We start from the raw sequence: 55,856 nt of genomic DNA, 5'->3' as shown, positions 1-55,856 counted from the left end.
CCGGCTCGGGCGCATCCGCCCGGCGACCCGAGAGCGCGAGCCGCACCCGTGCGGCGTCCTCGTCTGGGAGCACCTCGGCGTCGCGGTTCCCGGCCGCCCAGACGCTCCCGGCCAGATCGAACACGACCACGTCGATGCCGTAGACCTGCGCGAATCGTTCGACCTCGGCATCGATCACGGTCGGACTCCCCGACCGCAGGGCCTGTCTCGCACTGGTGGAGAAGTACCCGAGATCACCGAGCTGCTCGGTGTAGTACGACTGCTGGATGCTGCGGGTCGCACTCCACGCGGCGGCGCCGCCCAGCGACAGCAGGATCGCGACCAGGGGCACGAGGAACACCACGATGAGACGCCGCCGCATCGGCGCTATCCCGCCAGCCGGTAGCCGACACCGCGTACGGTCTCGATGAGGTGACGCCGACCGGCCTTCTTGCGGATCGCACCGACGTGCACCTCCAGCGAATGGCCGAATCCGCGCCAATCGGTGTTCCACACCTCTCGGATGAGGCGCTCCTTCGGCACCGCCACGCCCGGATACCGCGCCAGCACCGCCACGATGTCGAACTCCTTGCGCGTGAGCTCGATCGGAGCCCTGTCGATCACGACCTGTCTGCCGACGAGGTCGATCTCGACGGCGCCGTCCTGCAGCTGCACCCGCGCGTCCGACTCCGGGCGCATCGGACGCGAGCGACGGGTGACCGCCTCGATACGGGCCAGCAGCTCGTGCACGTCGTACGGCTTGACGACGAAGTCGTCAGCACCGGCCCGCAATCCCATGATGCGTTCCGTGACCTGGTTGCGCGCCGTCACGATCACGATGGGAACCTCGGAGCGACCCCGGATGCGTCGACACAGGTCGATCCCGTCGACATCGGGCAGCCCGAGGTCCAGGAGCACGACCTCCGTGTCCGCGCTCAGCATCTCCAACGCCGATGCGCCGTCGGCGGCGCGCTCCGTGGCATACCCCGATCGCGCGAGGAAGGCTTCGAGGGCGGCGGCGACGCGCTCGTCGTCCTCCACGATCAGAATCCGCATCGACTCCGGTCCCCTTCTCCGCTCGAGCAGGCACAAACCTACCAGCCGTGCGGAGCCCAGGCGGATGGCGAGACGTCAGGCGAGACTCTCCGCGCGCTGCGCGAAGGCGCTCTCGTACAGGCAGACGCTGGCAGCCGTGGCCAGGTTCAGAGACTCCGCCCGACCGAAGATCGGCAGCTTGAGGACCAGATCGGCCTGGGCCAGTGCCTCGTCTTCGAGTCCCCGGGCCTCATTACCGAACAGCCAGGCGGTCGGCTCTGCGAGGACGCCGTCGGCACGCGCCCGCAGCAGGTCGTCGCCCTTCACATCGGCGGCGAGGACGCGGAGTCCTGCGGCATGGGCCTTCTTCACGACGTCGTCGAGCTCGGCGCCCACGGATACGGGCAGATGGAACAGCGAGCCGGTGGTGGCCCTGACGACCTTGGGGTTGTACGGATCCACCGTGCGACCGGTCAGGATCACGGCGTCGGCACCGGCGGCATCCGCTGCTCTGATGATCGTGCCGAGGTTGCCGGGGTCGCGGATCTCTTCGCAGATCGCGACCAACCGAGGGGATCCGGCGAAGACGTCTCGTACCGAGGTGGGAGTCTGCCGGACGACGGCGACGAGCCCCTGCGGCGTGACCGTGTCGGCCATCGCATTCAGCACGTACTCGGTGACGTACTCGACCTCCACTCCCGCATCCGTCGCCTTGCTCCGGATGTCGGGGTGTTTGTCCCACCCGTTCGGCGTCGCGAACAGTTCGACGATCGCCTCGGGACTGTAGGTCAGCGCTTCGCGCACCGCCTGAGGACCTTCGAGAAGGTACAGCCCTGTCTCCGCGCGCGCACTGCGCTTGGTCAGCTTCGCAACGGCTCGGACTCGGGGGGAGCGGGGGTTCTCCAGCACGATCACAGTCTAGAGAACCGCAGGCGCCTTGCTGCGCAAACGGCCGGAGAACGACAGAGGACGCCCTCCCGAAGGAGGGCGTCCTCTGTGGTGAAGAGCTGCTTATGCAGCCGACTTCGGGGCGTTGACGTCAGAGGGCAGAGCCTTCTTGGCCGTCTCGACCAGCGTCGTGAAGGTCGCTGCGTCGTTGACCGCGAGGTCAGCGAGCATACGACGGTCGACGGTGACACCCGCGAGGCCGAGGCCCTGGATGAAGCGGTTGTACGTGATGCCGTTCTGGCGTGCAGCAGCGTTGATGCGCTGGATCCACAGGCGACGGAAGTCGCCCTTGCGCTTGCGACGGTCACGGTACGAGTAGACCAGGGAGTGGATGACCTGCTCTTTGGCCTTGCGGTAGAGGCGCGAACGCTGACCGCGGTAACCCTTTGCGCGCTCGAGGATGACCCGACGCTTCTTGTGGGCGTTTACCGCCCGCTTGACTCTTGCCATTTTCCTGTGTTCCTATTCGTGCGTTCGGGCGCTCAGCGGCCGAGAAGCTTCTTGGCGACCTTGGTGTCAGCCTTCGACAGCACCTGGTCCTGGTTGAGGCGACGGGTGCGACGGCTCGACTTGTGCTCGAGGTTGTGGCGCATCCCGGCCTGCTGCTTCTTCAGCTTGCCGCTGCCGGTGATCTTGAAGCGCTTCTTAGCACCCGAGTGGGTCTTCTGCTTCGGCATCTTCTCTTCCTTCGTATGGCGCCTTCTCAGGCGACGGTGTCAACCCGCGGTGCGGGAGTCTTGGGGGCGGGAGTCACTCCGCTGCGGCGGCAGCGGGTGCATCCGCATCGCCCTTGGCCTCGCGGGCAGCCTGCTTGTTCGCTGCGCGCTGCGCGTCGCGAACGGCGTTCTGCTCCTGCTTGGCTTCGGACTTGCTCTTGAGAGGAGCCACGATCATGACCATGTTGCGACCGTCGATGGTCGGGTTCGACTCGACGGTTCCGAGCTCCGCGACATCCTCGGCGAACTTGCGGAGAAGGCGGACACCCTGCTCGGGGCGCGACTGCTCGCGACCGCGGAAGAGGATCATCGCCTTGACCTTGTCGCCGGCCTTGAGGAAGCCCTCAGCGCGCTTGAGCTTGGTCGTGTAGTCGTGCGCCTCGATCTTCAGGCGGAAGCGGACCTCTTTGAGAATGGTGTTCGCCTGGTTGCGGCGAGCTTCCTTCTCCTTCTGGGCGGCTTCGTACTTGAACTTGCCGTAGTCCATGATCTTGACCACGGGCGGCTTCGAGTTGGGTGCGACCTCGACGAGGTCGAGGTCGGCTTCCTGCGCAAGGCGCAGCGCCGCCTCGATGCGGACGACGCCGATCTGCTCACCCGCGGGGCCGACGAGGCGGACCTCGGGGACGCGGATGCGCTCATTGGTGCGGGGATCGCTGATGCGTAACTCCTTAGACGAGTGGATTCGGCCACCAGAATGCAGTCAGCATCCCGGGCGAAATCAGAATCGTCCCCCACCCACCGGCATTCAGACGCCGGCTTCGCACCCAGTCTGCCGGATCGGTCTGGCGACGCGATCCGGTGGAGTGCAAGACCCGGTAGCCTGGAACGGCAAGCGCGGGTGGGAAGTGAATCCTCTTTCGTACCGGAGCATGACGCTCCGGAGCCCGACACAGTCTAACAGAAGGCAAGGCGAAGTGACGAACCAGGCATCGGACGAGGCGGCACGCGAGCGCGAAGAGCGCTGGGCACGGCAGGAGGAGGCGGCATCCTCCGCGACGCGGGACATCGCCGATGTGCCTGCGGTCGAGGTCATCACGACCGCCGCCGTGCACCTCATGAGCGCCGCGGCCGTCAAGCTCGGCCTCGCCGACGACCCGGACGCCGCCGCCCAGCTCGACCTCGACGAGGCGCGCAAGCTGATCAACGCTCTCGCCGGTCTCATCACCGCAGGCGCTCCCGAGATCAGCGACATGCACGCGCGGTCGCTCCGCGACGGCCTGCGCTCCCTGCAGCTCGCGTTCCGCGAGGCCTCCACAATCCCCGACCCGATCGGCAAGGGGCCTGGCGAGAAATGGACGGGGCCGGTCAACTAGGTCTTCGTCCGCGCGGATCTCGTGGCCCGGGCTCCGGATAGGGTCAGGGCGCGACGACGACCGGCGGAGCCGTGGACGGGCCGCCGCAGGGGTCCGACGAATGCGTCCACGCGATCGTCTCCTGCGTCTCCGCGATCAGGATGCCGGAGTCGTCGTAGACGCGCACCGTGATGTCGTCCGGGGCGGCGAAGCCGAACTGGAAGGTCCCGGCATCACCCTGTGCGGGCACGGACAGATCCGTCTCCGGGGTCGGTGTCACCCCGGGGTCCGCCGAACATCCCGCCTCCGAGCAGACCTGCAGGAAGACCTCGGAGCCATAGGCGGACGCGTCGATCTCGACGCCGTTCGACCACCCGATCGCAGAGCATGTGGTCGCGCACCCCGGCAACAGCAGCGCGACGACGAGTCCGACGGCCGCCACGGATGCCCTGTGCATGCCGCCACCCTAGCGGCGCGGATCCCGCGGCCGCGAGGCTCAGGCGGAACGACGGAGTTTCACGGTCAGCGAGTCGGCGAGCACCGCGATGCGGTCGTCCGCCGCCCAGCGCTGCGCCAGCCGAGAGAGCACGGCGTCGAGCACCTCGCGCTCCAGTCCGTCGACGAGCTCGAGGACGACGATCAGCTCCGGGCCCCGCAGGCGCGCGTCCGGATCCCCGGCGGCGACTGCCACGTCGATGACCGCGAGCTCGTGCGCCACACTCTGCTGCAGAGCGCCGAAGACCTCGGGAGACAGGAAGCTGGGCTCCCAGCGATGGCCCTGCGCGATCGCCCACACGGCTGGTCGGCGGAACACGAACTCCGTGTCGGAGGTCGGGTCGAGCACGATCAGGTCGGTGTCCTCGGCGGATGCCGCCAGCGCCACGCGCGTCGCCTCGACCGGGATCGGGCGCGCCGCGGCATCCCAGCGCTGCATGGTCTCGACCGAGGAGAACACGGGCTGCACCCGGCGACCGTCCGGAGCCGCCACGGTGACGATCGAGAGCTCCTGCGTCTTGTCGACGGCGAGCCCGCTGGGCGCCACCCCCTCTTCGCCCTTCTCGGCGATCAGCGGTATCAGAACGCGGGCGGCGCGGAACGCGTCGACCACCTCGGTCTGGGCACCGGTGCCCGCACGGAAGCGCAGGAGGGCGTCGAGAAGTGCGGGGTCTGCCGAACCGTCGTCGCCCGCATGGGGGTTCGACTCGAAGCTGCGCCCCTCCCAGGGCACGCCTGCGGAGTCTCCCCGGTTCCCCGCGGCAGGGTCGTGCGCGCCATGCCCCTCGGAGCCGTGGCCGCAGGCGTCGTCAGTCCCCTGCGACATCCAGAGCCTCAGCCAGCGTGAACGCGCCGGCGTAGAGAGCCTTGCCGACGATCGCGCCTTCGACGCCCAGCGGCACGAGCTCGCGGAGCGCGGCGATGTCGTCGAGGTTCGCGATGCCACCCGATGCGACGACGGGCTTCGGGGTGCGCGACGTCATCTCGCGCAGAAGTTCGAGGTTCGGTCCCTTCAGCGTGCCGTCCTTGGTGACGTCGGTGACGACGTACCGGCTGCAGCCGGCATCCTCGAGGCGCTCGAGGACCTCCCAGAGGTCACCGCCCTCCTTGGTCCAGCCGCGGGCGGCGAGCGTCGTGCCTCGGACGTCGAGCCCGACCGCGATCGCCTCGCCGTAGCGGCCGATCACGTCCGCAGCCCACTCCGGGTTCTCGAGAGCCGCAGTGCCGAGGTTGATGCGGCTCGCGCCGCTCTCGAGCGCCGCCTCGAGCGTGGCGTCGTCGCGGATGCCGCCCGACAGCTCGACGCTGACGTTCTTGAACTGCTTGATGACCTTGCGGAGGATCGGGGCGTTGCTGCCGCGGCCGAAGGCGGCGTCGAGGTCGACGAGGTGGATCCACTTCGCGCCCTGCGCGACCCACTCCCCTGCGGCGTCCAACGGGTCGCCGTAGCTGGTCTCGGTGCCGGCTTCACCCTGGGTGAGGCGCACGGCCTTTCCCCCGGCGACGTCGACGGCGGGGAGCAGAGTGAGCGAAGGGGACTGCGCGAAGTCGTTCATGACGTCCTCAGGTGAGATGGGAGGGCCGATTCGTCGGCACGAGAATCGACACTAGCCCGCGTATCGTTCCGCTACAAAACGATGACGGCAGAGAAGATCCGACGCCACGCGGTAGCCTCGATGACACCCCTGTTCGGTCGATGAGGAGATGTTCCATGGTGCGCGACGCGGAAGCGCGAGGCAGCGGCCCCCTGCGACGGGGGAACCCGATGCCGCCGGAGACTCCGGAGATCGTGGCGCACGTGCCGCTGACACCCGAGGACATCGAGCAGACCCGGACCACTGCGCGTCCCGCGAGCCCCGTCATCGAATCCTCGACCGACGACGCCGTTCCTGAGATGACGGTGCCGATGCGCCCCCGGCCCGTCGGGATCCCGCCCGCGGCGACTCCGCCCGCGCCCGGCACGCGAGCCGCGGCTGCGGCGGCATCCGCCGCGACGAGCTCGTCTTCCGCGGTCCCGCCGCTCCCCACGACTTCGCCGGCAGCACCCGCCGCTCCCCCGACGCCGTCCCTTCCCGCGGCGCCCGCGTGGCCGGAGGCGCCGTCGGCTCCGGCGCCCCAGGGAGCGGCCGCGCCGTCGACACCCACCCCCGCGTCGCCTCAGCCTCCGATCACGGGTGTCCCGAGCGTTCAGGCGGCCCCGTCGTCAGCGCAGGCTCGGGCCGCGCAGCCGGGTGTCGCCGCTCAGACCCCTCCGTCGACTCCGGCTCCCCAGCCGGCTCAGCCCATGCAGCCCGCGCAGCCGGCTCAGCCCACGCACGCTGCTCAGCCCGCACCGGCGGCTACGACCCCGCCGACCCGGACCATCGCGATCCCGACCGCTCCGGCCGCGGCGACTCCGCCCGCACCGAATGCCGCGGCCGCGGAGTCGGCCGCCTCCGCGTCCTCTCGCCGTCAGCAGCGGGAGCAGGGCATCGAGCGTCGTTCCTTCCTCCAGGAGGAGAGGCGCGAAGAGCCCGCCCGCCGCGGCGGACGCGGGTTCCTCAACCGGGTCGGATTCTCCCTCGGCCCGAACGCCCGAGAGCGTGCGGTGCGCGATGACGAGCACGCGGTCAGCCGCCACTGGCCCGGACCGCGCACCGTCGCGGTCGTCAACGGCAAGGGTGGAGCGGGCAAGACTCCCGCCACGGTGCTGCTGTCGGCCGTCTTCGCCCAGTACGGCGGAGCAGGCGTCCTCGCCTGGGACAACAACCAGACCCGCGGCACACTCGGATGGCGCACCGAGACGGGCGCGCACGACCGCACGCTTCTCGAGCTCCTGCCCCAGACGAAGCACCTGCTCGGGGCACAGGGTCAGTCCGCCGACCTCGCACACTTCGTGCATCACCAGCCGCAGGAGAAGTACGACGTCCTGAGGTCGAAGCCGATCCGGCTGGCCCACGAGAACCGACTCAATCCGGACGACGTCGACTCGATCCACGCGGTGGCCGCAAAGTTCTACCGCCTGATCATCATCGACTCGGGCAACGACGAATCCGATCCGATGTGGCTGCGCATGATCGATCTCGCCGACCAGATCGTGGTCGCGACGACGACGCGCGATGATCACGCCGAGGCGGGGGCTCTGCTCCTCGAGGCGCTCGAGGACCGCGACGAGCGCTCCGCACGCCTCGCCAGAGAGTCCGTGGTCGTCGTCAGCCAGGCCGACCCCAAGGCCTCGTCTGCCGAGGTGGCCGAAGTCATCGCCGGCTACCGTCCGCTCGCACGCGAAGTCGTCGGCATCCCGTTCGACCGAGAGATGGTCGACGGGCACCTTCGCCTCCGCGCGCTCGGGGCACCGACTCAGCAGGCCTGGCTCTCGGCCGCCGCCGCCGTCGCTCGCGGGTTCTGACCCGCGGGGATCACCCTCGCAGGCTGTCGACCCAGTTGCGCAGGAGTCGGATGCCGGCCTCGCCCGACTTCTCAGGGTGGAACTGAGTCGCTGAGAGCGGGCCGTTCTCGACCGCGGCGAGGAACGGATCGCCGTACGTCGTCCAGGTCAGCACCGGCTGCGGGAACGGCGGGATGACGTCGAGCTCCCACGACTGCGCAGCATACGAGTGCACGAAATAGAAGCGCTCGTTCTCGATTCCCCTGAAGAGCACCGAATCGGCACCGGGCTCGACCGTGTTCCAGCCCATGTGCGGCAGCACGGGCGCGTTGAGCTCGGTGACGGCACCCGGCCACTCGCCGAGGCCCTCGGTATCGTGCCCGCGCTCGACGCCGTGGGCGAAGAGCACCTGCATGCCGACGCAGATGCCGAGGACGGGTCGCCCACCGGCCAGGCGGCGGTCGATGATCTCATCGCCTCCGTGGGCTTTCAAGGCGTCGCGCACGGCCTGGAAGGCTCCCACGCCGGGCACGACGAGACCGTCGGCCTCGAGCGCCTCCTTGCGGTCCCGCGTGAGCACCGCATCGGCTCCCGCCGCCACGAGAGCCTTCACCGCGGAGTGCACGTTGCCGGAGTCGTAGTCGAAGACAGCGACCCGAGGAGCTGCGCTCACAGCGCACCCTTGGTCGACGGGATGCCGTCGACGAGCGGATCGAGCGCCTTGGCCTGGCGGAATGCGCGGGCGAACGCCTTGTACTCCGCCTCGGCGATGTGGTGCGGGTCACGACCGCCGAGCACGCGGACGTGCACGGTGAGCCCCGCGTTGAAAGTGATGGCCTCGAACGAGTGACGCACCAGCGACCCGGTGAAGTGTCCGCCGATCAGGTGGTGCTCGAAGCCCGCGGGCTCCCCCGTGTGCACGAGATACGGACGACCCGAGATGTCGACGACGGCCTGAGCGAGCGCCTCGTCGAGCGGCACGAGCGCGTCGCCATAACGCGAGATGCCGGACTTGTCGCCGAGGGCTTCGCGGATGGCCTGCCCGAGCACGATCGAGATGTCTTCGACCGTGTGGTGGGCGTCGATCTGGGTGTCACCGGAAGCGCGAACCGTGAGATCGGTCAGCGAGTGCTTCGCGAAAGCCGTCAGCATGTGATCGAAGAACGGCACCGACGTGTCGATGCGGCTCGCGCCGGTTCCGTCGAGGTTCAGTTCGAGCTCGACGGTGGACTCCGACGTGCTGCGCACACGCGTGGCGGTGCGCGGGGTCTGGGCGGTGGTGCTCATGAAGCCGATCCTATCGACGCGAGGGCGTCGAGGAACGCCGTGGTCTCCGCCTCGGTGCCCGCTGTGACGCGGAGGTGCCCCGGGATCCCGACGTCGCGGACGAGCACTCCCCGGTCGTACAGCTGCTGCCACACCTTCTTGGGGTCTGCGACCCCACCGAACAGCACGAAGTTCGACCAGGACTCGTGCGGGGTGTAGCCGAGAGCCTCGAGGGTCGCCGAGATGCGATCGCGCTGCTCGACGATCTCGTCGACCATCCCCAGCATCACGTCGGAGTTGCGCAGCGCCGCGACGGCCGCGGCCTGCGTGAGCGCGCTCAGGTGATACGGCAGGCGCACGAGCCGGAGAGCATCGATGAAGGCAGAGTCGGCAGCGAGATATCCGACACGCGCACCCGCGAAGGCGAAAGCCTTGCTCATGGTGCGAGACACCGCGAGACGAGGCCGCCCCTCGAGAAGCGTGAGCGCGGACGCCGCGTCGCGCGGCGCGAACTCCTGATACGCCTCGTCCACGACGACGACGCCCCGCGACGCCTCGTAGACCGCCTCGACGACGTCGAGCCCGAGCGGCGTGCCGGTGGGATTGTTCGGCGAGCACAGCAGGATGACGTCGGGATCGTGCTCCTCGACCTGCGCCACGGCCTCATCGGGCGTGATCGTGTAGTCCGGCTGCCGGGTGCCTGCGATCCACCGGGCACCGGTCCCCTGCGAGATGAGGGGATACATCGAATAGGTCGGGGCGAAGCTGAATGCCGTGCGTCCCGGTCCACCGAACGCCTGGAGGATGTGCTGGAGGACCTCGTTCGATCCGTTCCCCGCCCAGATCTGGTCCGCCTCGAGACCGTGTCCGAGATACTCGGCGAAGCCCTCACGCAGGGTCGTGAACTCGCGGTCGGGGTAGCGGTTGACGTCGCGAAGCGCCACGGCGATGTCGTCGAGGATGTCGCTGGCGACGGCATCCGGAACGGGATGCGTGTTCTCGTTGACGTTGAGAGCGATCGGCAGTGGCGCCTGCGGAGCGCCGTACGGCGTCAGCCCTCGAAGGTCGTCGCGAAGCGGGAGATCGGAGAGTGATGAAGTCACCCTTCCCATGGTAGGCCGCATGCGGCTCACCGACGCGCGTGGTGACGGAGAATGAAGCCGACCCTGCGCTGCACCCCGGTCACTCGGGGCGCCGATGCCCGCTCACTCCGAGTACTGCGTGGGGATCGCGAGCTCCTGGCCGATCTGCAGGCTTCCGCCGCGGAGCAGGTTGAGCCGTGTGATGTCACCGATGACCTCGCGGGGATCCGCTCCCGGTGCGATCTCCTCGGCGATCGACCACAGGGTGTCGCCCGGCATCACGGTGACGGTCGCGAACGTGGTGGTCGAGCTCTGCTCGCCGGAAGCCATCGCGCTGCCGCCACTGAGCGCGGCGAACGCGATGCCTGCAGCGAGCGGAACGGCGGCCACCGCAAGCACGACCCGGCGTCCACGCGCCGTCAGCCGGAGCTTCGTCGCCGGACGAGCCGGGAGGACTGCTGCGCTGCTGAAGGTGATGGTGCTCATGTCGTGCTCCTCTGCATCTACCGCGTGAGCGGTGAAGTTGGCGTAGCGTTCGCATCCGCGCCTCGGCCGGGAACCGTGGATACGAAGCTACGTTCCGAAGTTATCTTCGAATTCGAATATCTGTCAAGCATTTTTCGAAACAATGACCCGAGAATCGGTCGACACGCTCGAACAGATCTTCCACATCTGGCCGTTTCTCGGATACGGTTTCGATACGAACACCCCACCACGGGCCTCCGACATTCGAACTGAGACGCCGGATCGCACACCTGAGGAGCACCATGAGCGACAACTCCGCCCCCGAGGCAGACGTCCCGCGCACTCGTCGCCGGAAAAGCCTGAGCCCCAAGCAGATGGCGATCCTCGAGGTCATCCAGACATCGATCAGCCGGTACGGCTACCCGCCGAGCATGCGCGAGATCGGCGATGCCGTCGGACTCAAGTCGCTGTCGAGCGTCACCCACCAGCTCGGACAGCTCGAGCTCAGCGGCTACCTGCGTCGCGATCCGGGCAAGACGCGCGCCATGGAGGTTCTGATCGACCTCCCGGGTTCGAGCGGTGAGAATCCGGCTGATGTCGCGACCCCGGTCGGAGACGCGGCACTCGTGCCGCTCGTCGGCCGCATCGCCGCCGGCGTGCCGATCACCGCCGACCAGCAGGTCGAGGAGATCTTCCCCCTCCCCCGTCAGCTCGTGGGCAAGGGCGACCTCTTCATGCTCAACGTCTCGGGCGAGTCGATGATCGACGCGGCCATCTGCGACGGCGACTGGGTCGTGGTGCGCTCGCAGAACAGCGCCGAGAACGGCGAGATCGTCGCGGCGATGCTCGACGGCGAGGCCACGGTCAAGGTGCTCCGCCGTCGCGACGGCCACACGTGGCTGCTGCCGCGCAACTCGGCGTTCGAGCCCATCCTCGGCGACGAAGCCGTGATCCTCGGCAAGATCGTCGCGGTGCTGCGCGCGGTCTGATCCCGTCGAACCCGCGACGACGGCCTCGCCCATAGGCTCGAAGCATGTCCTCGCCGTTCGGTTCCTGGCCCTCCCCGTTCTCGCCTGCACGCACTGCAGCCGCCTCACCCCGCATAGACGGTGCGGCGTTCGTCGGCGACGACATCTGGTGGGGTGAGTCGGTGCCGGCCGACGGCGGGCGATTCACGGTGCGCAGCTCGAGCGGCGCCGAGATCCTCCCGGCGCCGTGGAGTGCGCGATCGCGCGTCCATGAGTACGGCGGCGGGGCCTGGACGACGGAAGCCGACGGCACCCTGTACTTCGTCGACGCACAGGACCAGCGTGTGCAGCGACTGACCCCTGGCGCTTCACCGGTGCCGCTCACTCCGCCCGGCCCTGCCCACGGCGGTCTGCGGCTGCAGCAGGGCCGACTGTTCGCCGTCCGAGAGGACCTCACGTCGATTCCCCACCGTCGTGGCATCGTCGAGATCCCTCTGGACGGTTCTGCCGCCGATGACCCCGACCGGGTGCGAGTCATCACCGAGGGCACGGCGTTCGTCGCGCATCCGTCGCTCTCACCCGACGGGTCGCGCGTGGCCTGGGTCGAGTGGACGGGCGATCGGATGCCGTGGCAGCACGCAACCCTCGTGATCTCCGACGGCTCCGCCCGCACCGAGGTGCCGACGAGGGCCGCTCTGCAGCCCGAGTGGATCGACGACGAGGAGCTGCTGTTCTCCGACGACCCTGAGGGACGATGGGCGCTGCATCACCAGCGACTGGATCACCTCCGCCTCGACGGCGCAGCGGCGCCGGTCGACGATGTCGACGTCGATGCGGACACCGGCTACGGGCTGTGGGTGCTGGGCAACCGCTGGTACCGCCCACTCGCCGACGGGCGCGTCGTCGCTGTCCGCACGAACGGTCGCGACGAGGTCGTCGTGATCGATCGCGACGGCGGGGCGCGCCGACTCGACATCCCCGCGGACGGGCACGTGAGCGTCGACGCCGTATCGGGGTCGCGTGTGCTGCTCACGGGCAACAGCTCGACCACGTCACCGGGAGTCTGGTGCGTCGACGTCGAGTCCGGTTCGGCGCAGGTGGTCGCAGGAGCCTCGCCCGTCGACCCCGAATGGATGCCGCGCGCGTCCGAGCTGCTGATCGACGGTGCCCACGGGAACGTGCACGCGTTCGTCTACCCTCCGAGCAACCCCCAGGCCTCGGCATCCGGCGACGAGCTCCCGCCCTACATCGTGCTCGTGCACGGCGGGCCGACCGCTCACGTGACCGGGGCTTCCTCTGCGGCGATCGCGTTCTACACGAGCCGCGGCATCGGCGTGCTCGACGTGAACTACGGCGGTTCGACAGGATACGGGCGCGCCTACCGAGAGCGTCTCGACGGACGATGGGGAGTGGTCGACGTCGACGATGTGATCGCCGCGGCCCGGGAGCTCGCCGACGCGGGCCTGGCGGATCCCGCACGGATCGCCATCCGCGGTGGTTCGGCCGGCGGATGGACCGTGCTGTCCGCTCTGATGCGCGGAGGAGTGTTCGCCGCCGGCATCAGTCGCTACGCCGTCGCGGATCTGCGGATGCTCGCCGAGCACTCCCACGACTTCGAGGCGCACTACGTCGAAGGACTCGTCGGGCCTCTGCCCGCAGCCGAGGCGCTGTACATCGACCGTTCGCCGCTGACCCACGCCGCCAGGATCGCGGTCCCCGTGCTGCTGATGCAGGGGTCGGATGACCGGGTCGTGCCGCCGTCTCAATCCGAGGCCATCCGGGATGCGCTGGCGGCCAATGGCGTCGATCACGAGTATGTGCTCTACCAGGGCGAGGGCCACGGGTTCCGCTCAGCCGAGACGATCGTCGATGCCCTCGAGCGTGAGCTCGCGTTCCTCGGACGCGTGTTCGGCTTCACACCGTCGTTCTGATCAGTCTCCGGTGCGGTTGCGCAGGCGCATCGCGCGCTCGGCCTCGCGAGTGTCCTGACGCTCGCGCAGCGTCTGACGCTTGTCGAATTCGCGCTTGCCCTTCGCGAGGGCGATCTCGACCTTGGCACGGCCGTCGGAGAAGTAGAGCTTGAGCGGGATCAGCGTGTAACCGCCTGCCGACACCGCGTGCTGCAGCTTCGCGATCTCCTCGCGGTGGAGCAGCAGCTTGCGGATGCGCTTGGCCGAGTGGTTGGTCCAGTGCCCCTGCGAGTACTCGGGGATGTGCACGGAGTCGAGGAAGACCTCGTTCCCCTTGACGAACGCGTATCCGTCGCTGAGGTTCGCACGCCCCTGACGCAACGACTTCACCTCGGTGCCGGTGAGCACCATCCCCGCCTCGTACGACTTCTCGATGTTGTAGTCGTGACGTGCGCGACGATTGGTCGCGATGACCTTCTCCCCGCGTTCCCTGGGCATGATTCTCTCCTGATCCGCGTCGTGCAGTGGTTCCAGAGCCCGATGGCGGGCACACGACAGCCTGTCAGTCTATACCGGCGACGCACGCCTCCGGCAACGCGGTCAGGTCCGCAGCCAGCGACGGATCGCGAATCCGGCGGACAGCGCCGCCAGAACGACGCCGATGCCGATGAGCACCGGTACGACGATGGCGGCATCCTGCATCGACACCCACGTCGTGATGAACGGGACTCGTCCCCGGAGGTATCCGTCGACGCCGAAGTGCACCCCGGCGACGACAGCCGCGCTGGCCAGCACCGATCCGAGGAACGCGGCGAAGACGCCCTCGAGCACGAACGGGGTCTGGATGAAGCGGTTCGAGGCCCCGACGAGGCGCATGATCCCGATCTCCTTGCGCCGCGCGTATGCCGACAGCCTGATGGTCGTGCCGATCAGCAGGATGGCGGCGATCAGCATCAGCACGGCGATACCGACGGCGATGTACGTCGCCACCGTCAGAGCGGAGAACAACGGCTCGAGGTATTGCAGCTGGTCCGTGACCTGCTCGACGCCGGCGACGCCGGTGAAGGCCTCCGCGATCACCTGGGACTGACCGGGGTCCTTCATCGTCACGAAGAACACCTCGAACGCCTGGTCTGCGGTGATGACGCTCGCCTGGTCCTCGCCGAGCTGTTCGACCAGCTTGGCGTAGGTGTCTTCCTTCGAGTCGAAGCTCACCTCGCTGATGAGCGGAGCGAGCGCGTCGCCGTCGAGCTGTGCGCGGACGGCATCGACCTGATCCTCCGTGGCGCCGCCGTCGACGCAGGTGTCCTTCTCCGAGATGTCGGAGCACATGTACACGGCGACCTGTGCCCGCTCGGTCCAGTAGCCGCGCATCGTGCCGATCTGCGCCTGCATGAGAATCGCCGCCCCGACGAACGTCAGCGAGACGAAGGTGACGAGCACGACGGAGATGACCATCGAGATGTTGCGTCGCAGGCCACCGAGGGCCTCGGTGATGATGAGTCCGATTCTCATGAGGTCGGCCCCACTTCCTCTGCGCCGTCGTCCGAGAGGCCGAGACGATCGGCCACCCCGAGTTCGGCGACGTCGACGGTGGGGAGAACGATCGGATGCGTGCGAGGAACGACAGCCGCCGGCACCTCTGCGGGCTTCTCGTCGACTGCGGTCGGTTCGACGGGCGCAGCCTGCGCCTCGGGCGTCTCGGATGCGGTGGGCACCGCGTCGGCCGACGCCGCAGCGGCCTTCCGCTGCGCGCTGAGCTCCTCGGCGAGAGCGGCACGGACGACCGAGAGGTCGGCGGTCTGGCGCTGCACCTCCTGCACCGCTGTCAGCGCGGCGGCTGCTGCTGCTCCGCGGATCTCCTCGGGAACGAGGCGCGGGATGTTCGAGGTGTCGCCATAGCCGCCGTGCACCTCGTCTCGGACCATCTCGCCGTCACGGAGCTCGATCACGCGGCGCTGCATCTGGTCGACGAACGCCGCCTCGTGCGTGGCCATGAGCACGGTCGTTCCGCCGGCGTTGATCCGTGCGAGGAGCTGCATGATGTCGACGGACGTCGCCGGGTCGAGGTTTCCGGTGGGCTCGTCGGCGAGCAGCACCTGCGGTCGGTTGACCAGCGCTCGTGCGATCGCGACACGCTGCTGCTCACCGCCCGAGAGCTCATGCGGCATCCGCTTCTGCTTGCCGTCGAGGCCGACCAGCGCCAGTGCCTCAGGCACGGCCTGCTGGATGAAACCGCGTGACGATCCCGTCACCTGCAGGGTGAACGCGACGTTCTGGTAGACGGTCTTCGAGGGCAGCAGACGGAAGTCCTGGAACACGGATCCGATGTGGCGCCGGAAGTAGGGGACCTTGCGGTTCGCGAGGGACCGCAGGTCGCGGCCGAGCACCGCGACCCGACCCGTCGTCGGTACGTCCTCGCGCAGGATGAGCCTCAGACACGATGACTTGCCCGACCCCGAGGCGCCGACGAGGAAGACGAACTCCCCGCGTTGGACTTCGAAGTCGACCCCGGACAGAGCGGGGCGTGAGGTCCCGCGATAGCGTTTCGTGACGTTCTCGAAGCGAATCATGGCTGTTAGAGCCTAAGCGCGCGCTCCCTCCTGCCCGCGAGCGACACCCCGCTCGCCCCCTGCGTGTCGTATCGCACTGCTATACATGGAGGTGCCGATCCATGTCATCCGCGTGGACGACGACTCCGAGGGGGAATCATGACGACGCCTGCAGGCTGGTACGACGACGGATCCGGGCGCCAGCGCTGGTGGGACGGCACGCAGTGGACGGAGCACTTCGCTCCGATCGCCGAACCCGCCGCACCTGAGACGCCCCTCGATGTCGAGGCACCTGCCGCGACCGTTGAGTCGTACGGCAGCGAATCATCGGATGCCGCCGGCGAGGCGCCCACGGATTCCAGCGGCGATGCTCCCGTCACGGGCGACGCGTCCGATGCCGCAGCCGCCGCCACCGCGGACTCGCTCGGATCCGTCGCCGCGGTCGAGACCTCGTGGAGCGAGCCGGCGACGGGGACTCCGTCGACGCCCGCTGACGACGTCACTGCGCCCGAGACCCCGAGCGTATGGCCCGCGTCCGACACGCACTCCCCGACCCCGGGCGCTGAGCAGCCGGCGGCGGAGGCCACCGCTGCCGAGCACACCGCACCGGAGTTCTCCGCCTCCGAGTTCACCGCACCGGGTGCCACCGCCCCGGCGGCGGCTCCGCTGGGTGGCGACGTGCCGCCGTACGCGAACGCAGCGCCCGGATATGACAGTGCACCGCCCGCCTACCCCGGTTCGGCGCCGACCTACCCCGGTGCCGAGGCACCGCAGCAGGGGTATCCCGCAGCGCCCGGCTATCCCGGCGCTGCTCCCGCCTATGCGGGCGGCGCCTACGCTCCCGCCGGCCAGGCATACGGAGCGGGGCCCGGATACCCGCCGGCGTACGCGACGGCCGGTCCCACCGCACCCGCGAAGCTGTCGATCGCCGGCCTCGTCGGACTCGGTCTCGCCGCACTGGGAACCATCCTGTCGTGCATCCCGCTGACGTTCGGCTTCGGCTGGTTCCTGCTCGCGGCCGGATTCATCGTCTCGCTGATCTCGATCTTCCTCAAGGGCAAGAAGTGGCCGGGCATCACCGGCCTCATCCTGTCGGTCGTCGGAACCATCCTCGCCGTCGTGGTGGCGATCGCGTTCGTGACATCCACGGTCGCGCAGGTCGTGCGCGATCTTCCGACCGCACCGCCGTCGAGCGACTCCGACAGCGGCACCGACCCCGGTACCGATGACGGAGGCTCCGGTCCCGCAGATGTCATCGAGGGCGAGCTCGGTTCCCCCGTGACCATCGAGCAGATGTCGGGCACGGCCGAGGTCACGATCAACTCGGCCACCTGGGCGACGTCCGACGGCTCTGGCATCGATTCGACCAACGGTGGCTACGTGGTCCTCGACGTCTCGATCACCGGCGTTTCCGGTACGAGCTATGTCAACCCGTTCTACTTCGGCATCGAGACCGCCGACGGAGCCGAGGGCACCTACGATTACTACGTCGACGGCATCACCTCGGAGGAGCTGGCGGCAGGCGACACGGTCAGCGGCAAGATGACCTTCGACGTCGCGCAGAGCGCCTCGTACGAGATCATCTTCACCGATGAGCTGCTCCAGGAGGTCGCTCGCATCTCGATCACGCCGTCCGCAGGCTGAATCTCGAGGACGGAGCAGCGCCGGCGAACACGACGCTGCTCCGTCCTCGACATCTCCGGCCTCGTCCCGCCGCTGCGGGCGTGCGGCTTCTGGGAACGAAAGACCCAGTCGTGAGCGCCGAAAGAGTCATATCGCCGACTCGGAGCTCGACGACTATTGGTTCGTGCCCACCGAGACGTCAGAGAACAGCACCGACGACCGCGCGATCCCAGTGCATCGTGTACAGCTATGAAGAGATCACGGGCACGCTCGAAGGCGCCCTGCACTGAGACGCGCTCAGTCCTCGTCTTTGCGCTTGCGCCAGCGGATGCCCGCCGAGATGAACCCGTCGAGGTCGCCGTCGAACACGGCAGCCGGGTTGCCCGACTCGTGTCCCGTGCGAAGGTCCTTCACGAGCTGCTGTCCGTAGAGGAAGTACGAGCGCATCTGGTCGCCCCAGCTCGCCGTGATGTTGCCGGCGAGTTCCTTCTTCTTCGCCGCCTCTTCCTCCTTCTGGAGAAGCAGGAGGCGGGTCTGCAGCACGCGCATGGCTGCGGCGCGGTTCTGGATCTGCGACTTCTCGTTCTGCATCGAGACGACGATGCCGGTCGGAAGGTGCGTGAGGCGCACAGCGGAGTCGGTGGTGTTGACCGACTGGCCGCCGGGGCCGGACGAACGGAACACGTCGACGCGGATGTCGCTCTCGGGGATGTCGACCTCGGTCGCCTCCTCCATGAGCGGGATGACCTCGACCGCGGCGAACGAGGTCTGACGCTTGTCGGCAGAGCCGAACGGGCTGATGCGCGCGAGGCGGTGCGTGCCGGCCTCGACCGACACCGTGCCGAACGCATACGGCGCATCGATCTCGAACGTCGCCGACTTGATGCCGGCGCCCTCGGCGTACGAGGTGTCGAGAACCTTGACCGGGTACTTGTGACGCTCGGCCCAGCGCAGGTACATGCGCATGAGCATCTCGGCGAAGTCGGTGGCGTCGTCGCCACCGGCACCCGAGCGGATCGTGATGATGGCCGAGCGTTCGTCGTACTCCCCGTCCATCAGCGTCTGGACCTCGAGCTGGTTGATGATCTCGGTCAGCGCGTTGAGCTCGACGCGAGCCTCGACGGCCGATTCCTCATCGCCCATCTCGTTCGCGAGCCCGACCAGGACCTCGAGGTCGTCGAGTCGCGAGCCGATGCCCTCGACCCTCGCGAGCGCCGACTGCCGGTGGCTCAGCGCGCTGGTCACCTTCTGGGCGCGTTCGGTGTCGTCCCAGAGGTCCGGCGCGCCGGCTTCCTCGCTGAGGCGTGCGATGTCGGAACGGAGCGTATCGACGTCGATGACCTCGCGAATGTCACCGTAGGTGAGTCGCAGGGCCTGGATGTCGGCGGAGAGATCGAGTTCGAGCATGTCGCGTCCAGCCTAACGTGCTGCCTGCGCGGGCGGGTACGGCGTTCGAACGGGAGTAGCGTGAAACGAGTGAGCAGCGCATCCACGGTCCTGAGACGATTCGGGCCGATGGTGTACCTCCCCACCGTGCTCTTCGCGCTCGGCGAGGGCGCGGTCATCCCGCTCATCCCAGTGATCGCCACGCGCATGGGGGCCGATGTGGCGTTCGCTGCGCTGGTCGCCTCCGCGCTGGTGGTCGGTCAGCTCTGCGGCAATCTGCCGGCCGGCTGGGCCGTGTCGCGCATCGGCGAGCGTTTCACCATGGTCATCGCCGGAGCGATCGCGATCGGCGCGGGCATCGGCATGGTCGTCGCTCCGTCGCTCGGTGTGCTCGCGGCATCCGTCTTCCTCCTCGGCTTCTGCGCCGCCGCGTTCGGCCTCGCGCGCCACGCCTTCATGACGACGAGGGTGCCGATCGCGTTCCGCGCCAGAGCGCTCTCGCTGCTGGGCGGCAGCTTTCGCCTCGGGATCTTCATCGGCCCGTTCGTCGCCGCGGGGCTCCTCCAGCTCTTCGGTTCGGAGACCGCCGCGATCTGGTTCTTCCTCTGCTGCCTCGTCGTCATGGTGCTGCTCGTGCTCTTCGGCCCTGATCCCGAGAAGACGATCCCGCCGACCACGCCGCTGCGCACCGCTCCCCTCACGGAGGACTCCGGCGAACCGGTCACCGGCTCGATCCCGACCGTCGGCCGCACAGGCATCTTCCGAACGATGTGGCAGCAGCGCACCGTGCTCGGTCGCCTGGGTCTCGCCGCCGCGTCGCTGTCGGCGGTGCGTTCGGCCCGACAGGTCGTGCTGCCGCTGTGGGGCCTCTCGCTCGGTCTCGATGCGTCGACGATCGCCCTCGTCGTCGGAATCTCGGGAGCGATCGACTTCGCGCTCTTCTACGCGAGCGGGCAGGTGATGGACCGCTTCGGTCGTCTCTGGGCGGCGATGCCGGCCATGGTCCTGATGGGCGCGGCGTTCCTCGCGATGTCGTTCACCCACGACCTCGACGCCGCCGTGCTGTGGTTCGGCATGTTCGCCGCAGTGCTCGGAGTGGGCAACGGTCTTTCGAGCGGCATCCTGCTGACGCTGGGTGCCGATGTCGCCCCGAAGACCGAACCCGCCGCGTTCCTCGGCTCATGGCGGACCCTGACGGATGCCGGAGGAGCCATTGCGCCCCTGCTGGTCTCGGGAATCGTCGCGATCGCCTCACTGCCGATCGCGGCGGCTGCCATGGGCGTGATCGGACTCGTCGGAGCCTGCGGGTTCATCCGCTGGATCCCTCGATTCGTTCCCCGCACGAAGGAGGAGCCGTCATGAGCACGCTGGGCGCTGACGTACGTCGCCTGGTTCTGGCCGCCGCGGTGTCTTCCGAACGCGAGCGAGCCGGCAAGGTCGACTTCGCACGATTCTTCCCCGATGACGACGGGCCGGTCTCGCGCGACGACGGACCCGACCACGCCACGGCGTCCGCTCTCGTGTTCGATCCGACGCTCACACGCACGCTGCTCGTGTTCCATACCAAGGGGCAGTTCTGGGTGCAGCCCGGCGGTCACCTCGAATCCGGTGACGAATCGATCGCGGATGCCGCGCTGCGCGAGCTCCGGGAGGAGACCGGGGTCGTCGTGCCGGACGTTCCTGAACCTCTCGTGTACGACCTCGACCACCACGCGCTGTCGTCGGCCTTCGGCCGCTGCGCCTCGCACCTCGACATCGGCGTCGCGATCGTCGTCACGGACGACACGGCCCTGATCGTGAGCGACGAGTCCGAGGACGTGCGCTGGTGGCCGATCGATGCGCTCCCCGATCAGGTTCCCGTGGGGTTCGACGGTCGCGTACGACGGCTGCGGGATCAACTGAGGATCTGACCCATCACGCGACCTCGGCGAAGCGGCTGACGGGCCGATCGCTCATCGCAATGCCGTACGGCTGGTGCCCGTCGCCTCGAGCCGCACGCCGTCGGGGACGAAGATCGACAGCAGCGGCGGATGCCAGTCTGCGGAGACCGTCACCCGGGCCGAGAGTCCGTCCGGAGCTGTGGCCGACACCAGGCTCGCCTCCCCCGGCAGATCGGCGACCAGCGCGAGCGCCTGAGCTCTGACGCCCTCGTCGGTGAGATCGGCACGCGCGGTCCCGCCCTCGACCACCAGGGTGAAGCCGTCTGCTCCGGCGAGTGCTGCAGCGTCGGCGAGCGCATCGAGGCGCTTCTGCGAGATGTACAGGTCGGTGGCGCACACGCTCACGAAGATGAGCGCGACAGCGAGGAGGCCGTACCCCAGCGTGAGGAGCAGGACGCTCCCCTCATCCGCCTCTCTCATCCCGAGCCCCACAGCCGCGAGACCTTCTGCACGGCTGTCCCTTCGACGGGGATGGATGCGGCGTCGTCCGCCCCGTAGATCGCCGGGATCAACGGCAGCGCGACCTTCGCTGCGACGGTGACCGTGATCGTCGCCCCGGCTGCGGGGCATGCCGCGGTCGCAGGCAGACAGGTCACAGACACCTCGACCGCATCGGGGTCGAGGCCGTACTGCTCGGAGACGTCGGCGAGCACGCGCTCACCGCGCAGTTCGGCGGTGTCCGCGTCGGGTGCGAGGGCGATCACCCTGGCTGTCTGACGGGCTGCCGCCTCTGCGCCGAGCGTCTGCTCCTGCATGGCTCCGAGCGCGATGATCAGGTACACGAGCGGCACGAGCAGCACCACCCCGACGGTGATGAACTCGAGCGCCGCCGACCCTTCGTCATCCATCGTCGAACGACTCCTCCGGAGCATGCGCCTCGACCTCCAGCCCGAACGGGACGCCGAGAAGCCCGATCACCGGCAGCGTGGTGCGGATGCGCACATCGATGGTCGGCTGCCCGAGCGAGGTCGAGTGCCCGACCGAGACGTCCTTCGCGTACTCCTCCCCCACGGCACGAGTGATGCTCTCTCTCGCACGCGCGGCGCCCTGTTCGACGGTCGTGTCCGCGAGAGCCGCGTAGTAGGCACCGTCGACGGCCGCATCATGCACCACGTTGCGGACGTACACCGCGAGGGCGAGTTGCAGCACGGCGAGCGTCATCAGTGTGAGCAGCGTTCCGACGAGCACGAATTCGACCGGGCTCGACCCTCGCTCGTCGAAGGGCGTGCGCGGCGTCGTCATGTCGCGCCCGGACGCGAGCTCCATCAGATGCCCGACACGCGCTGGATGGCCTGCTCGAACAGGGTGCTCAGCGCCGGACCCGCCACAGCCCAGATCAGCACGACGAGACCCGCCGTCATCAACGTGACGAGCACCCAGCCGGGTACATCTCCCCGCTCATCGTCGAAGAGGTCACGAGCGTGACCGGCGGCACGGCTTTGCCACGCACGAGCTCGACTGAAGGCGGAAACGCCGACAGTACCCGCAGTACCGTGCGCTTCCCGGACCCGGCCCGACTCGAACGGGCGACCACCCTCGACAGACTGCGGGTTGGGCGCACCCTTACCGGGTAGATGCGCCTTGGGCGGGCTCGATTGCACGGTAGCAGAGACGCTCGCACCCTCAAAGAGGCGATCTTGGTGCTGACCTATGTGGAACGGGACCACAGCCCAGCCGGGTACATCTCCCCGCTCGTCGTCGAGGCTTCCGGTCACCGAGCGCATCTCACGCGCCTGTCGCTGTCGAAGAGTGTTCATGTCGTCCTTTCGTGGGGCGCTCAGCCGATGCCGAGTCGCAGGATGAAGAGGCCGGGATAGATGGCGAAGAGAACCGACAGGGGAAGGATCAGGAACACGAGTGGCAGGAGCATCAGGATCTCCTTGCGGCCCGCCTGTTCGATCAGGACGCGCTTGGCGTCTTCCCGGGCATCGCCCGCCTGCGCGTGCAGCACCGCCGACAGCGGAGCGCCGTGCTCGAGGGCGGCGACCACCTGGTCGACAGCACGCGTCAACCCGGGAAGTTGCAGCCGCCGAGTCATCTCCCCGAGCGCATCGGCGAGGGGCTCGCCTGTTCCCACCGCGAGGACGAGGAGTCGGAACTCGACGGTGAGCTCGCCGGATCCGACCGCCGCGACACGACGGACGGAATCGAGGAATCCTTCTCCGGCCGACAGGCAGAGCGCGAGGAACTCGAGCGTCGTGGGCAGCTCATCGGTGAGCCGCCCGCGACGCGTTGCCACACGCACGGCCAGTCGAGCCTCGTAGCCGACTCCGGCGGCCGCACCGGCGAGCGTCGGGAGCAGCGCGAGCGGCGGGCTCATGCGACCCACGACGGCGAGCACGATGACGGTGAGCGCACCGGTCATGACGCCGACGATCACCCAGCCGAGCTGACGGGCTCGGAACGTTGTGGTGTCCAGGCCGAGTCCCGCCTGGCTGAGTCTTCGGCGCAGCACATCATCAGCACCGAGAAGCCTCTCGAACATCACCAGCAACCGGCGCCACAGCGTGCGCTCCCCGACCGGGAGCACGCCGGCCCGCGGAAGCGCGACGTGCGGCAGATCCTCGTCAGCGACGATGTCGCGCACGTAGGGGGCGATCCTGAGCATGAGCGGTATCGCCGACCACCGAGGGAGCGCCGTGAGCAGGCACAGTACCCCCGACGAGAGCACCCCGCCCCAGAGCACGGCGATCGCCACGGTCGTGAACGGGTTCACCCGAACCACCGCCCGGGCTCCGGAAGTCGTCCGATGCGGATCATCACGCGATACGCGATCACCGAGACCGCCGCTCCGAGGCAGATGACGATCATGCCCTCGGCCGTCCCGTATGCGGCAGCCCCTTCGGGCCGCAGCACGAGCAGACCGAGGATCACCCATGGCGCCACAGAGCCGAGAACCGCCGCACCCCGGATCCACGACTGGCGAGCCTCCACCTCGCCTCTCAGCGCGGCATCCTGTCTGACGGAGGAGGACAGCGCACGCAGGACGCCACCGAGCTCGGTGCCGCCGACCTGTCTCGCCATTCGCAGGGTCTCGATGACCCGATCGGCGATCGGGTCGGCGAGCGCGAGCTTCAGCCGATCGAGGCTCGTCTCGAATCGGCCCGTCGCACGCAGGTCGCGGGCGAACACCACGAATGCCGGTCGCATCATCGCGGGCGACGACTCGGCAAGACTCGCAACGGCGTCCGGCAATGAAAGGCCCACGCGGATGGACGCGATCAGGAGGTCGCAGACGTCGGGCCAGAGCTGCCGACGGCGCTTGCGAAGTCGCTGGCGCCTCGACCGCAGGAATACGACAGGCGAGACGGCGGCGGTCGCGCCGGCGAGAACGGAGAGGGCGGGGATCGCTGTGACAAGCCAGACGACGGATGCCGCGGCGAGCGCGAGCATCCCCATGACGACCGTGAGCACCCGCGGACGGACCGCGCCGAACCCTGCCTCTTCAAGCACGCGGACGAGCCGGCCTCGTCGCGTCGCGGGCTGCGCCTCAGTGCGAGGCGGCCACAGCCATGGCGACACGCACAGCAGCAGCCCTGCGGCGAGCGCGGCTCCCAACAGCACCGTCACCGCGCGTCCCCGATCCGCCGGAGGTCTCCGCGTCGAGACACCTTCGCATCGCCGCCATGCGCATACAGGGTTCGGCAGACGATTCGCCCGTCGGCGACCTCGCCATTTGGTGCGATCACCTCGTGCACGCGCCTCGTACCGTCGTCATCGCGCACGCAGTGCACCACGAGGTCGACCGCTCTCGCGAGAGCCGGGGCGACGAAGGCCCGGTCGATGTTCCGTCCTGCCAGCAGCGGGAGGAGGGTCAGCTTGTCGAGGGCCTCCTCGGCCGAGCTGGCGTGCACCGTCGCGGCGCCGGGGACTCCGGTGTTGAGAGCGAGGACGAGATCGAGCGCCTCCGCATCCCTGACCTCACCGACGACGAGGCGGTCGGGACGCATCCTGAGCGCCTCCTTCACGAGACGACGAAGCGTGATCTCTCCAGTGCCCTCGAGGCTCGCCTGACGACCCTGCAAGGACACGATGTCCGGGCCGTCGACGGCGAGCTCGAACGTCTCCTCGACCGTGACGATGCGCTGCCGGTCGGCGCACGAGGCGAGGAGCGCACCGAGGAACGTGGTCTTTCCGGCGTGGGTCGCACCCGAGACGACGATGCTCTGCCCGTCGAGCATCGCTTGGTGCAGGATCGCGGCCAGCTCGGCGGGGAGGGCACCGTGTGCGACCAGCGCGTCGAGCGATCGGTACCGTGGCAGGAACTTGCGGATGTTCACCGACCACCCGCCTCGGACCACGTCCGCGATGGCGACGTGCAGTCGTGACCCGTCCGGCAGCGATGCGTCGACGAACGGTTGGCTGATGTCGACCCTGCGCCCTGTCGACTGCAGCATCCTCTCGACGACGTCGCGCAGCTGCGAGTCACTCAACCGCAGGGCGAGGCGCTCCGACACTCCTCCGCGCGCGACATGGATGCTCTCGGGACCGTTGAGCCAGATCTCCTCGATCTCGGGGTCGTCGAGCAGTGGCTGCAGCGCTCCGAAGCCGGTCACCGACGCGAGCACGTCTCGCACGAAAGCGGCCTCGTCGTCGATCATGATCTCGCCACGCGAGAGTGCGAGGTCATTGAAGCGACGGACCTCGGCGAGCGCGACGGAGCGGGCCACCGCCGGATCGAGCGACGGATCCGTCGCCTCGGCGCGGAGTCTCTGGCGGACACGCTCGACGACGAGGACGGAGGGGTGGATCACCCGAGCATCCTCGCAAGGAACGTGAATATGCCGCCGGAGTTATCCACAGTGCCGGCCGGAGGCTGCGGGCGGATCCCCAGGAACGCACGATCCCCCGATCAGTAGACTGATTTCACCGCGCGGGAGTGGTGAAATTGGCAGACACGCAGGATTTAGGTTCCTGTGCCCTAGGGCGTGTGGGTTCAAGTCCCACCTTCCGCACCGATCAGTCGCATGCCGTGCGGCCGACGACTTGACCGCCGCACAGCTCACTACGACGGGAAATCCATGCATCACGCCGCTCTCATCCCCTGGCTCGACCCCGCCACCATCATCGGCTCGGCCGGCCCCTGGGCGCTGCTCGTCGTGTGCTTCATCGTCTTCGCCGAGACCGGCCTGCTTGTCGGCTTCCTGCTGCCGGGCGACACGCTGCTCGTGATCTCGGGTCTGCTGTCGCATCCGCTCGCCGGCTCGGAGCACGGCGTCTTCGGCATCAACGTCTGGATCGTCGCCCTGCTCATCGGGTTGTCGGCATTCGTCGGCGGCGAGGTCGGATACCTGATCGGTCACAAGGGAGGCCCCGCGGTCTTCGAACGCAAGGAATCGGGCCTCTTCAGCAAGAAGAACGTCGAGCGCACCAACGCGTTCTTCGAGCGCTTCGGCGGCATCACCGTCATCCTCGCCCGCTTCGTGCCGATCGTCCGCACGTTCGCGCCGGTCGCTGCCGGCGTCGGCCACATGCCGTGGCGCCGTTACACGCTCTACAACCTGATCGGCGCGATCCTCTGGGGCTTCGGTCTCACGATGTTCGGCTACGCGATCGGATTCATCCCTCCGGTCGCGCACTTCGTCGAGAGCTACATCGACCTGATCCTGCTCGCCGCCGTCGGCGGTACCGCGCTCGTCACGCTCTGGCACTACCTGTCCGAGCGTCACAAGGCGAAGAAGGAAGCCCTCGCCGGTGAGGGTGAGACCGACGCCGCCGAGGCCGAAGAGCTCACGCTCGACCCCGAGGTGTTCGACCGCGCACCCGACTTCGACGGAGACGGCAAGCACTGACCTCGAACGATCGAAGGACGGCGGGCTGAGACTCTCAGCCCGCCGTCTTCTTGCTCGGGCTCTTCTTGGTGCTCGTCTTGGTGTCGGCGGATTCCGAACGCGCGGCCTTGGTGCGGGCGACGCTGGCACGCAGCGCCTCCATGAGGTCGATGACCTCGCCGCTCTTGGCGTCGCCTTCGGACTCGCCGAACGTCTCCGACACGTCGAACGTGTCCCCCGCCTCGATCTTGGCGTCGATCAGAGTCCGCAGCTCCTTCTGGTACTCGTCGACGAACGATTCGGGGTCGAAGTCGGCCGAGTAGCTGTCGACGAGGGATGCCGAGAGCTCGAGTTCCTTCTTCGAGATCCGCACGTCCTCATCCAGCGCCGGGAACTCCGCCTCACGCACCTCGTCGGCCCACAGCAGCGTCTGCAGGACCAGCACCTTGCCGCGCACGCGGAGCGCCGCGAGTCGGGTCTTCTGACGCAGCGTGAATCGCACGATCGCCGTGCGGTCGGTCTGCTCGAGCGTCTTGCGCAGCAGCACGTAGGCCTTGGGCGACTTCGAGTCGGGCTCGAGGTAGTACGGCTTGTCGAGGGTGAGCAGATCGACCTGGTCCGACGGCACGAACTCGACGACGTCGATCTCGCGGCTCTTCTCGGCGGGCAGCGCCGCCAGGTCGTCCTTCGTGAGTACGACCGTCTGCCCCTCCTCGACGTACGCACGGTCGATGTCGGCATACGCCACGGTCTCTCCGCACACCTCACAGGTGCGCTGATACCGGATGCGACCGCCGTCCTTCTCGTGCACCTGATGCAGCGGCACATCGTGATCCTCCGTCGCGGAGTACACCTTGACCGGCACGTTCACGAGGCCGAAGGTCAGCGCGCCCTTCCAGATCGTTCTCATGCCCCCAGTGAACACCAGGCGCCCCGGTCGCGGCCAGTACCTTGACTACGCTGGCGCTATGGCTCTGGAGGCGCAGAACGTGCAGATCGACGGCCGCCGCCTGCGCATCACCAACCTCGACAAGGTCGTCTATCCCGAGACCGGCACGACCAAGGGCGAGATCATCGCCTACTACACGGCGATCGCGCCCCACATCCTCCCCCTCCTTGACGGCCGCCCGGTCACCCGCAAGCGCTGGGTCGAGGGGGTCGGAACAACCGAGCATCCCGCCGATTCCTTCTTCACGAAGCAGCTCGAGCCCGGAGCCCCGAGCTGGATCGCCCGGCACGAGATCCGCCACTCCGATGGACCGAAGGAGTATCCGCTCGTCGAGGACGTGCCGACTCTCGTGTGGCTCGCACAGGTCGCCGCGATCGAGCTGCACGTGCCGCAGTGGCGCTTCGCGCCGGACGGTCTGCCCGGCAGGCCCGACCGCCTCGTGCTGGACCTCGACCCCGGCCCCGGCGTCGGCCTCGCCCAGTGCGCGGAGGTCGCCCGCATCGCCCGCGGTCTGCTCACCGACATCGGCCTCGACCCCGTTCCCGTCACGAGCGGCAGCAAAGGCATCCATCTCTACGCCGCTCTTCCCGGTCAGCAGACCAGTGACGAGATCTCCGCCGTGGTGAAGGAGATCGCGCGGCTCATCGAGACCGAGCATCCCGACCTCGCCACCAGCACCATGGCCAAGGCGGCCCGCGGCGGCAAGGTCTTTCTCGACTGGAGCCAGAACAACGGCAAGAAGACCACGATCTCGCCGTACTCGATGCGGGGGCGGGCGCAGCCGTGGGTCGCCGCACCCCGCACGTGGGACGAACTCGACGACCCCGATCTCGCCCAGCTCGACTTCGCGACCGTGCTGGAGCGCGCGGAATCGGGTCTCGACCCCATCGCCCCGCTGCGCACCGAGCATGCGCGACGGGTGCAGTCGGCACCTCCGCCGGCCTCCGACGACGAGTCACCCGCACGGGGCGGTGACGCACCGAGGCGCCGACCGCGGATCGCCGGAGCAGCGAGCACACCGGCATCCGCCGCCCCCGCGTCCGTCTCGCCCATGCTCGCCGAGAACGGGACGCCCGCGATCGCCCGCGGCCTGAGCTCCCCCTCGTGGGTCGAGGTCAAGTGGGACGGCATCCGGGCGATCGGCACCTGGAGTGACGGACGGATGATGCTGCACGCCCGTAGCGGCACCGACATCACGGGCCGCTACCCCGAACTCACGGCAGACGGCTCTCCGTTCCTGCCGGTCGGCGACGCGATCGTCGACGGGGAGATCGTCGCCTTGGACAGGCAGGGCAGGCCGAGCTTCTCGCTGCTGCAGAATCGGATGCACCTCACGCGGCCCCGCGAGATCGAACGAGAGGTCGTGCGCACACCGATCGTCTACATGGTCTTCGATCTGCTGCGCCTCGACGGACACGACCTGAGCTCGATGCCCCTGTCGCAGCGGCGCACGCTGCTCGAGGAGGTCGTCTCGGATCTGGACGCCCCGATGCAGGTGCCACCGGTTTTCGACGACGTGGATGCCGCGCTGGCCGCGAGCGACGAGTTCGGCCTCGAGGGCGTGGTCGTCAAAGACCCGGCCTCGCGCTATCGCGCAGGCCAGCGCTCCCCCGCCTGGCTCAAGCTCAAGCACACCCGGATGCAGGAGGTCGTGATCGTCGGCATCCGCCCCGGCAAGGGTGACCGCGAGGGTACATTCGGTTCCCTGCTGCTCGCGGTGCCGGACTCCGGGCGGCTCCGGTACGTCGGACGCGTCGGCACCGGTTTCACCGACCGGATGCTGCGCGATCTGCTCGCACGCCTCGCACCCCTGCGCGTCGACTCGGCACCGCTCGACGGAGTGCCCGCTGTCGATGCCTCCGACGCACTCTGGGTCGAGCCGGAGCTGGTCGGCGAGGTGGAGTTCGCCAACTGGACCCCCGACAGGGTGCTCCGACATTCCCGCTGGCGCGGGCTGCGCACCGACAAGTCCCCCGACGAGGTCGTCGTCGAGAGCTGACCCGTCACGCGTGATGCGGTTCGCAGTCCGACTGCTCGGCAGGCTCGATCTGGAACGTCGAATGCTCCACGTCGAAGTGATGCGCGAGGCACGACTGGAGGTCGCTGAGCAGCTTCGCCGATCGGCCGTCGGCAAGGAGCGCGGGTTCGACGCTGACGTGCGCACTGAACACCGGAGCGCCGCGCGTCAGCTGCCACACGTGCACGTCGTGCACACCGACGACCCCGTCATAGTCGAGCAGGTGCTGACGGATGTCGCTGACCGCAGTGCCCTTCGGCGCCGACTCGGAGAGCACGGAGAACACCTCGCGGAGCAGCGCGATGGCACGAGGGATGATCAGCACGGCGATCATGATCGATGCGAGCGCGTCTGCCGGCATCCATCCGGTCGTGACGATCACGATCGCGGCGATGATCACCATCGCCGAGCCGATGAGGTCGCCCATCACCTCGAGGTATGCGCCGCGGACGTTGATGCTGGTGCGCTGGGCACGGCTCAGGAGCCACATCGAGATCGCATTGGCCACGAGTCCGACGACCGCGACGACGAGCATCAGCCCTCCGGCGACCTCGGTCTCGCCCGGGTTCAGCAGTCGACCGACCGCCTCGATCCCGACCCACCCGGCGAGCAGGATCAGGATGATCGCGTTGATCAGGGCGCCGAACACCTCGGCCCGCTGGTATCCGAACGTGCGACGGTCGTCGGCGGGCCGCGCGGCGACGGCCGCGGCGATCAGAGCGATCACGAGGGCCGACGCGTCGGTGAACATGTGGGCCGCATCCGCCAGCAGCGCGAGCGACCCGGTGAGGATCGCGCCCACGACCTGCACGACCATGATGGTCGCGGTCAGGCTCAGCGAGATCGCCAGAAGGCGGCGATGGCTCGCAGAGCGGATGCCGCCGGCGGCGGGCGCGTGATCGTGCATGCCTCCAGGCTAGACCGGCGATCGTGCCGTTCGGCGGGTCTGCGCGCAGTCGGGAATGGTGATGATTCTCAGTAGCCGCGTTCTCAGCGCAGCCGCGAGTACTCGAGCACGACACAGCCGTTGTCGAACGAGCGCACCTGGTCGAGGGCGAAGTGCGTCGGCGAGAACTCATGCCGCGCCATCGGGATGCCGGCGCCGACGATCACCGGATACTTCTTGACGATCAGGCGGTCGATCTCGTCGAGCAGCACGCCTGCGAGCACCGCTCCGCCGGCGAGATAGATGCCGAGCCCCTCCTCGTTCTTGAGCTCGCGCACCCGCTCGACGGGATCCGTGCGCACGATCTCGACGGTCGGTTCACCCGGATCGGGCAGCGAGCGACTGAACACGACGGTGCGCAACTGCGAATACGGATCGGTGATGCCGGCCTGCAGCGCCGGCTCGTACGTGCGGCGGCCCATCACGACGGTGTCGAATCGAGTGAGCGGTTGCTCCGCTCCTCCCCGCCCGGCGCGGACATGCGCGGGTTGGATGTCGGCCAGCTCCGTGCCCAGAGTCTCGGCGAAAGCCGGAGTCACCGGGTAGAAGTCGACCTCGTCGGCAGGTCCAGCGATGAATCCGTCGAGGGTCACGCCGATGTAGTAGGTGAGTTCTCGCATGCCGACCACACTAACCACTACGCTTGAAGTACGTCAAGCGTAGTGGTTACTGGGATCACGACTCAGAGATCGGCGAGCAGCGGAACCAGTTCTGCGAACGCACGAGCTCGGTGCGACTGTGCCTGCTTCTCGTCGGCGGTGAAATCCCCCACGGTGCGCTCGGCGCCCTCAGGCTGACCGTCCGGCACGAAGATCGGGTCGTAGCCGAACCCACCCCCGCCGGATGCCTCACTCGCGAGCCGCCCCGGCCAGTTCCCGACGACCACGTGCTCGGCACCCTCCGGGGTCACCAGCGCGATGGTCGAGTTGAAGTGGGCGGTGCGGTGCGGGTCGGCGATGTCGCGGAGCTGGTCGAGGAGCAGCTCGAGGTTGGCCGCAGCATCCTTCTTCTGCCCCGCCCAGTAGGCCGAGAACACCCCGGGCGACCCGCCGAGCACATCGACGCAGATGCCGGAGTCGTCGGCGAGGGCCGCGAGTCCCGTGTGCGCCGATGCAGCGCGCGCCTTGATGAGCGCGTTCTCCGCGAACGTCACCCCGTCCTCGACCGGCTCCGGTCCGTCGTAGCCGATGACCTCGAGATCGGGACGCGTGGACGCGACGATCTGCTGGAACTCCGCGACTTTGTGCGGATTGTGCGTGGCGAGGACGACCTTCATCAGCCCGCGAGCGCCTTCAGCTGCTGGTCCTTCAGGTCGGCGCAGCCGGCGACGCCCAGCTCGAGCAGCGCATCGAGCTCGCGCTTGTCGAACGGCGCGCCCTCGGCGGTGCCCTGCACCTCGACGAAGAGGCCACGGCCGGTGACGACGATGTTCATGTCGGTCTCCGCGCGGACGTCCTCGACATATGCGAGATCCAGCATGGGTTCGCCGTCGATGATGCCCACGGATACGGCGGCGACGGAGTCGAGCAGCGGCGTCGAGTTCTTGCCGATGAACTTCTTCTCGCGACCCCACTCGATCGCATCGGCCAGAGCCACGTAGGCGCCGGTGATCGCGGCGGTGCGCGTTCCGCCGTCGGCCTGCAGCACGTCGCAGTCGATCACGATGGTGTTCTCACCGAGTGCCTTGGTGTCGACGACGGCACGCAGCGCGCGGCCGATCAGGCGCGAGATCTCATGAGTGCGTCCGCCGATGCGGCCCTTCACGCTCTCGCGGTCGTTGCGGCTGTTCGTCGCACGCGGAAGCATCGAGTATTCGGCGGTCACCCAGCCCTTGCCCTTGCCGGTGAGCCAGCGGGGCACGCCGTTCGTGAACGATGCGGTGCACAGCACCTTGGTGCCGCCGAAGCTGATCAGGGCCGACCCTTCGGCGTGGCTGCTCCAGCCGCGCTCGATCGTGATCTCACGGAGCTGGTCGGTGGAGCGGCCGTCGGCGCGAACGATGCTGGTCATGGGATTCCTTCGGTGCGGTGGGAGAAGCGGGTGGATGCTGCGGAGGAGTCAGAGCCCTGCGGCTGACTCCGGAAGAGTGATGACGCCGGTCTGCACGAGCTGCACGTCGCGCACCTCCCGGCCCATCAGACGGTTGGCGAGCGCGGTGAACTCGGTGGTCGAGTCGCCCGTCGCCTCATAGACATACGACGCAGTGGCATCGGGCGACGCGAGGAGGTCGCCGCGGACCAGTTGCCGGTAGACGTCGCCCGCGGTCTCGTCGTCGCTGGAGACCAGCGTGACCCCCTCCCCCATCACGTAGCTGATCGCGCCGCGGAGGAACGGGTAGTGCGTGCATCCGAGCACCAGGGTGTCGACCTCGGCGTCACGCAGCGGCGCGAGGTACTCCTCGGCTGTCGCGAGGACCTCGGGCGTGCCGGTGATGCCGCCCTCGACGAACTCGACGAAGCGGGGACACGCGGCGGTGAAGACCTCGAGGCGCTCGTTCACCTCGAGCATGTCCTGATACGCGCGCGAGCCGATCGTTCCGACTGTGCCGATCACGCCCACGCGTCCGTTGCGCGTGGTCGAGACCGCGCGCCTCACGGCGGGGCCGATCACTTCGACGACCGGGACGTCGTAGCGCTCCCGCGCGTCGCGCAGCATGGCTGCGGATGCCGTGTTGCAGGCGATCACGAGCATCTTCACGCCCTGATCCACCAGCGTGTCGAGCACCTCGAGGCTGTAGCGCCGCACATCGGCGATGGGTTTCGGTCCGTACGGCGAATGGGCCGTGTCGCCGATGTAGACGAACGATTCCCGGGGCAGCTGGGCTCGGATGGCTCTGGCCACCGTGAGTCCGCCGACACCGGAGTCGAAGATTCCGATCGGGGCGTCGTTCATGACTCACCAGCCTACCCGCGCGCACACCGCGTCATGCTCAGCAACCCGAGTGGATGTCGTCACTAAGCTGAGCGCATGACGACGTCCACGGCGCTTCTGACCGACCGTTACGAACTCACCATGCTCGCCGCCGCGTTGCGTGACGGGACCGCGTCCCGCCCGAGCGTGTTCGAGCTCTTCTCCCGTCGACTCTCCGGAGGGCGCCGCTTCGGCGTGGTGGCCGGCACCGGACGCCTGCTCACTCTGCTCCGCGAATTCCGCTTCGAAGACGACGAGCTGCGCTTCCTGCGCGACAACGATGTCGTCGATGCCGATTCACTCACGTACCTCGAGAACTACCGGTTCACGGGCTCCATCCGCGGCTACCGCGAGGGCGAGCTGTACTTCCCCGGCTCCCCCATCCTGACCGTCGAGGGCTCGTTCGCCGACGCCGTCGTGCTCGAGACGCTCGCACTCAGCGTCCTCAACCACGATTCGGCGGTCGCCACGGCGGCATCCCGTATGAGCATCGCGGCCGGCGAGCGACCGCTCGCCGAGATGGGATCCCGTCGCGCCGCCGAGCAGTCCGCCGTCGCCGCAGCCCGCGCCGCCTACATCGCCGGCTTCCGTGCGACCAGCAACCTCGAAGCGGGCCGCCGATGGGGCATCCCGACCATGGGCACGGCCGCGCACTCGTGGACGCTTCTGCACGAGACCGAGGAGGAGGCCTTCCGCTCACAGATCGACAGCCTCGGGACGGACACGACCCTGCTCGTCGACACCTACGACATCCGCGCGGGAGTCGAGACGGCCATCCGCGTCGCCGGCACCGGCCTCGGCGGCGTGCGCATCGACTCCGGCGACCTGCCGATCGTCGCTGCCGAGGTGCGTGCTCAGCTCGACGAGCTCGGCGCGACGGACACGCGGATCACGGTCACGAGCGACCTCGACGAGTACGCGATCGCCGCACTGGCGGCGTCGCCCGTCGACGCATACGGCGTCGGCACCTCTGTCGTCACGGGATCCGGTTATCCCACGGCGAGCATGGTCTACAAGCTCGTCGCCCGTCAGGATCCGACCGGGGCATGGATCGGCGTGGCGAAGGCATCGACCGACAAGGCATCTCACGGCGGACGCAAGGCGGCCTTCCGCACCCTCGTCGACGGTGTGGCGACCACCGAGACCGTGGTCGTCTCCGACGGGTTCGAACACCTCGACACCCCGGCAGAGCATCCGGACGGACGCGCCCTGCAGACGACCTTCGTCGAGGCCGGAGAGATCGACACCGCCTACGAAGGACCGGAAGGCACGGCGTCGGCACGGGCGCATCACCTGCGCGTGCGAGAGGAGCTTCCCGTCCGAGCACTCGCACTGAGCAAGTCGGATCCGGCGATACCGACGGTGTTCATCGACGCGGACTGATCCACGGCTGAGCCTGTGCGGCTCAGCTGATCATCGACTCGTAGATCTCCTTGCAGGTGGGGCAGATCGGGAACTTCTCCGGGTCGCGACCCGGAGTCCACTTCTTGCCGCACAGCGCACGCACCGGCTTGCCGGTGATCGCGGACTCGAGGATCTTGTCTTTCTTGACGTAGTGCGAGAAGCGCTCGTGGTCGCCCGGTTCGAGGTTCTCCTCCCGGAGGAGCTCTTCCAGTTCGCGATCAAGCGTTGCCACGCCGCCCTGATCGGGGCTGTCCAGCGGAGTACTCATGCCGAGAGTCTAGCCGTGCCCGGCCCGGGGTGGGCGGGTGTCACGCGGTCTCGACGAACTCCATCAGGCGCTCACCTTCGCGCTCGAAGATCCGCCCTCCGACGGTGACTCCGACGGCGAGCATGACCACACCGGTCGCGAGCCCCGCCCAGAAGGTCGCCGGGGCGAACCGCGACCCCTCGAGCATCGTGAGCACGAGCAGCCAGATCGCCGGGATGCTCACGACGATGGCACCGAGGAACGCCGCGGCCGGGCCGTATGCACCACGCGAGGTCGGTCGCTGAGGCTGCTGGAACGGGCTGTCGCCCGGCCGGGAGACGGCATAGGGGGCGATCACCGAGACGATGCTCGAGAATCCGAGAGCCGACAGCAGCAGGCTGGCGCCGACACCGGTGAGCGGAAGCAGCAGACGCCAGTCGTCGATCCAGAGCAGAGTGAGCGGCACCGCGATCGCGAGCACCGGCAGCGCCACGAGGATCACCGGCACCAGTCGCCCCAGACGATCGGGGATGCCGCGCACACCGCTGGCCACGTGGGTCCACAACGCGGTCGAGTCGTAGGCGACGTCGTTGTGCGGGAGCCATCCGAAGAACAGCGCCATGACGGGGACCGGCACGAGCGCTGCGATCTCGAGCGGCACACCCGCGACGAGGAGCGGGAGCACCGTGAGCACTCCGGCGACCGGGACCACGATGAGGTTCATGATGTAGCGACGGTCGCGCAGCCAGTACACGAGGCTGCGCGCCGCGATCGCCCCGAACGCGTTCGAGGGCAGCAGACCGAACCAGCCGAGTCCGGATCGTTCCCGCGATGCGACAGGACGCTCGGTGGTGGTGAGCAGACGACGCACGAGCCACGTCCACAGCACCCAGAGAGCCGCTGCGGTCGCGAACGCCACGATGCCGCTGATCCAGGCACCCGAGGAATCATCCGTCGCGAACGAGAAGAGGAACCGCGACGATGCCGCGAAGGGGGTGAATCCGACGGCCGCCGTGAGAGTGGCGACCGCGGCGGGGACATGCCCGTCCCACTTGAGGGACGCCAGGAAGACCGCGACGGGGAAGGCGATCACGACCACTGCCAGGGCGAAGAGCGCGGTGAGTTCACGCGAGCGACGTTCGGGCAGCACGAGCGCGTTCACGGCCATCCCGATCCGTGCCGAGAGGATCGTCGACACGAGACTCACCACGCTCATCAGGACCGCGAGAGGCCAGGGCGCGCCCAATCGGATCGCGACGATGCAGACACTGATGTTGACGGCGAGCAGCGCCAGGCTCGGGACGCTGATGAACGACGCGAGGGCGAGGATCCACGGCATCTGCCGTTCGTCGACCCCGAACACCGCGAACCGTCGCGGATCGAGCTGGTCGACGGCGCCCACGAGGATGGGGCCGACGAGGAAGCCCAGGAGGAGCGCTGCGCTGCCGAGCACGATGACCGTGCGCGCGACGGCGACGGGGGCGTCGTCGAGGCTCAGGACTGCGGCGCAGACGACAGCAGTGAGGACGACGATGACGGCGAGCATGACCAGCGTCCGCACCCGACGTTCGCCGCGGAGCGATCCGATCAGGAGCGCCGCCCTCAGTCGGAGAACGTGTGCAGCCACTCGAGCCCCTCCACCTCGCCGATACCGCCGGAGAGCTCGACGAATCGCGCCTCGAGCGTCTGCCCTGCACGCACCTCGTCGATCGTGCCCTCGGCCAGCACGTCTCCGCCGACGATGATCGCGACGCGCGAGCAGACGCGCTCGACGAGATCCATGCCGTGGCTGGAGAGAATGACCGTTCCACCGTGCGCGACGTATGCACGCAGGATGTCGAGGATCACGGCCGAAGACACAGGGTCGACCGCCTCGAAGGGCTCGTCGAGCACCAGGACCCGCGGCGAGTGGATCATCGCACCCGCAAGCATGATCTTCTTGGTCATGCCGGCCGAGTAGTCGGAGACGACGCGGTTGAGCGCCTCTCCGAGGTCGAAGGCCCGTGCGAGGTCGCCCACGCGCTTCTCGATGACGTCCGAGGCGAGGCCTCGGAGCAATCCGTAGTAGTAGAGGAGCTGGCGACCGGTGAGACGGTCGAAGGTGCGGAGCCGGTCGGGCAGCACGCCCATCATCCGCTTCGCCGCAAGCGGCTTCGCCTTCTGGTCGATGCCGCAGATCACGACGTCGCCCTCGTCGGCGCGCAGGAGCCCGGCGACGATCGACAGGGTCGTCGTCTTGCCCGCCCCGTTGGGGCCGACGATTCCGTAGAACGAGCCGGCGGGCACAGTGAGGTCGATGCCGTTCACCGCGGTGTGATCACCGAAGTTCTTCACGAGACCACGGATGCGGATCGCCTCGGCCGCGGATGCCGCGTCGACACCGCTGACCGCCTCTTCCGTCGCATCGGCGTCCGAGACGGCGCCGTCTGCGTCGCCTGCCGGGCTCGCCGTGGCCGGCGCGTCATCCGCGCTGGTGTCGTCGGTCTTCACCACCTCTGCCGTCGCGTCGTCGACCGCAGAGTCCTCATCGAGCGGGACGCCCGTCGACTCGGCGGCACCCTCGAGGATCTGGGGTTCTGTCGAGGACGAAACCTCCTCGCTCTCGACAGCGGGCCCGGCGACCGTCTCCTCCGGAGCATCCGCTGTCGCCGGCGACGTCGCCTCCTCGACGGAGGGAGCCCCGGGTGCCGCAGCGGCGACCGTGGCTTCCGCCTGGGCGGTCTTGGCCTCCGCCTCCGCGACCTTTGCCGCTTCCGCCTCGGCCGCAGCGGCCTTGGCCGCGGCCGCCTTGGCTGCGGCGGTCTTCGCCGCGGCAGTCTTCGCGGCCGCCGTCTTGGCAGAAGCCGTCTTGGCAGAAGCCGTGCGGGCGTTGGACTTCGCTGCCGCGCTCTTCTCTGCGGCGGCCTTCGCCGCCACCGTCTTCGCGACCGTGGACTTCGCCGCGGTGGTCTTCGCAGCGGCAGGCCTGGCCGCCGTGGTCTTGGCGCCCGTCGTCTTCGCAGCGGCAGGCCTGGCAGCCGTGGTCTTGGCGACCGTCGTCTTCGCCGCCGTGGAGCGTGCGGCGGCCGTCTTCGCGCCGGTGGTGCGCGTGCTCGCCGGGCGGGCCGAGTTCTTGGCGGCTGCCGTGCGCGCGGTGGCAGAGGTGGTCTTCTTGGTCGCGGTGGACCGCGGGGCAGAACCGTCGGCTGAGCGATCGATCTTCAGAGCAGGCTCAGCCACCACCTCGATCGTCGCGGCGGCTTTGTCGGCCGCCGCCTTCGCCGGCGCGCGTGTGCTCGCCGCCTTCTTGACAGGCGTCTTCCGAGCCGGCGTCTTCTTCACGGTCGGGGGCGCGGCATCAGCCACCTGATCGGTGCGGTCGTCGGGGGAAGCAGTCACCGTCCTACGGTATCAACGGGCGCCCCTTTTCTTCGGGTCACCGCAACAATTGGCCGCTCGAAACACGGATAGGGCCGATCATCGCGCAGATCTGGACGAATCTGAGTGTTGGGTGTGTACTGGATCACGAATCGGCAACGGAGGCCGCAACCCCCGGGGGTTCCCAGCCTCGATCGCTAGCATGACTCTCGGCACGACGAAGTGTCTGGTCGGTGAACCGACCGTGAACACATACTTCCTTTAGGAGCACTCGTGACTCTTCAGACCGTCATCCTCGCCGCAGGCATGGGCTCACGCCTGGGCCGCGCGCTGCCGAAGCCGCTCACCGAGCTCAGCGACGGCCGCACGATCATGCGTCAGCAGCACGACAACATCCGCGCGGCCTTCGGGTCGGATGCCCGCATCACCGCCGTCGTCGGCTACCGCGCCGAGACGATCATCGAGGCCTTCCCGAACGTCAACTACGTGCACAACGAGCGCTACGACGAGACCAACACGTCGAAGAGCCTGCTGCGTGCACTCGGCGCCACCGGCAAGTCCGGCGTGCTGTGGATGAACGGCGACGTCGTCTTCGACCCGATGATCCTGGGCCGCGCAGCCGCCTACATCGAGCGCGACCAGTCGTTCGTCACCGTGAACACATCCAAGGTGAGCGACGAAGAGGTGAAGTACACGGTCACGGCCGAGGGCTTCATCAACGAGCTCTCCAAGACCGTCAAGGGCGGTCTCGGCGAGGCGGTCGGCATCAACTACATCTCCTCCGCGAACAAGAAGGCGTTCATGCGCCAGCTGCAGCGCGTCGAGGACCAGGACTACTTCGAGCGTGGCCTCGAGCTCGCGATCGCCGAGGACGGCCTTCTGCTCGAGCCGATGGACGTGTCGGACCTCTACGCGGTCGAGGTCGACTTCGCCGAGGACCTCGAGCGGGCGAACCTGTTCGTCTGATCGTCTCGCACGAAAGCCCGGCCCCGTCAAGGGAGCCGGGCTTTCGGCATTTTCGCGGTCTGGGTTCCTAGGATCGATCCATGGGCCCCAAGGTGCACAAGATCCATTCCCTTCCCGACGACTCTCCGTGGGACAGAGGTGTGCCGCCTGTGGGGTCCACGGAGCATCCGTTCATGGTGCGGGGCCTCGATCGCGTCCTCTCGATCCAGCGCCCGCTCGTCCTCGCGCACATCCGGAGCATCCGACTGCGCAACCCCCACGCGTCCCCCGAGCAGATCATCCGCATCCTCGAGCGCCGCTACCTCGCTGCCGTGACGACCGGCGGCGCCGCCGTCGGAGCGACGGCGGTCGTCCCGGGGATAGGCACCGGAATCACCCTCGCGCTGTCCGGTGTGGAGACCGTCGGGTTCGTCGAGTCCACAGCACTGTTCGCGCAGTCCGTCGCCGAAGTGCACGGCATCGCGGTCTCGAACCCCGACAGGGCCCGAGCGCTGGTCATGACGCTGATGCTCGGCAAAGAGGGCGTGGCCCTCGTCGGCCAGCTCGCCGGCGAGGCGACAGGCAAGGGCGGGACGCGTTCGTCGTACTGGGGCGAGATGGTCACGAAGTCGCTCCCCCGCGCAGCGGTCGGGCCGCTGGTCGATCGACTCAAGAGCATGTTCGTGAAGCAGTTCGCCGCCAAGGGCGGAGCCTCCTTCATCGGCAAGGCGCTGCCGTTCGGTGTCGGCGCCGCCGTGGGCGGGGCGGGCAACCACATCCTCGGACGCCGCGTGCTCACGACCTCGCACCGCGCGTTCGGTGCGGCTCCGATGGACCTGCCCCTCGACCTCGAGCCGGTCGACGGCGCGGAGAAGCTCGAACTCCGGATGCTGCACGGCGCGCAGTTCGTCGGTGGGGCTGTGGCCGGCGCCGCCGGCTCGGCCGCCCGCGGCGTCGGCTGGGCAGGTCGGAGGATCGCCTCGGTCGGACGCGGCCGCAAGGACGCGGCCGCGATCGAGGCGCAGGGAACGCATGACCTGCCGGGAGACCTGGGCTCGGATCCGTCGGGTTCGCGCCGCGACTGAGTGCGCGACGACCTCCGCAGAGCGCGCAGTCTGCGGACAGCCACCAAAGGATCGTGCGACCCGTTGTGGCGAGCATCCAACGGAGCGGGCCGAGCCGACGATAGGGTGGAATCCGTGACGGACAAGCCCGAACTCTCGACCACCGCCGGCAGAATCGCAGACCTCCGCGCTCGCTACAACGAAGCCGTTGTCGACGCTGAGAAGATCGCGCACGACAAGCAGCACGCCAAGGGCAAGATGACCGCCCGCGAGCGCATCGAACTGCTCGTCGATCCCGGAAGCTTCGTCGAGTTCGACGAATACGTGCGCCATCGCAGCACCGCTTTCGGGATGGATCGGAACCGCCCGTACGGCGACTCGGTCGTGACGGGCGTCGGCACGATCCACGGTCGAACCGTCGCCGTCTACTCGCAGGACTTCACCACCTTCGGGGGCTCGCTCGGCGAGGTCTCCGGCGACAAGATCATCAAGATCATGGAGTTCGCCCTCTCCGGCGGCATGCCGATCATCGGCATCCTCGACTCGGGCGGCGCCCGCATCCAGGAGGGCGTGCTCGCCCTCAGCAAGTACGGCGAGATCTTCCGACTGAACACCCGCTCGTCGGGTGTCATCCCGCAGATCTCGATCATCATGGGTCCTGCCGCCGGCGGCGCCGTCTACGGACCGGCTCTGACCGACTTCGTCATCATGGTCGACAAGACCAGCCAGATGTTCGTCACCGGCCCCGACGTCATCAAGACGGTCACGGGTGAGGACGTCGGCATGGAGGAGCTCGGTGGTGCCCTCACGCACAACACCCGCTCGGGCGTCGCGCACTACCTCGCCCAGGACGAGGATGACGCGATCGATTACGCGCGCACGCTGCTCGGCTTCCTCCCCGACAACAACATGGCCGAGATCCCCGGCTACGAGAGCGGCTTCGAGTGGGAGACCACGGATGCCGATCGCTCGCTGAACACGATCATCCCCGACTCCCCCAACCAGCCGTACGACATCCACACGGTGATCGAGCACGTCGTCGACGCCGGGGACTTCATCGAGGTGCAGCCGCTCTTCGCCCCGAACATCGTGATCGGCTTCGGTCGCGTCGAGGGCCGGTCCGTCGGGATCATCGCCAACCAGCCGTCGCAGATGGCCGGCACCCTGAACATCGAGGCGGGCGAGAAGGCGAGCCGGTTCGTGCGCTTCTGCGACGCGTTCTCGATCCCGATCGTCACCCTGGTCGACGTGCCCGGGTACCTCCCCGGCACCGACCAGGAGTGGACCGGCGTGATCCGCCGCGGCGCCAAGCTCATCTACGCGTACGCCGAGGCGACGGTGCCGCTCGTCACGGTCATCCTGCGCAAGGCCTACGGCGGCGCCTACATCGTCATGGGCTCGAAGCAGCTCGGCGCCGACGTGAACCTCGCCTGGCCCACCGCCGAGATCGCGGTCATGGGCGGCCAGGGTGCCGTCAACATCCTGTACCGCGGCGAGATCAAGCGCGCCGAAGAGGCCGGTGAAGACGTCGCCGCCGTGCGCACGCGCCTCGCGAACGAGTACACGTACAGCGTGACCTCGCCGTTCCTCGCCGCGGAGCGCGGCGAGATCGACGGCATCATCGAGCCCGCGAACACCCGCGTCTCGATCGCCAAGGCCCTCCGCGCGTTGCGCGGCAAGCGCGCCGAACTGCCGCCGAAGAAGCACGGGAACATCCCCCTGTGAGCGCGCAGGACGCACCCACGACGTCGGCGGACGCAGAGCGACCCCCGACGATCGAGATCACGCGCGGCTCCGCCACAGAGGAGGAGCTCGCCGCGCTCATCGCGGTGGTCGGCGACGCATACGCGCAGGAGACTGCGGATGCCGTGGCCGACGAGCCCCGCGTCTCTGCGTGGACGCGAACGCAGCGTCCCCTCCGGAGACAGCTGCGGAGAGACATCCCGTGGGGACGGTTCTCGGGCTGAGCCCAGTCGGATGACGGGCCTGCGAGGCCCGGAGCCCCCCAGCTCCCGGGCCACGCAGACGGTCTCCCCCCGGTCGATGCGGGACGGTGGTCCCGATCATCGGATCACCCCAGTCGGCGCATCCCCTCGATAGTACATCGAGTGGAGATATTGCCGTCGACCCCTAACCGATATACCGGTATTCAGATTGACGGGGCGTTCAGTCCTCGAGGTAGAGATCCGATGCTCGAGGCGTCAACACCGCATCGAGCACGACGCACGCGGCTCCCACCGCACCGACGTCGTCTCCGACCACCGTCCCCTCGACCGGCAGTGCCCGCACCGCTCGCGTCGCGCTGAGCCGGTGGAGGGGTGCCGGAATCTCCTCGAGGTACACCTCGGCCAGGCGGCCCCAGAACGGCCCGCCGAGAACGACACGATCGACGTCGAGGACGTTCGTCAGCGCCGCGATGAGGACCGTGATGTGTCCTGCTGCGCGGCGCAGCACTCCGAGCGCGGGGGCCTCCCCCGCCGCGGCACGCTCGCACAGCTGGGTGAATCGGGCATCGACGGCGCGCTCGTCGCTGGCCTCACGATCATCCTCGAAGACGCCGGCCGCCTCAGCCTGCTCGACGATGGCCTGAGGGGTGCACACCACCTCGACGCATCCCCGCATCCCGCAGAGGCATCGGGGGCCGTCCGGGTCCACGATGATGTGTCCGATCTCGCCGAAGTTGTGCGAGCTTCCCGCGATGACGCCACCCTCGCGGACCACCGACGCGCCGAGCCCTGTTCCGAGATAGATGAACAGGAACGACCCCTCCGTCATCGTCTTGCTCGTCCACAGCTCCCCGACGGCCGCGGCCGTCGTGTCCTTCTCGAGCGTGACCTCGAAGCCCGTGGCCTCCGCGAGCACCGAGCGCAGCGGCACCCGATGCCACCCGTGCAGCTTCGGCGGGTCGATCACGGTGCCCTTCTCGGCGTCGAGCGGACCGGGAGCCGCGACCCCGATCCCCGAGACGAGCCCCCGCTCCACGCCGGCCTCGTCGATCAGGAGGTCGATCGTGTGCGCGACCGTCTCGACGATGCGTCGAGGGTCCTTGTCCGGCGTCCTGACCACGCGTCGATGCACGACCGTGCCCGACATGTCGAGCAGCACGAACGTGATGACGGCGGGGTCGAGGTGCACGCCCACCGAGAAGCGGCTCTCCGCCACCAGCCGAAGCGTGACCCGCGGCTTGCCCGGCCCGTTGATCGTGCGCCCACCCTCGGCGATGAAGCCCTCGTCCAGCAGGCGTCGAGTGATGTTCGTGATCGTCTGGGCCGAGAGGCCGGTCGCCTCGACCAGTTCGATCCGGCTGAGCCCGGCGTCCGAGCGGCGGATGGCCTCGAGGATCACCGACTGGTTGAAGTCACCCATTCGGGGGAGGTTGGTTCCTCGGCGCATTCCCATGCCTCATCTTCTCGCATACGTCGGTCCTCCGTGTCCCCCAAAATACCTACAGACAACGACTTGAATAACCATGAGACTGAGTAAGACGCTTCGCGTTCGGCTGGTCTCTCTGTCCCAGGGTAGACAGACGCAGACCGGCCACCAGCGGACGGTTTTCGGGTAACTGTTCCGCATGGCGAGGGGCAGGCGGATTCGCCGCCCCTCGCCCACTCTGTCTGACCTCGACTCTGACCTCCTCCCCCGGCCAGAGCCGAGGGCAGGGGCTTCATCCCTCTGCGGGCTCCCGGGGGATCTCGTGCCAGACGTCGACCGCGTCGTCGTCGCTCGGTCCGCCGGAACCTCCACGCCCGACCACCGTCACCGCCGTGACCGGATCACGCGCCGCACGGATGATCCAGCGCTCGGCGACGCCGTCGCGGAGCACGCGTGCGAGCTCGTCTCGGATCACCGCCCGGCGGGCCTCATCCACGTCTGCGAGCCCGCCCTCGTCGAACACCGTGACCGCTGCTCCCCGTCGCCGCGCATCCTCGATCGCATCCCGCACCGAGTCGTTCAGCAGGTCCGCACCCCGCAGTTCGTCACGGAGGCGCCCCTCTGCGAGGCGTGCGTGAAGCCTCTCCTCATCATCGAGCCCACCGCGCGATGCGACGACTCGACTCAGCACCGGCCCCGCGACGGCGAGAGCGAACTGCGTGCGAAGACGCCGTTCCCTCTGCCGCACCTGCTGCGTCGCATGCCAGGCGGACACTGCCTGCTGGATGCCCGCGAGCCGCTCCGTGTCGCGCACGGCACGATCCCAGAACATCACCAGGAGGTGGGCGACGGCGACCCACATCAGCGAGCCGACGAGGCCGAGCGACAGCGCCACCACCAGCCCGAGGAAAGCCGCGGACGCGACGACCAGGACGAGCACGATCAGCCAGCCGATCACGAATCGCCGGCGCACCACGCACACCACGCCCAGCAGCCCGAGCGCGCCGATGTACCAGGTCGCGAAGGGTGCTGTCAGCGTCACCGATTCGAGCGAGAGCGTGACGAGCACCGGGATCAGCACGCTCGACACGAGTGCGGCGAGGGCGACCCACAGAGGCATCCGCACCGACGATGCCGACTCCCACAGGATCGCCGCGTTCACGACGACGAGGTAGAGCGCGATCGCCGCGACCATCAGCAGGGGGCCGGTGGGCTGCTCGATCCACCAGACGCCTCTGGCGGCGAAGTACATCGCGAACCCCACGGCGAGCGAGGTCGCGACACTGCGTACGGTGCGGTTCACGGGCGCTCCCACCCCAGCGTCACCGTCGTGCCACACTCGCTCGAATCGATCTCCGCCGTGCCCGCGACACCCGCCATGCGCGCGAAGATCGATGCCTTGATACCGAGGCGATCGGCCCCGATCGCCTCGATGTCGAATCCGGGGCCGGCGTCGGAGATCGTGACGGTGATGCCCTCGTCGCCTCTGCCCTCGGCGATGATGTGCAGTCCCCGCCCGTTCGCGTGCGTCACGGAGTTCCCGAGGGCCTGGCGCGCCGCGAGCACGAGCGCGCGGGCCGCGCGTCCGGGGATCAGACCGATGCCGCCCCGTTCCTCGACGATCGCATCCGCCCCGATCTCGGACAGCGCCCGGCGGAGCTCGATCACGATCTGCGCGGCACCGACCGGCTCATCACTGCCCTCCTCGGCCACAGCGGCCTCGGTGTTCGCGAGGCGGGTCAGCGCCTCACGCGCCATCCCCACGGCGAGGTCCTGCGCCCGTTCGCCCTCCGCTCGCTCCGCGGCGATCAGCGCGGCGAGCACGCTGTCGTGCATGAGCGCCGACATCGCCGCGCGTTCCTCCTCCGCCGCGGCCGCCGCGGCCGCCGACGCGTAGGAGGCGACAGCCCGCGCGCGCGCCTCGTCGACGCCGGAGGCGACCGAGCGGAACATCCAGCCCAGCGAGATGATCACGATGCCGAGGATCAGGGTGAACGACACGTCGAATGCCGTGGTCACCCAGAAGTCGCGCGAGAAGGCGCCCTCGACGAGTCGGACGTAGCCGTACACGAAGGGGAGCCCCACGGCCCAGGCGAACTGGAGCCACAGGGGGAACGCGAGCATCGCCGCGACGACACCGACGTTGACGAGGAAGAAGATCCAGGGCTGGTTCGCGGCGTTGCCCACGGGGTCGACGAAGCTCGGCCACGCGGCGAGCGCCACGACGTAGATGATGGCGAAGGCGCCGGAGGCGATGCGCACCCCTCGCCCGACGATGCACGCGATCAGCATCAGCGCGAGCGGGATGAAGACCGCGAGCAGCATCGCGATCCGCGCGGCATCCGACCACGACATCGTCGTGATGCCGGCGATCAGCGCCTGCGCGCCGAGGATCCCCGATCCGATCGCGACGACGGTCGCGAGGATCCGCTCCATCCGCTTGCCGGTGAAGCGCTCGTACTCGGTCTCCACGCCGCCCGGAGAGGGAATCCTGCTCCAGGCTTCACGGATGCTGAGCGGGTCAGCGGGCACTCGGGGCACCGTCGGCTTCGACGATGCCGTCCTCCATCGCACGGCGAAGCAGGTCGACCTTGGTCGGCGCGGGGCGCCCCACCTCGACGTACTTCACCCTGATCCGGGTGATGTTCTCCTTGGCGGTCGAATAGGCGACCCCGAGTCGCTCCGCCACGGCCTTCAGCGGCAGGCCCGCCGCGTAGAGGCGCAGCACATCGCGCTCACGCGACGACAGCTGGGCGTCGGCGAAGTCGCGATCACCGTCGACGGCACTCGCCCACTCCACGTTGTTGAGCGCCTCGCCGTCGGCGACCGTGCGGATCGCGTCGAGCACGTCGTCGAGCGCCGAGGACTTGCTGACGACCCCCGCGGCTCCGGCGGCCAGAGCTTCGCGCACGGCAGCCGGTCGGTCTGCGACGCTGTGGATCACGACGCTCGCCCCGTCGGCGACGAGCGAACCGACGTTCTCGGTGACGGTCGTGCCGTCACCGAGCGTGAGATCGAGCACCACGACGTCGGCCGGCGGCGCGGACGTCGCAGACCGCCATTCGAGATAGGAGACGACGGTGCTGCCCGAGAACACGACGGTCTGCGCGCCGTCGCGAGCGCACGCGGCCTCGAGACCGAGACGGACGGATTCGTGATCGTCGATGAGTGCGACCCTGCTCATCCGTCCAGCCTAGTGATTCCCCCGGGTCGGAGATCGCCCGTCAACGCGTGAGCAGCGCCACGACCTCGAAATGATGGGAGTGCGGGAACAGATCGAACCCGCGGAGGGTGCCCACATTCCACCCGTGCTGGCGGAAGGTGCCGAGGTCGCGAGCGAGTGCCACCGGGTCGCACGCGACGTACGCGATCGCCTCGGGCGCGAGAGCGTGGAGCGCGTCGACGACGGCGCGCCCGGCACCGGCCCTCGGCGGATCCAGGACGACTGCGCCGGCGCTCGTGCCCGCGGGGATTCCTGCGAGGTAGCGGTCGACGCGCGCGGTGACCGCGCCGACGTCGAGCGGAGCGAGGTTCTGCCGGGCATGAGCCGTCGCGCGCCTGCTGGACTCGACCGTGACGATGTCGGTGCCGCCGAGGTCTGCGAGCGAGGCGGCGAAGAGCCCGACGCCTCCGTACAGATCGAAGTGCTTCTTCTCGGGGTCGACGTGACCGTCGAGGATGCCGTAGACGGCCCCGTCGAGCACGGATGCGGCTCGCGGATGCACCTGCCAGAATCCACCGGCGTCGACCTGGAAGCGTCGATCGCCCACCTGCTCGTAGACGACCTCGGGCGCGGGGCGTCGACCCTGCCCCCGTGCGGGGCGCTCGTCGAGCCGCTCGCGTCGGATGACCCGCACCGAGCCGTCGCCGGGTTCGACCAGATCCACACTGCCCGGCTCGCCGCCGGCGAGCGCGAGCGCGGCCCGGGCGATCGACGGACGCGCCAGAGGATGCGACTCGACCGGGATGACTCGGTGACTGCGCGCGGCATACGGGCCGACCCGGCCCTGGTCGTCGACATGCAGGGTGACCCTGGTGCGCCATCCGGTGCCGTCTGTGGAGTCGACCGCCTCGATCTCGGGGGCCTCGATTCCTGGCCCGGCGAACCGGTCGAGCGCCTCGGTCAGGACCTGACGCTTCAGCACCCGCTGGTGGGCGAGGTCGATGTGCCCGAGGTCCGCGCCTCCGGGGCGATCTTCCGGTGCACGCGCGACGTCGGCCTCCGACCAGATGTGCGCCCGGCGGTGCGGCGACGCGTCGAGGACCTCGACGGTCTCCGCACGCCAGAAGCTCTTCGAGTCATCGGTCGAGTCCTCGGTCAGCCGCGCACGCACGCGCTCGCCCGGGATCGCATCGGAGACGAACACCACTCGTCCTTCGTGGCGGGCGATGAACGTACCGCCGTGCGCGATGCCGGTGATGTCCAGATCGAGCAGGGCTGGGGAGGAAGTCATCCTTCGAGGATACGGTGGTGCACATGCGCGTCTGCCTCGCCTCCACCTCGCCCGCCCGTCTGATGCTGCTGCGACAGGCGGGAATCGAACCGCTCACACAGTCACCGGATGTGGATGAGGATGCCGTGGCCGCCGCCGCCGCGGCAGAACGCGGGGCCGAGCTCGCTCCCGCCGAGCTGGTGCTTCTGCTGGCCAGGGCGAAGGCGGCGGCCGTCGCACACGACCTCGCGGCGGCCGGCGAGTTCGACGGGATCGTCATCGGCGGAGACTCCATGTTCGAGATCGGCGGCCGGGTCTACGGAAAGCCGTACACGCCGGAGGAGGCGACACGCCGCTGGCACGAGATGCGCGGCGCCACCGGCATCCTGCACTCCGGCCACTCCGTGTTCCGGGTGTCGCCGGGTGCCGCCCCCGTGGAGGCCACCGCGACCGCCGAAGCATCGGTGGCCTTCGCCGCAGACATCACGGATGCCGAGATCGCCGCCTACGTCGCATCAGGCGAGCCCCTGCATGTCGCGGGCGCTTTCACGGTCGACAGCCTGGGCGGAGCCTTCATCACCCGTGTCGACGGCGACCCGTCGACCGTCGTGGGCATGTCGCTGTCGACCGTCCGTCGTCTGACAACGGGTCTCGGCGTCGCGTGGACCGACCTCTGGTCGTAGGGTCTCGTCGACGTTTCTCCCTCTTTCTTGTGGAGAGTCGTCAAAGGGATCGACAGCCTTCTCGCTAGGCTGGCAAGCATGCCTGATATCGCCAAGGTGCTCATCGCCAACCGCGGCGAGATCGCCGTACGCATCATCCGTGCCACTCGTGACTCGGGGATCGCCTCGGTCGCCGTGTACGCCGACCAGGATCGCGACGCTCTGCACACCCGACTCGCCGACGAGGCCTTCGCCCTCGGCGGAGCCACGAGCGCCGAGACCTACCTGCAGATCGAGAAGATCCTCTCGATCGCCCGACGCGCCGGCGCAGACGCCGTGCACCCCGGGTACGGCTTCCTCGCTGAGAACGCCGAGTTCGCGCGTGCCGTCATCGGCGCGGGCATGACCTGGATCGGCCCCTCGCCCGACGCCATCGAGGCGCTCGGCGACAAGGTCACTGCCCGTCACGTCGCCGAGAAGGTGGGCGCCCCGCTCGCCCCCGGCACCCCCGGCCCCGTCGCCGGAGCAGACGAGGTCGTCGCCTTCGCGGAGGAGTTCGGTCTGCCGATCGCCATCAAGGCCGCATACGGCGGCGGCGGACGCGGCCTGAAGGTCGCGCGCGAGCTCGACGAGGTCGCCGAGCTGTTCGAGTCCGCGACCCGCGAGGCCGTCGCCGCCTTCGGCCGCGGCGAGTGCTTCGTCGAGAAGTACCTCGACAAGCCGCGCCACGTCGAGACCCAGTGCCTGGCGGATGCCGCGGGCAACGTCGTCGTCATCTCGACGCGCGACTGCTCGCTGCAGCGTCGCCACCAGAAGCTCGTCGAGGAGGCACCGGCGCCGTTCCTCACGGACGAGCAGAACGACCTGCTGTACTCGGCATCCAAGGCCATCCTCAAGGAGGTCGGCTACGTCGGTGCGGGCACCTGCGAGTTCCTGATCGGCGCCGACGGCACCGTGTCGTTCCTCGAGGTCAACACCCGCCTGCAGGTCGAGCACCCCGTCTCCGAAGAGGTCACCGGCATCGACCTGGTGCGCGAGCAGTTCCGCATCGCGGCCGGCGGCACCATCGACTACGACGACCCGAAGCCGACCGGCCACTCGATCGAGTTCCGCATCAACGGTGAGGACCCGGGTCGCGGGTTCCTCCCCCAGCCCGGACCCATCCACGTCTTCAAGACGTTCGGCGGCCCCGGCATCCGTCTCGACTCCGGTGTCACCGCCGGCGACTCCGTGTCGGGTGCATTCGACTCGCTGCTCGCGAAGATCATCGTCACGGGCAAGGACCGCGCCGAGGCGCTCGAGCGCTCACGCCGCGCTCTCGACGAGTTCGAGGTCGCAGGTCTCCCCACAGTGATCCCGTTCCACCGCAAGGTCGTGAACGACCCGGCCTTCACCGCCGAGAACGGCGAGTTCGGCGTCTTCACGCGCTGGATCGAGACCGAGTTCGTGAACGACATCCCCGCGTGGGACGGCGAGCTCGAGTCGCCCGCCGCGGCCGAGAACCGCCACACCGTGGTCGTCGAGGTGGCAGGCAAGCGCCTCGAGGTCAGCCTCCCCGACCGCGTCGCCGTCGCCGCAGGAACCGCGGGACGACCGGCCGCCGTGCCGCCGTCCCGTCGCAGCCACGCGACGTCCGTCAGCGCCGGTGCGTCCGGCGACGCGGTGAAGTCGCCCATGCAGGCGACCGTCGTCAAGGTCGCCGTCGAAGAGGGGCAGCAGGTCGTCAAGGGCGACCTCGTCGTCGTCCTCGAAGCGATGAAGATGGAGCAGCCGCTGCAGGCGCACAAGGACGGCGTCGTGGGCAACATCAGCGCCGAGACCGGGGCGACCGTCTCGGCCGGGCACCCGCTGCTCACGATCAGCTGACACCTGTCCTCAGACGAGAAGAGGCGCCNCACGCGGGGCGCCTCTTCTCGTGCAGCCGGTGGATCAGGAGATCTTCGCGTTGACGAGGTGCATCGCGCGGCTGGCATCCGTGATGCTGCTCGACAGCGACGGGTACGCCGCGAACACACGCGACACCTGATCGACGGTGAGGCGTCGCTCGACCGCGACGGCGATCGGGTAGATCAGCTCGGATGCCTTCGGTCCGACGATCACACCGCCGATCACGGTGCCCGAGCCCTTGCGGGCGATCAGCTTCACGAATCCGTCCTTGATGCCCATCATCTTCGCGCGCGGGTTCGCCGCGAGCGGCAGCTTGTAGACGAGCCCGTCGGCGACGCCGTCCTCGACGTCCTTCTCGGAGTAGCCGACCGTGGCGATCTCGGGAGCGGTGAAGATGTTCGAGGTGATCTTGATCAGCTCGAGCGGGATCACGATGTCGCCCAGCGCGTGGAACACGGCCGTGCGGCCCTGCATGGACGCGACGGAGGCCAGCGGGAAGAAGTTCGTGCAGTCGCCGACCGCGTAGACGTTCGGCACCGACGTGCGCGCCACGCGGTTCACGCGGACGTGACCGCTCTCGTCGAGTTCGACTCCCGCATCCTCGAGGCCGATGCCCGCGGTGTTGGGGATCGATCCGACGGCCATGAGGCAGTGGCTGCCGTCGACGGTGCGCCCGTCGGACAGGGTCGCCGTCACGCCGTCCTTCGTGACCTCGACCTTCTCGGCTCGGGCCTTGGAGAGCACCGTCATGCCGCCGCGCTTGAAGACCTTCTCGAGCACGCGCGCGGCATCCTGGTCCTCGCCGGGAAGCACCTGGTCACGGCTGGACACCAGAGTGACCTTGGCGCCGAGGTTCATGTAGGCGGAGGCGAACTCGGCACCGGTCACGCCGGACCCGACGACGATGAGGTGCTCGGGGAGCGCCTTCATGTCGTACAGCTGCGTCCATGTCAGGATGCGCTTGCCGTCGGGCTTCGCGGAGTCCAACTCACGCGGCGACGCGCCGACGGCGACGATGATCGTGTCGGCCTCGATGCGGTCGAAATCCGTACCACCGTGACCGGTCGAGACGATGATCGCGTTCGGCCCCTCGAGGCGTCCGTGTCCGGACAGGATGCGCACGCCGGCTTCGAGCAGCGCAGAGCGCATGTCCTCGGACTGCTGTCCGGCGAGGGCGATGAGTCGCTTGTTGACGGCGGCGAGGTTGATGGCGATCTCGGGCTTCAGCGGCTTGCCGTGCTCGCCCTTCGCGTAGAACTGCACACCCAGGTCGGATGCCTCCGAGATCGCGATGGCCGCATCGGCCGTGGCGATCAGGCTCTTCGAGGGGACGACGTCGGTGAGGACCGCCGCGCCGCCGACGCCCACGCGCTCGACCAGGGTCACCTCGGCTCCGAGCTGGGCGGCGGCGAGTGCCGCCTCGTAGCCGCCGGGACCGCCGCCGAGCACGGCGACGCGCTGAGTGCGCTCAAAAGGGGTGGAAGACATGATCTCCATTCTTCCGCAATCCTGGCCCCCGAGCCTGCACCTTCCTAGAGTGGATCCATGTCCGAAACACACAGCAACCCCCTCGACGACCCGAATGCGAACCCGTTCGAGGTCGCAGCCGACGCAGCCGCCGACATCGCGCGCCTGACCGGAGTCGAGAAGCACGACATCGCCCTCACCCTCGGCAGCGGCTGGGGCAAGGCAGCCGACATCATCGGCGAGACCACAGCGACCATCCCCGCCACCGAGGTCACCGGATTCTCGAAGCCCGCTCTCGAGGGCCATGTCGGGACCCTCCGCAGCATCCGCACCCCCGACGGCAAGAACGTCCTGGTCATCGGTGCCCGCACCCACTACTACGAGGGCCACGGCGTCCGCCGTGTCGTGCACTCGGTCCGCACCGCCGCGGCCACGGGGGCGAAGATCATGGTCCTCACCAACGGCGCCGGCGGCGTCCGCGAGACGTGGACTCCCGGTCAGCCCGTGCTCATCAGCGACCACATCAACCTCACGGCCGACTCCCCGCTCGAGGGCGCGACCTTCATCGACCTGACGGACCTCTACGCGAAGCGCCTGCGCGACATCGCGCGCAGCGTCGACCCCACCCTCGACGAGGGCGTCTACACGCAATTCCGCGGCCCGCACTACGAGACCCCGGCCGAGGTGCAGATGGCCAAGCACATCGGCGGCCACATCGTGGGCATGTCGACCGCGCTCGAGGCGATCGCCGCCCGCGAGGCCGGCATGGAGATCCTGGGCTTCTCGCTCATCACGAACCTCGCCGCTGGCATCCAGAAGACGCCGCTCAGCCACGCCGAGGTCATCGAGGCCGGCCGCGAGGCGGAGCCGGTGATCTCGGCTCTGCTCGCCCGCGTGGTCGAGGCGCTGTGAGCGACGAGCGCCTCGCACAGGCCCGCGCCTGGATGAGGCAGGACCCCGACCACGAGACCCGCGACGAGCTCGCCGCGGTCATCACCCGCGCGGCGGACGGCGACCAGGCGGCGATCGCCGATCTCGACGACCGCTTCAGCACCCGGCTGGCCTTCGGGACCGCCGGGCTCCGCGGCGCGCTGGGGGCCGGCAGCAACCGCATGAACCGCGTTCTCGTCGCCCAGGCCGCGGCCGGCTTCGCGTCGTACCTGCGCGAGCGGGCACAGGGCGGCACGCCGACCGTGATCATCGGGTACGACGGGCGCCGCAACTCGCGGGTGTTCGCCACCGACTCGGCCGAGCTGTTCGCCGGCGCCGGCCTCCGGGCGATCCTGCTCCCCCGCCTTCTGCCCACACCGGTGCTCGCCTTCGCGGTGCGGCACCTCGGTGCGGATGCCGGCGTCATGGTCACCGCCTCGCACAACCCGCCGAACGACAACGGCTACAAGGTGTACCTCGGTGGCGCGGACCAGGGTTCGCAGATCGTCGCACCCGCGGATGCCGCGATCGCGGCCCACATCCAGCGGATCGCGGACGCGGGTGACATCACCGTGCTGCCCCGGTCCACCGACTACGCGACGGCCGGAGAAGACGTCGTCGACGCGTACGTCGCGGCGACCGCCGCCGTCGCCGCCGCCCCCGCATCCGCCGCGGACATCCGATGGGTGTACACGGCGATGCACGGGGTCGGCTGGGAGACGCTCTCCAAGATCGTGAAGGCCGCGGGCTATCCGCAGCCGATGGTCGTCGGGGAGCAGCTGAAGCCCGACGCGACGTTCCGCACCGTGTCGTTCCCGAACCCCGAGGAGCCGGGGGCGATGGACCTCTCGTTCACCCGCGCCCGCCGCGTCCAGGCGGACTTCATCCTCGCGAACGACCCTGATGCCGACCGCCTCGCCGTCGCGATCCCCGACGCTTCGTCGGAGAACGGCTGGCGCCGGCTCACGGGCAACGAGGTCGGGCTCCTGCTCGGCGCCCGCGCCGCGCGCGCGGCCGAGGGCACGCCCGGCGCCTCACTGGCGTGCTCGATGGTCTCCTCCCCCGGTCTGGGCGCGGTCGCCGCGCACCACGGCCTGGACTTCCACGAGACGCTCACCGGCTTCAAGTGGATCTCGCGGGCTCCGGGCATCGTGTTCGGATTCGAGGAGGCCCTCGGCTACCTCGTGAACCCCGAGACCGTGCGCGACAAGGACGGCATCTCGGCCGCGGTCGCGATCCTCGGGCTCGCGGCCGACGCCCATGAGCGGGGCAAGTCTCTCGCGGATCTTCTGAGCGAGCTCGGTGACACGTACGGGCATTTCGCCAGCGGTCAGGTGTCGGTGCGCGTCGACGATCTCTCGGTGATCGGCGCCGTGATGCTGTCTCTGCGCACGCTGCCGCCGTCGCAGTTCGGCGGACACGCCATCGCGTCGGCGGAGGACCTGCTGCATGCCGAGGCGGGACAGCCGTCCGGGGATGTGCTGCGCTACCGCCTCACCGACGGATCCCGGATCATCGTCCGCCCCAGCGGTACCGAGCCCAAGCTCAAGGTCTACATCGACGCGAAGGCCGAATCGGCTGCACGCGCCGCCCAGATCGTGCACGAGCTCGAGGCCGCCGTGCGGACCCTCCTGGAAGAACGCTCGTAGATCGCATGCCGAGAAGACACGTCGTCATCAGCGCGCACAACGGGGTGCACGCGCGCCCCGTCGCCGAGCTGGTGCGCGTCGTGCAAGCGCACCCGCATGCGGTGACCCTGCGCACGTCGTCGGGCGCGGTCGTGGACCTCAGCAGCGTTCTCGCGCTGATGGACCTCGCACTCGCGCCCGGCGACGCCGTGGTGCTCGAGACCAGGGAGTCGCAGGATGCGGATGCCGTGCTCGACACGCTGGCCGGAGTGCTCGACCCGCGGATCTGAGCGACCGGGTCAGCCGTCGATCACCGCGACGAGCTCGTCGAGGAACGCCTCGAAGCTCGTGCCACGGCGCAGGATGCGCTGCACGCTGTCGCGCTCGCTGAACACCTCGACGAGCTGCTCGAAGACGGTCTGGAATGCGGCACGGTCGCTCTCGCTGAACGCGGCGAGGGCGACCACCTGCACGCGCCCCTCCCCCCATGCCGCCGATCCGTCGGCGACGCCGATCGCGATCGCCGTGCGCGTCGCCGTCATCTGCAGGGCGTGAGGCACCGCGAGGGCATCCGTGAACGCGGTGGACGACATCCGCTCCCGGACGATCGTGTTCTCGACGTAGTCCTCGCCGATGAGGCCGGCCTCCACGAGGAGTCCGCCGAGGCGACGGATGATCGCCTCCTCACCTTCGTCGGGGAGCGGGTAGACGAACGCGTCGGCATCGAAGTAGCGGGCGAGTTCGGCGCGCAGACGGGTCAGCCGTCGGCCCCGCCTGACCCGCGCCGCCGCCTGCTGGATGCGATCGACATCGGCATCCGTGAGGAACGGCTGGATGCGC

Annotated in this window: 58 protein-coding genes and 1 tRNA gene (2 of these 59 running past the window's edge); 20 read left to right on the top strand and 39 right to left on the bottom strand. The window is 68.8% G+C overall.

From position 1 onward, the window contains the following. The 6 genes from ACTJKH_RS03115 to infC all read right to left on the bottom strand — a co-directional run. Positions 1-361, bottom strand: partial view of an ATP-binding protein gene (locus ACTJKH_RS03115; RefSeq protein WP_440735707.1) — the 5' end (the start) only. It extends 1,016 nt beyond the left edge of the window; only the first 361 of its 1,377 coding nucleotides appear in the window; the start codon lies at positions 359-361; the stop codon falls past the left edge of the window. A 5-nt stretch (positions 362-366) separates the two neighbouring features. Continuing rightward, complete coding sequence (locus ACTJKH_RS03110) at positions 367-1,035, bottom strand: response regulator transcription factor (protein WP_440735706.1); 669 nt, start codon at positions 1,033-1,035, stop codon at positions 367-369. Between the two features lie 75 nt (positions 1,036-1,110). After that, a complete protein-coding gene (locus tag ACTJKH_RS03105) occupies positions 1,111-1,923 on the bottom strand; it encodes a TrmH family RNA methyltransferase (RefSeq protein WP_440735705.1) in 813 nt (270 codons plus the stop codon). Between the two features lie 102 nt (positions 1,924-2,025). Further along, complete coding sequence (gene rplT, locus ACTJKH_RS03100) at positions 2,026-2,412, bottom strand: 50S ribosomal protein L20 (RefSeq protein ID WP_029262486.1); 387 nt, start codon at positions 2,410-2,412, stop codon at positions 2,026-2,028. Between the two features lie 32 nt (positions 2,413-2,444). Further along, a complete protein-coding gene (rpmI, locus tag ACTJKH_RS03095; RefSeq protein ID WP_017828564.1) occupies positions 2,445-2,639 on the bottom strand; it encodes a 50S ribosomal protein L35 in 195 nt (64 codons plus the stop codon). A 73-nt stretch (positions 2,640-2,712) separates the two neighbouring features. Beyond that, entirely contained in the window at positions 2,713-3,363 is a 651-nt protein-coding gene (gene infC, locus ACTJKH_RS03090; RefSeq protein WP_307803649.1) for a translation initiation factor IF-3, read from the bottom strand. A 232-nt stretch (positions 3,364-3,595) separates the two neighbouring features. On the opposite strand from infC, the gene ACTJKH_RS03085 reads away from it, so the two are divergent. Then, entirely contained in the window at positions 3,596-3,994 is a 399-nt protein-coding gene (locus ACTJKH_RS03085) for a DUF1844 domain-containing protein (RefSeq protein WP_056513077.1), read from the top strand. A gap of 43 nt (positions 3,995-4,037) precedes the next feature. Here ACTJKH_RS03085 and ACTJKH_RS03080 read toward each other — a convergent pair whose 3' ends face one another. From ACTJKH_RS03080 to priA, 3 genes are read right to left on the bottom strand one after another with little or no spacing between them, the layout of a single operon-like run. Then, positions 4,038-4,430 (bottom strand): hypothetical protein, encoded by a 393-nt coding sequence (locus tag ACTJKH_RS03080; RefSeq protein WP_440735704.1) that lies wholly within the window; start codon positions 4,428-4,430, stop codon positions 4,038-4,040. Positions 4,431-4,469: 39 nt separating this feature from the next. Further along, positions 4,470-5,294 carry an SseB family protein gene (locus tag ACTJKH_RS03075; RefSeq protein WP_440735703.1) on the bottom strand — a complete coding sequence of 275 codons (825 nt, stop codon included), beginning with the start codon at positions 5,292-5,294 and terminating at the stop codon, positions 4,470-4,472. Then, positions 5,278-6,024 (bottom strand): bifunctional 1-(5-phosphoribosyl)-5-((5-phosphoribosylamino)methylideneamino)imidazole-4-carboxamide isomerase/phosphoribosylanthranilate isomerase PriA, encoded by a 747-nt coding sequence (priA, locus tag ACTJKH_RS03070; RefSeq protein ID WP_210098408.1) that lies wholly within the window; start codon positions 6,022-6,024, stop codon positions 5,278-5,280. Before priA ends, ACTJKH_RS03075 begins: the two co-directional genes overlap by 17 nt. Before the next feature lie 155 nt (positions 6,025-6,179). On the opposite strand from priA, the gene ACTJKH_RS03065 reads away from it, so the two are divergent. Beyond that, on the top strand, positions 6,180-7,856 hold the full coding sequence (locus ACTJKH_RS03065; RefSeq protein WP_440735702.1) for an AAA family ATPase: 1,677 nt from the start codon (positions 6,180-6,182) through the stop codon (positions 7,854-7,856). A 10-nt stretch (positions 7,857-7,866) separates the two neighbouring features. Here the strand turns inward: ACTJKH_RS03065 and hisH are convergent, their stop codons facing one another. The 4 genes from hisH to ACTJKH_RS03045 form a co-directional block, all read right to left on the bottom strand. Beyond that, the gene (gene hisH, locus ACTJKH_RS03060; protein ID WP_440735701.1) at positions 7,867-8,508 is read right to left on the bottom strand and encodes an imidazole glycerol phosphate synthase subunit HisH; all 642 of its coding nucleotides are present in this window, start codon (positions 8,506-8,508) and stop codon (positions 7,867-7,869) included. Next, on the bottom strand, positions 8,505-9,122 hold the full coding sequence (gene hisB / locus ACTJKH_RS03055; RefSeq protein ID WP_440735700.1) for an imidazoleglycerol-phosphate dehydratase HisB: 618 nt from the start codon (positions 9,120-9,122) through the stop codon (positions 8,505-8,507). The genes hisH and hisB overlap by 4 nt, the downstream gene beginning before the upstream one ends. After that, on the bottom strand, positions 9,119-10,213 hold the full coding sequence (locus tag ACTJKH_RS03050) for a histidinol-phosphate transaminase (protein ID WP_440735699.1): 1,095 nt from the start codon (positions 10,211-10,213) through the stop codon (positions 9,119-9,121). The genes hisB and ACTJKH_RS03050 overlap by 4 nt, the downstream gene beginning before the upstream one ends. Positions 10,214-10,306: 93 nt before the next feature. After that, on the bottom strand, positions 10,307-10,669 hold the full coding sequence (locus tag ACTJKH_RS03045) for a LysM peptidoglycan-binding domain-containing protein (RefSeq protein ID WP_440735698.1): 363 nt from the start codon (positions 10,667-10,669) through the stop codon (positions 10,307-10,309). Between the two features lie 281 nt (positions 10,670-10,950). Between ACTJKH_RS03045 and lexA the strand changes: the two genes are divergently transcribed. After that, positions 10,951-11,637: a transcriptional repressor LexA gene (gene lexA / locus ACTJKH_RS03040; RefSeq protein ID WP_210098414.1), complete on the top strand. Its 687-nt coding sequence runs from the start codon at positions 10,951-10,953 to the stop codon at positions 11,635-11,637. A gap of 44 nt (positions 11,638-11,681) precedes the next feature. Further along, the gene (locus ACTJKH_RS03035; protein WP_440735697.1) at positions 11,682-13,547 is read left to right on the top strand and encodes a S9 family peptidase; all 1,866 of its coding nucleotides are present in this window, start codon (positions 11,682-11,684) and stop codon (positions 13,545-13,547) included. Here the strand turns inward: ACTJKH_RS03035 and smpB are convergent, their stop codons facing one another. The 3 genes from smpB to ftsE form a co-directional block, all read right to left on the bottom strand. After that, complete coding sequence (smpB, locus tag ACTJKH_RS03030; RefSeq protein WP_056312202.1) at positions 13,548-14,024, bottom strand: SsrA-binding protein SmpB; 477 nt, start codon at positions 14,022-14,024, stop codon at positions 13,548-13,550. Between the two features lie 102 nt (positions 14,025-14,126). Further along, the gene (ftsX, locus tag ACTJKH_RS03025) at positions 14,127-15,041 is read right to left on the bottom strand and encodes a permease-like cell division protein FtsX (protein WP_440735696.1); all 915 of its coding nucleotides are present in this window, start codon (positions 15,039-15,041) and stop codon (positions 14,127-14,129) included. Beyond that, a complete protein-coding gene (ftsE, locus tag ACTJKH_RS03020) occupies positions 15,038-16,099 on the bottom strand; it encodes a cell division ATP-binding protein FtsE (protein ID WP_440735695.1) in 1,062 nt (353 codons plus the stop codon). The genes ftsX and ftsE overlap by 4 nt, the downstream gene beginning before the upstream one ends. 138 nt (positions 16,100-16,237) lie before the next feature. Here ftsE and ACTJKH_RS03015 point away from each other — a divergent pair, with 138 nt between their 5' ends. Further along, on the top strand, positions 16,238-17,722 hold the full coding sequence (locus tag ACTJKH_RS03015; RefSeq protein WP_440735694.1) for a DUF2510 domain-containing protein: 1,485 nt from the start codon (positions 16,238-16,240) through the stop codon (positions 17,720-17,722). A 276-nt stretch (positions 17,723-17,998) separates the two neighbouring features. On the opposite strand, the gene prfB is transcribed toward ACTJKH_RS03015, so the two are convergent. Next, on the bottom strand, positions 17,999-19,108 hold the full coding sequence (prfB, locus tag ACTJKH_RS03010) for a peptide chain release factor 2 (RefSeq protein ID WP_210098419.1): 1,110 nt from the start codon (positions 19,106-19,108) through the stop codon (positions 17,999-18,001). A 108-nt stretch (positions 19,109-19,216) separates the two neighbouring features. Here prfB and ACTJKH_RS03005 point away from each other — a divergent pair, with 108 nt between their 5' ends. Continuing rightward, on the top strand, positions 19,217-20,449 hold the full coding sequence (locus ACTJKH_RS03005) for an MFS transporter (protein WP_440735747.1): 1,233 nt from the start codon (positions 19,217-19,219) through the stop codon (positions 20,447-20,449). Next, entirely contained in the window at positions 20,446-20,997 is a 552-nt protein-coding gene (locus ACTJKH_RS03000) for an NUDIX hydrolase (RefSeq protein WP_440735693.1), read from the top strand. The genes ACTJKH_RS03005 and ACTJKH_RS03000 overlap by 4 nt, the downstream gene beginning before the upstream one ends. Before the next feature lie 42 nt (positions 20,998-21,039). Here the strand turns inward: ACTJKH_RS03000 and ACTJKH_RS02995 are convergent, their stop codons facing one another. The 6 genes from ACTJKH_RS02995 to ACTJKH_RS02970 form a co-directional block, all read right to left on the bottom strand. Next, positions 21,040-21,447, bottom strand: coding sequence for a hypothetical protein (locus ACTJKH_RS02995; protein ID WP_440735692.1), 408 nt, complete (start codon positions 21,445-21,447; stop codon positions 21,040-21,042). Beyond that, on the bottom strand, positions 21,444-21,875 hold the full coding sequence (locus ACTJKH_RS02990; RefSeq protein ID WP_440735691.1) for a TadE family protein: 432 nt from the start codon (positions 21,873-21,875) through the stop codon (positions 21,444-21,446). The genes ACTJKH_RS02995 and ACTJKH_RS02990 overlap by 4 nt, the downstream gene beginning before the upstream one ends. After that, positions 21,868-22,293 (bottom strand): TadE/TadG family type IV pilus assembly protein, encoded by a 426-nt coding sequence (locus ACTJKH_RS02985; RefSeq protein ID WP_440735690.1) that lies wholly within the window; start codon positions 22,291-22,293, stop codon positions 21,868-21,870. Before ACTJKH_RS02985 ends, ACTJKH_RS02990 begins: the two co-directional genes overlap by 8 nt. Positions 22,294-22,804: 511 nt before the next feature. Continuing rightward, complete coding sequence (locus tag ACTJKH_RS02980) at positions 22,805-23,743, bottom strand: type II secretion system F family protein (RefSeq protein WP_440735689.1); 939 nt, start codon at positions 23,741-23,743, stop codon at positions 22,805-22,807. Next, positions 23,740-24,597, bottom strand: a complete 858-nt coding sequence (locus ACTJKH_RS02975) for a type II secretion system F family protein (protein WP_440735688.1) — start codon at positions 24,595-24,597, stop codon at positions 23,740-23,742. The genes ACTJKH_RS02980 and ACTJKH_RS02975 overlap by 4 nt, the downstream gene beginning before the upstream one ends. Next, entirely contained in the window at positions 24,594-25,781 is a 1,188-nt protein-coding gene (locus tag ACTJKH_RS02970; protein WP_440735687.1) for a CpaF family protein, read from the bottom strand. Before ACTJKH_RS02970 ends, ACTJKH_RS02975 begins: the two co-directional genes overlap by 4 nt. Before the next feature lie 119 nt (positions 25,782-25,900). Between ACTJKH_RS02970 and ACTJKH_RS02965 the strand changes: the two genes are divergently transcribed. Next, positions 25,901-25,982: transfer RNA gene (locus tag ACTJKH_RS02965), tRNA-Leu, on the top strand. A 66-nt stretch (positions 25,983-26,048) separates the two neighbouring features. After that, positions 26,049-26,819: a DedA family protein gene (locus ACTJKH_RS02960; protein WP_259161872.1), complete on the top strand. Its 771-nt coding sequence runs from the start codon at positions 26,049-26,051 to the stop codon at positions 26,817-26,819. Positions 26,820-26,853: 34 nt separating this feature from the next. Here ACTJKH_RS02960 and ku read toward each other — a convergent pair whose 3' ends face one another. Continuing rightward, a complete protein-coding gene (ku, locus tag ACTJKH_RS02955; RefSeq protein ID WP_440735686.1) occupies positions 26,854-27,708 on the bottom strand; it encodes a non-homologous end joining protein Ku in 855 nt (284 codons plus the stop codon). 58 nt (positions 27,709-27,766) lie between these two features. Between ku and ligD the strand changes: the two genes are divergently transcribed. Beyond that, complete coding sequence (ligD, locus tag ACTJKH_RS02950) at positions 27,767-29,746, top strand: non-homologous end-joining DNA ligase (protein WP_440735685.1); 1,980 nt, start codon at positions 27,767-27,769, stop codon at positions 29,744-29,746. Between the two features lie 4 nt (positions 29,747-29,750). Here ligD and ACTJKH_RS02945 read toward each other — a convergent pair whose 3' ends face one another. The 5 genes from ACTJKH_RS02945 to murI form a co-directional block, all read right to left on the bottom strand. Beyond that, positions 29,751-30,671: a cation diffusion facilitator family transporter gene (locus ACTJKH_RS02945; protein WP_440735684.1), complete on the bottom strand. Its 921-nt coding sequence runs from the start codon at positions 30,669-30,671 to the stop codon at positions 29,751-29,753. A gap of 83 nt (positions 30,672-30,754) precedes the next feature. Then, positions 30,755-31,330, bottom strand: coding sequence for a dihydrofolate reductase family protein (locus tag ACTJKH_RS02940; protein WP_440735683.1), 576 nt, complete (start codon positions 31,328-31,330; stop codon positions 30,755-30,757). A 62-nt stretch (positions 31,331-31,392) separates the two neighbouring features. Further along, entirely contained in the window at positions 31,393-31,986 is a 594-nt protein-coding gene (rdgB, locus tag ACTJKH_RS02935; protein WP_259161884.1) for an RdgB/HAM1 family non-canonical purine NTP pyrophosphatase, read from the bottom strand. Then, positions 31,986-32,720, bottom strand: coding sequence for a ribonuclease PH (rph, locus tag ACTJKH_RS02930; protein ID WP_056312237.1), 735 nt, complete (start codon positions 32,718-32,720; stop codon positions 31,986-31,988). The genes rdgB and rph overlap by 1 nt, the downstream gene beginning before the upstream one ends. Positions 32,721-32,768: 48 nt before the next feature. After that, on the bottom strand, positions 32,769-33,602 hold the full coding sequence (gene murI, locus ACTJKH_RS02925; RefSeq protein WP_056312239.1) for a glutamate racemase: 834 nt from the start codon (positions 33,600-33,602) through the stop codon (positions 32,769-32,771). A 75-nt stretch (positions 33,603-33,677) separates the two neighbouring features. Between murI and ACTJKH_RS02920 the strand changes: the two genes are divergently transcribed. Next, positions 33,678-35,003, top strand: coding sequence for a nicotinate phosphoribosyltransferase (locus ACTJKH_RS02920; RefSeq protein WP_440735682.1), 1,326 nt, complete (start codon positions 33,678-33,680; stop codon positions 35,001-35,003). A gap of 22 nt (positions 35,004-35,025) precedes the next feature. On the opposite strand, the gene ACTJKH_RS02915 is transcribed toward ACTJKH_RS02920, so the two are convergent. Genes ACTJKH_RS02915 through ACTJKH_RS02905 form a run of 3 tightly spaced genes read right to left on the bottom strand, consistent with a single transcriptional unit; the run spans position 35,026 to position 38,649 of the window. Further along, entirely contained in the window at positions 35,026-35,292 is a 267-nt protein-coding gene (locus ACTJKH_RS02915) for a DUF3039 domain-containing protein (RefSeq protein ID WP_046013003.1), read from the bottom strand. 40 nt (positions 35,293-35,332) lie between these two features. Further along, complete coding sequence (locus ACTJKH_RS02910) at positions 35,333-36,898, bottom strand: hypothetical protein (RefSeq protein ID WP_440735681.1); 1,566 nt, start codon at positions 36,896-36,898, stop codon at positions 35,333-35,335. After that, complete coding sequence (locus ACTJKH_RS02905) at positions 36,874-38,649, bottom strand: ATP-binding cassette domain-containing protein (protein ID WP_440735680.1); 1,776 nt, start codon at positions 38,647-38,649, stop codon at positions 36,874-36,876. Before ACTJKH_RS02905 ends, ACTJKH_RS02910 begins: the two co-directional genes overlap by 25 nt. Before the next feature lie 252 nt (positions 38,650-38,901). Between ACTJKH_RS02905 and ACTJKH_RS02900 the strand changes: the two genes are divergently transcribed. The 4 genes from ACTJKH_RS02900 (at position 38,902) to ACTJKH_RS02885 (ending at position 42,604) form a co-directional block, all read left to right on the top strand. Beyond that, positions 38,902-39,594, top strand: a complete 693-nt coding sequence (locus tag ACTJKH_RS02900) for an NTP transferase domain-containing protein (protein ID WP_060927173.1) — start codon at positions 38,902-38,904, stop codon at positions 39,592-39,594. An 80-nt stretch (positions 39,595-39,674) separates the two neighbouring features. After that, on the top strand, positions 39,675-40,658 hold the full coding sequence (locus tag ACTJKH_RS02895) for a hypothetical protein (protein WP_440735679.1): 984 nt from the start codon (positions 39,675-39,677) through the stop codon (positions 40,656-40,658). Between the two features lie 114 nt (positions 40,659-40,772). Next, positions 40,773-42,362, top strand: coding sequence for an acyl-CoA carboxylase subunit beta (locus tag ACTJKH_RS02890; protein ID WP_372443560.1), 1,590 nt, complete (start codon positions 40,773-40,775; stop codon positions 42,360-42,362). Further along, a complete protein-coding gene (locus ACTJKH_RS02885; RefSeq protein WP_440735678.1) occupies positions 42,359-42,604 on the top strand; it encodes an acyl-CoA carboxylase subunit epsilon in 246 nt (81 codons plus the stop codon). Before ACTJKH_RS02890 ends, ACTJKH_RS02885 begins: the two co-directional genes overlap by 4 nt. A 199-nt stretch (positions 42,605-42,803) precedes the next feature. On the opposite strand, the gene ACTJKH_RS02880 is transcribed toward ACTJKH_RS02885, so the two are convergent. The 5 genes from ACTJKH_RS02880 to ACTJKH_RS02860 form a co-directional block, all read right to left on the bottom strand. Continuing rightward, a complete protein-coding gene (locus ACTJKH_RS02880) occupies positions 42,804-44,003 on the bottom strand; it encodes an ROK family transcriptional regulator (RefSeq protein ID WP_440735677.1) in 1,200 nt (399 codons plus the stop codon). Between the two features lie 298 nt (positions 44,004-44,301). Next, a complete protein-coding gene (locus ACTJKH_RS02875; protein ID WP_440735676.1) occupies positions 44,302-45,312 on the bottom strand; it encodes a hypothetical protein in 1,011 nt (336 codons plus the stop codon). Next, positions 45,309-46,541 (bottom strand): ATP-binding protein, encoded by a 1,233-nt coding sequence (locus tag ACTJKH_RS02870; protein ID WP_440735675.1) that lies wholly within the window; start codon positions 46,539-46,541, stop codon positions 45,309-45,311. The genes ACTJKH_RS02875 and ACTJKH_RS02870 overlap by 4 nt, the downstream gene beginning before the upstream one ends. Continuing rightward, positions 46,531-47,193 (bottom strand): response regulator transcription factor, encoded by a 663-nt coding sequence (locus tag ACTJKH_RS02865; protein WP_210098444.1) that lies wholly within the window; start codon positions 47,191-47,193, stop codon positions 46,531-46,533. Before ACTJKH_RS02865 ends, ACTJKH_RS02870 begins: the two co-directional genes overlap by 11 nt. Before the next feature lie 40 nt (positions 47,194-47,233). After that, entirely contained in the window at positions 47,234-48,463 is a 1,230-nt protein-coding gene (locus tag ACTJKH_RS02860) for a class I SAM-dependent RNA methyltransferase (protein WP_440735674.1), read from the bottom strand. A gap of 23 nt (positions 48,464-48,486) precedes the next feature. Between ACTJKH_RS02860 and ACTJKH_RS02855 the strand changes: the two genes are divergently transcribed. Both ACTJKH_RS02855 and ACTJKH_RS02850 read left to right on the top strand, forming a co-directional pair. Next, complete coding sequence (locus tag ACTJKH_RS02855; protein ID WP_440735746.1) at positions 48,487-49,125, top strand: Maf family protein; 639 nt, start codon at positions 48,487-48,489, stop codon at positions 49,123-49,125. A gap of 78 nt (positions 49,126-49,203) precedes the next feature. Then, positions 49,204-50,970: an acetyl/propionyl/methylcrotonyl-CoA carboxylase subunit alpha gene (locus ACTJKH_RS02850; RefSeq protein WP_440735673.1), complete on the top strand. Its 1,767-nt coding sequence runs from the start codon at positions 49,204-49,206 to the stop codon at positions 50,968-50,970. Between the two features lie 63 nt (positions 50,971-51,033). On the opposite strand, the gene ACTJKH_RS02845 is transcribed toward ACTJKH_RS02850, so the two are convergent. Then, positions 51,034-52,488, bottom strand: coding sequence for an NAD(P)H-quinone dehydrogenase (locus ACTJKH_RS02845; RefSeq protein ID WP_194285947.1), 1,455 nt, complete (start codon positions 52,486-52,488; stop codon positions 51,034-51,036). A 48-nt stretch (positions 52,489-52,536) separates the two neighbouring features. Between ACTJKH_RS02845 and ACTJKH_RS02840 the strand changes: the two genes are divergently transcribed. From ACTJKH_RS02840 to ACTJKH_RS02830, 3 genes are read left to right on the top strand one after another with little or no spacing between them, the layout of a single operon-like run. Continuing rightward, entirely contained in the window at positions 52,537-53,370 is an 834-nt protein-coding gene (locus tag ACTJKH_RS02840) for a purine-nucleoside phosphorylase (RefSeq protein ID WP_440735672.1), read from the top strand. After that, complete coding sequence (locus tag ACTJKH_RS02835; RefSeq protein ID WP_440735671.1) at positions 53,367-55,037, top strand: phospho-sugar mutase; 1,671 nt, start codon at positions 53,367-53,369, stop codon at positions 55,035-55,037. The genes ACTJKH_RS02840 and ACTJKH_RS02835 overlap by 4 nt, the downstream gene beginning before the upstream one ends. Positions 55,038-55,042: 5 nt before the next feature. After that, positions 55,043-55,306 carry an HPr family phosphocarrier protein gene (locus tag ACTJKH_RS02830; protein ID WP_259161910.1) on the top strand — a complete coding sequence of 88 codons (264 nt, stop codon included), beginning with the start codon at positions 55,043-55,045 and terminating at the stop codon, positions 55,304-55,306. A 9-nt stretch (positions 55,307-55,315) separates the two neighbouring features. On the opposite strand, the gene ACTJKH_RS02825 is transcribed toward ACTJKH_RS02830, so the two are convergent. Next, a protein-coding gene (locus ACTJKH_RS02825; protein WP_440735670.1) for a BglG family transcription antiterminator crosses the window boundary here: on the bottom strand, positions 55,316-55,856 show its end. 1,382 nt of this gene lie beyond the right edge of the window; only the last 541 of its 1,923 coding nucleotides appear in the window; the start codon falls outside the window, past its right edge; it ends in the stop codon at positions 55,316-55,318.

Source organism: Microbacterium sp. 22215 (genome assembly GCF_052045655.1).
In the GTDB taxonomy this organism is placed as follows: domain Bacteria; phylum Actinomycetota; class Actinomycetes; order Actinomycetales; family Microbacteriaceae; genus Microbacterium; species Microbacterium phyllosphaerae.
Note: the sequence above shows the minus strand (reverse complement) of the source record. Positions and strands in the feature narration are given on the sequence as shown.

Coding starts and splice junctions, on each gene's coding strand:
- rpmI (WP_017828564.1), bottom strand. CDS start 2,639: ATGCCGAAGCAGAAGACCCACTCGGGTGCTAAGAAGCGCTTCAAGATC.
- ACTJKH_RS03000 (WP_440735693.1), top strand. CDS start 20,446: ATGAGCACGCTGGGCGCTGACGTACGTCGCCTGGTTCTGGCCGCCGCG.
- ACTJKH_RS02960 (WP_259161872.1), top strand. CDS start 26,049: ATGCATCACGCCGCTCTCATCCCCTGGCTCGACCCCGCCACCATCATC.
- hisB (WP_440735700.1), bottom strand. CDS start 9,122: ATGAGCACCACCGCCCAGACCCCGCGCACCGCCACGCGTGTGCGCAGC.
- ACTJKH_RS02920 (WP_440735682.1), top strand. CDS start 33,678: ATGACGACGTCCACGGCGCTTCTGACCGACCGTTACGAACTCACCATG.
- ACTJKH_RS03110 (WP_440735706.1), bottom strand. CDS start 1,035: ATGCGGATTCTGATCGTGGAGGACGACGAGCGCGTCGCCGCCGCCCTC.
- ACTJKH_RS02855 (WP_440735746.1), top strand. CDS start 48,487: ATGCGCGTCTGCCTCGCCTCCACCTCGCCCGCCCGTCTGATGCTGCTG.
- ACTJKH_RS03080 (WP_440735704.1), bottom strand. CDS start 4,430: ATGCACAGGGCATCCGTGGCGGCCGTCGGACTCGTCGTCGCGCTGCTG.
- ACTJKH_RS02880 (WP_440735677.1), bottom strand. CDS start 44,003: ATGGGTGACTTCAACCAGTCGGTGATCCTCGAGGCCATCCGCCGCTCG.
- rph (WP_056312237.1), bottom strand. CDS start 32,720: ATGACCAGCATCGTTCGCGCCGACGGCCGCTCCACCGACCAGCTCCGT.
- ACTJKH_RS03015 (WP_440735694.1), top strand. CDS start 16,238: ATGACGACGCCTGCAGGCTGGTACGACGACGGATCCGGGCGCCAGCGC.
- ACTJKH_RS03035 (WP_440735697.1), top strand. CDS start 11,682: ATGTCCTCGCCGTTCGGTTCCTGGCCCTCCCCGTTCTCGCCTGCACGC.
- lexA (WP_210098414.1), top strand. CDS start 10,951: ATGAGCGACAACTCCGCCCCCGAGGCAGACGTCCCGCGCACTCGTCGC.
- ACTJKH_RS02865 (WP_210098444.1), bottom strand. CDS start 47,193: ATGAGCAGGGTCGCACTCATCGACGATCACGAATCCGTCCGTCTCGGT.
- ACTJKH_RS02860 (WP_440735674.1), bottom strand. CDS start 48,463: ATGACTTCCTCCCCAGCCCTGCTCGATCTGGACATCACCGGCATCGCG.
- smpB (WP_056312202.1), bottom strand. CDS start 14,024: ATGCCCAGGGAACGCGGGGAGAAGGTCATCGCGACCAATCGTCGCGCA.
- prfB (WP_210098419.1), bottom strand. CDS start 19,108: ATGCTCGAACTCGATCTCTCCGCCGACATCCAGGCCCTGCGACTCACC.
- ACTJKH_RS02850 (WP_440735673.1), top strand. CDS start 49,204: ATGCCTGATATCGCCAAGGTGCTCATCGCCAACCGCGGCGAGATCGCC.
- ACTJKH_RS02995 (WP_440735692.1), bottom strand. CDS start 21,447: ATGAGAGAGGCGGATGAGGGGAGCGTCCTGCTCCTCACGCTGGGGTAC.
- ACTJKH_RS03075 (WP_440735703.1), bottom strand. CDS start 5,294: ATGTCGCAGGGGACTGACGACGCCTGCGGCCACGGCTCCGAGGGGCAT.
- priA (WP_210098408.1), bottom strand. CDS start 6,024: ATGAACGACTTCGCGCAGTCCCCTTCGCTCACTCTGCTCCCCGCCGTC.
- rdgB (WP_259161884.1), bottom strand. CDS start 31,986: ATGAAGGTCGTCCTCGCCACGCACAATCCGCACAAAGTCGCGGAGTTC.
- ACTJKH_RS02945 (WP_440735684.1), bottom strand. CDS start 30,671: ATGCACGATCACGCGCCCGCCGCCGGCGGCATCCGCTCTGCGAGCCAT.
- ACTJKH_RS02845 (WP_194285947.1), bottom strand. CDS start 52,488: ATGGAGATCATGTCTTCCACCCCTTTTGAGCGCACTCAGCGCGTCGCC.
- murI (WP_056312239.1), bottom strand. CDS start 33,602: ATGAACGACGCCCCGATCGGAATCTTCGACTCCGGTGTCGGCGGACTC.
- ACTJKH_RS03005 (WP_440735747.1), top strand. CDS start 19,217: ATGGTGTACCTCCCCACCGTGCTCTTCGCGCTCGGCGAGGGCGCGGTC.
- ACTJKH_RS03050 (WP_440735699.1), bottom strand. CDS start 10,213: ATGGGAAGGGTGACTTCATCACTCTCCGATCTCCCGCTTCGCGACGAC.
- ACTJKH_RS03045 (WP_440735698.1), bottom strand. CDS start 10,669: ATGAGCACCATCACCTTCAGCAGCGCAGCAGTCCTCCCGGCTCGTCCG.
- rplT (WP_029262486.1), bottom strand. CDS start 2,412: ATGGCAAGAGTCAAGCGGGCGGTAAACGCCCACAAGAAGCGTCGGGTC.
- ACTJKH_RS02940 (WP_440735683.1), bottom strand. CDS start 31,330: ATGCGAGAACTCACCTACTACATCGGCGTGACCCTCGACGGATTCATC.
- ACTJKH_RS02915 (WP_046013003.1), bottom strand. CDS start 35,292: ATGAGTACTCCGCTGGACAGCCCCGATCAGGGCGGCGTGGCAACGCTT.
- ACTJKH_RS02990 (WP_440735691.1), bottom strand. CDS start 21,875: ATGGATGACGAAGGGTCGGCGGCGCTCGAGTTCATCACCGTCGGGGTG.
- ACTJKH_RS02985 (WP_440735690.1), bottom strand. CDS start 22,293: ATGGAGCTCGCGTCCGGGCGCGACATGACGACGCCGCGCACGCCCTTC.
- ACTJKH_RS03065 (WP_440735702.1), top strand. CDS start 6,180: ATGGTGCGCGACGCGGAAGCGCGAGGCAGCGGCCCCCTGCGACGGGGG.
- ftsX (WP_440735696.1), bottom strand. CDS start 15,041: ATGAGAATCGGACTCATCATCACCGAGGCCCTCGGTGGCCTGCGACGC.
- ACTJKH_RS02830 (WP_259161910.1), top strand. CDS start 55,043: ATGCCGAGAAGACACGTCGTCATCAGCGCGCACAACGGGGTGCACGCG.
- ligD (WP_440735685.1), top strand. CDS start 27,767: ATGGCTCTGGAGGCGCAGAACGTGCAGATCGACGGCCGCCGCCTGCGC.
- ftsE (WP_440735695.1), bottom strand. CDS start 16,099: ATGATTCGCTTCGAGAACGTCACGAAACGCTATCGCGGGACCTCACGC.
- ku (WP_440735686.1), bottom strand. CDS start 27,708: ATGAGAACGATCTGGAAGGGCGCGCTGACCTTCGGCCTCGTGAACGTG.
- ACTJKH_RS02840 (WP_440735672.1), top strand. CDS start 52,537: ATGTCCGAAACACACAGCAACCCCCTCGACGACCCGAATGCGAACCCG.
- ACTJKH_RS02895 (WP_440735679.1), top strand. CDS start 39,675: ATGGGCCCCAAGGTGCACAAGATCCATTCCCTTCCCGACGACTCTCCG.